Below are 57671 nucleotides of genomic sequence, written 5' to 3' on the forward strand. Positions count from 1 at the left end.
TCGCCGCCACGTCGGCCCGGATGGTGTTTGCTACGTCACCTTCGAATACGAAGCCAACCAGGGAGAATTCGCCCTCACCCTGCCCGAGGAACGGGTGTATATGCTCGATACCGACACCACCGTCGAACTGATTGCCGCGCACATGGCGGACAAGCTGAAGGTGGAGTTTCCGACCGATGCGATTCGGGTGAAGGCGTATGAGGGCGTGGGCAAAGGGGCCATTGCCGAGCGTTGAGCCGGTAACTCGGGGGCATGGCGCCAAGACGGGGTCAGAAGAAAGCGTTCTTCAGACCCCCATGGGCCACACCAGAGCTGGAGACAGACTCAGGGGTCAGATGAAAAAAAGAGGGCCGGCGAATTCGCCGGCCCTCTTTTTTTCATCTGACCCCATTTTCACAGGCACAAAAAAACCGCCCGAAGGCGGTTTCTCTGCTGGCTTCCCGGTGGACTAAACCGTCAAGCCAAATTGGCGTCCCCTAGGGGGTTCGAACCCCTGTTGCCGCCGTGAAAGGGCGGAGTCCTAGGCCACTAGACGAAGGGGACTAGAAATTGGTGGAGCCAGGCGGGATCGAACCGCCGACCTCAACACTGCCAGTGTTGCGCTCTCCCAGCTGAGCTATGGCCCCTCAACGGCTGCGTATATTAAGGATCCACCCGGGGGGCGTCAACACTTAAAAACACTTTTTTTTCAGTTTTCTGAACGTCCCTGTCCAGATCGATTACTTCTTCACCAAACCGGTTATTACGCACCCAGCGCGGCGTATTCCTTCTCCACTTTCTTGGTTTCTTTCTTGGAGAAACCACCCAGAACCTCCAAGGCGTGACGCAACCGCGAACGGGTCATGTCAGGTCCCAGCAGGGCCATGGAATCCATCACCGACCAGGAATTCGGCGTGCCGGCAATCGCCACGAACACCGGGAACATGAAATCTCCCATCTTCAGCTCCATGGCCTTGGCCAGCCCCTTGATGTCGGCGAAGATGTTTTCCTTGCTCCAGTGCCGCTCGGCTTCCAGCTTCCAGAGAGTGAACTGCAGAACCCGCTTGATCTGGGCCTCGTCCAGCTTGTTATGGGCAAAGTCTTCCGGGGTCAGGTTCAGCATGCCGGAGAACATGAACTGGGCCATGGGCACCGCGTCAGAGAACACCTCGGCCCTGCCCTTCACGTGCGGCACCAGGGCCTTCAGGGCGTCCTCGTTGAACCACCACTGGCGCATGCGCTCCATGAACTGCTCATCGTCGAGCTCCTCGCGCAGCCACTGGCCGTTCAGCCAGCGCAGCTTCTCCACATCAAATACCGGACCACCGAGGGAAACCCGCTGGATGTCGAAGTTCTCGATCATTTCATCGAGGGTAAACTTTTCCCGCTCATCAGGCATGGACCAGCCCATACGGCCCAGGTAGTTGGTCACCGCTTCCGGCAAAAAGCCCATGCGCTCGTAGAAATTGATGCTGGTGGGATTCTTGCGCTTTGACAGCTTGCTCTTGTCCGGGTTGCGCAGCAGCGGCAGGTGGCACAGTACCGGCATGTCCCAGCCGAAATACTGATACAGCAGCTTGTGCTTGGGCGCGGAGTTGATCCATTCCTCGCCGCGGAGAACATGGGTGATCCCCATCAGATAGTCATCCACCACATTCGCCAGGTGGTAGGTCGGCATGCCATCGGACTTGAGCAGGATCTGGCAATCCACCTGGCTCCAGTCGATCTCGATGGTGCCGCGCAGCATGTCGTCGATTTCACAGATCCCCTCATCCGGCACTTTCATGCGAATGACGTACTTCTCCCCGGCATCGAGGCGGCGTTTCACCTCCTCTTGCGGCAGCTCCAGGTCGCCCTTGATGCCCGGATTCATACCCTTGGCCTTGCGCTCCTCCCGGATCGCTTCCAGCTCTTCCGGAGTACGGAAACAATAGAAGGCGTGACCGGCCGTTACCAGGTCCTCGGCATACTGGGCATACATGTGCTTGCGCTCGGACTGGCGGTAGGGGCCGTGGGGGCCACCCACATCGGGGCCTTCGTCCCAGTTCAGCCCCAGCCAGCGAAGCGCCTGCAGGATATCGCGCTCGGATTCCGCCGTGCTGCGCGCCTGGTCGGTGTCTTCGATGCGCAGGATGAACTGCCCGCCATGCTGCCGGGCGAGACACAGATTGAACAGGGCCACGTAGGCGGTACCAACGTGAGGATCTCCGGTAGGGGATGGAGCAATTCGGGTACGTACAGTCATAAACCTTCCTGAAATGTCGGTGGCCATTTGATAAAGCCGGCATTATACCGGCCCGCCACCGATTTCGCATGACCATCCCACTTGGCGATTCCGACAAATTTGTTATATTATAACGTTTCATTCAACGCAGCTTCAGGAATCCCGAAACATGTCGATCTTGTCCCGTGTGGGTCGATCCCTTGCGCCTGTACTCTTTGGCGCCACCGTATTCACAGCCGCGCCCGCAAACGCCGAAGTAAACGTGGTCACCTCGATCAAGCCGCTGGAACTGCTGGTGCGGTCTATTGCAACCGAGGATGTCCAGGTCACAACCCTCGTACCGCCGGGATCAAGCCCCCACAACTACACCATTCGCCCGTCGCAGCGACGCGCCCTGGAGAATGCGGATCTGGTGTTCTGGGTCGGTCCGGACATGGAATCCTTCCTGATCCGACTGCTGTCCGCGGACGAGTTCCGGGAGCGCACCATCGCACTCTCAGGAGAAGAAGTTGACGGGGATGAACATGAAGAAGAACAGGGTCAAGATCACGGCCATGAGCACGACCATGGCGAGGGCGAGGACCCGCACCTGTGGGTAGATCCGGCACTGGCTCTCGACATGACCCGGGATATCGCAAAAGCACTCGTCGCCCATGAAGACGCCGATCAGGCGGCAATCAACCGGAACCTCGCCCGGTTTGAGGCGGCACTGACCGATCGCGAAGCCTCGATTCGCGAGCAGCTGGCACCGGCTCGGGAAATCGACATTTTTGCCTATCATAATGCCCTCACCCGGTTCGCGGAGCATTATGAACTGGAACTGGCGGGCGTGCTTACACTCAATCCCGAGCTCTCCCCCGGGGCGCGGCACGTCGCCGAGGTACAGAACAAACTGCGTGAAGCGACACATCCATGCCTTCTGACTGAACCGCAGTTCAACCGTCAATGGTGGCGCTCCATCACCGAAGGCCTGGATGTGACGTTCAGCACCTGGGATCCGCTGGCCATGGACATCGACGCCACCGAAACCGGCTACCTCGACTTTCAACAATCCATCGCCGATGCCATCCTCCAGTGCCTACCAGAGGATGCTCAGCATTAACGGAATGGAGGCCATGGCCAGTAGGGTCTGGCCACTGATGATGCCCGCCATCAGGGGGGCATCCCCACCCAGCTGTCGGGCCAGGATGTAAGCGGAGGTGGCGGTGGGTAACGTTGCCAGCAACACCGCCACCTGCACCATCAGACCGTCCATACCCAGCATCCAGGCCAGGCCCGCTGCCATTAGCGGAAAGGCCAGCAGCTTCAGCACCGATGACACCAGGAACGGCATTGACGCCCCACGCAAGGCGGTCAGCTGCAGCCCGGCCCCCACGGTCATCAGCCCCATGGGCAAGGCCAGGTTACTCAGAGGCTGAAGAATTCCTGCCAGCAGCGGATGAAAACCGATCTGGAAATAGCTCCACACCACCCCGATCACCGAGCCGACAATCAGCGGGTTGGTAACGATTGCCTTCAGCACCTGACCGAACCGCACCTTGTCCTGATCCGCCACCAGGGTAAACATCAGAATACACAGCAGGTTCAGCGACGGCACCATGACCGCCACGGCGATCGCCGTCAGGGACAGCCCGTCATCGCCCAGCAACATGCCGCCTGCTGCAAGGCCCACGTAGGAGTTGAACCGGATCGCGCCCTGATACACGGACGAAAACACCGGCCCACTCCAGCGCCAGATCAGTTGCACCAAGACCAGTACCAGCGTCATGACCAGCAGCATGGAGCAAATCAGCAGGGCGATGTCGCCATAGGCCGATGGAGGCAATCGCGCCTGGCCGAGCTTGAACACCAGCATCGCCGGGAACAGCACGTAATAGGTGAAACGCTCCGCCTGGGGCCAGAAGTCGCCACCGGGAAAGTCCCAACGCCGGAACAGGTGCCCGAGCATGATCAGCACGAACACCGGCACCAGGGCCTGCACCATCACTGGCATATCAACAACTCCAATCCGTGTATTCGGTCATCAGTCCTCGATCACCACGAAGCTCTCTTCGGAGCTGGCCGTTCCCAGCCGCCCCAGCGGTGACAGCTCCAGACCCTGCTCCCGGGCCACGGCTTCGAACGCCGCACGGCTCTCCTCGGCCACGCAGACCATCAGGCCGCCGCTGGTCTGGGGATCACAGAACAGCAGTTTGTCGGCTTCTGTCATGCCGGCGATGGCTTTGCCAAAAGCGGCTGCGTTGCGGTGAGTACCACCGGGAATACAGTCTGCGTCAATATAGGGCTGGAGGTTAGGCAACACCGGAATGGCACCGCGGTTCACGGTTGCCCGCAGCCCGCTGCCCCGACAGATCTCCAGCAGATGCCCGGCCAGGCCGAAGCCGGTCACATCGGTCATGGCATGGACTCCGTCCACTTCTGCAAAGGCCTCACCGACTTTATTCAACGTCGCCATGTTCTTCACCGCAACCGCAAGATCCTCCGCACTGACCTTGCCCTTCTTGGAAGCGCTGGTGAGAATCCCCACCCCCAGTGGCTTGGTCAGATACAGCAAGTCCCCGGCTTTGGCGGTGTCATTGCGGACGATACGGTCTACGGCCACCTGTCCCGTCACCGCCAGACCAAAGATCGGCTCGGGAGAATCGATGCTGTGGCCACCGGCCAGGGCAATCCCCGCCTCGGCACACACCGCCCGGCCGCCATCAATCACCTGGGCGGCAATCTCCGGGACCAGCTCATTCACCGGCCAGCCCAGAATGGCAATGGCCATGACCGGTTTGCCGCCCATGGCATAGACATCGCTGATAGCATTGGCGGCAGCAATCCGCCCGAAATCGAACGGATCATCCACCACCGGCATGAAGAAATCGGTGGTACTGATCACCCCGAGACCATTGCCCACGTCCGCCACGGCGGCATCATCACGGCTGCTGTTACCTACCAGCAGGCGCGGGTCCCTGAACTCGGGCGCGTCGGTATGAAGGATGCGATCCAGTACATCGGGAGCAATCTTGCAGCCACAGCCCGCGCCGTGGCTGAATTCGGTCAGTCGGATAGCCAAAGTACGTTTCCTATTTTTTTGCATGTAAATGAACGGCTTCAGGAAATACGCGCAAGTCTACCCGTCGGCCCGGTTTGCATCCATATCTCCACCATCCAGATCAATCCCATACCTTTCAGCGGACGCATCCCCGTGCAAGAATTCTCGTTCAAGCCCAACCAGCAGGAACTGCAATGAGCCAGGACAACTCCCACGGCCCCGCCACAGGCATCATTCACAACCGCCATCACCGGGACCGCTTCGGCAGCCCCTACTCGCCGGTCTACAACACCACCACCTACCAGTTCGAGAACACAGACGCGCTACTGGACGTGATCGAGCGCCGCGCGCCAGGCCATCTGTATACCCGCTGGGGCACGAACCCGAGTATCGAGGAGCTGGAACAGGGGCTGGCCCGGCTTGAGAACGCAGAGGCCGCGCTGGCGTTTGCCTCGGGCATGGCCGCCATTTCAGCGACACTGCTGGCCCATGGTCGCAAGGGCATTGTGTGCGTGGGTGATCTTTACGGAGGCACCCAGGAGCTGCTGGTCAATCACTGCCAGGCACTGGGCATTCCGGTGCATTTCCTGTTCAAGGAGGAGGTGGGCCAACTGGCAAACGCCCTGGATGAACCGGGCAAGCTGGTCTATTTCGAGACACCCGCCAACCCCAACCTGGCCATTCTGGACATTGCCGCCATCGCCAGGATCGCCCATCAGCGTGGCGCACTGGTGGCGGTGGACAACACCTTTGCCAGTCCCATCAACCAGCAACCACTGGAACTGGGCGCCGACCTGGTGTTGCACAGCGCCACCAAGTACCTGGGCGGCCACAGCGACCTGACCGCAGGCGCACTCATGACTACCGCGGAACTGGCGGCAGCGGTTGTGCCCTGGCGAAAGAACCTGGGGCAACTGCTTGCCCCGGAAACCGCCGCCCTGCTCTCCCGGAGCCTGCGCACCCTGCCGGTGCGTATCCGCCAGCATAACGAGAACGCCATGGTGGTGGCACAGGCCATGGCACAACATCCGAAGGTGCGCCGTGTGCTCTACCCCGGCTTGCCCGAATTTGCCGATCACGAACTGGCCGCCAGTCAGATGAAAGGATTTGGCGGCATGGTCACGATCGAGGTGGACGGTGACCGGGCGACATCCACCGCGGTGGCAGACAACCTGCGCCTCTTTTTGCTGGCCACCAGCCTCGGCGGCGTGGAGAGCCTCGTCAGCCAACCCTGCGCCACCAGCCACCACGGACTCAGCCAGGAGGAACGGCTCAAGCGGGGCGTTACCGACGGCATGCTGCGGCTGTCCATCGGACTGGAAGACAGCGAGGACCTGATCGCGGATCTCAACCAGGCCCTCGACAAAGCCTTCGGCTAAAACCTCAGCGACTGACCAGAAAATCCGCCAGCCGGCGGGTCAGGAATCCGGGCAGCAGCTTGTTGGTGAACCACAGGCTGCGCGCCCGCTTGCCGGGAATGATCAGGAACCGGCGCTGATCGATACCCCGTCGAATCTGCTCAACGGCAAATTCCACCGGCAAAGTGCCGGCCATCAGCTTCAGCGACTCGGTCTGTTTGGGCCGGCTCTTGCGCTCCTCCACCACCAGCGGCGTCTCCACCTCTGGCGGACAGACCACAGACACATCAATGCCCCTGGGCGCCAACTCGATACGCAACACCTCCGCCAGGCCAACCACACCGTATTTGGAGGCACAGTAGGCCGAATACCCGTAACACCCGACCAGCCCGGCCATGGAAGCCACAAACACCAGTTGGGAGCCCGCCTTCAGATGCGGCAGCACACCCGCCGCCACATGGCGGGAGCCAAGCAGGTTGATGTTGATCAGCCGGGTGTAGGCACCATCGTCGATCTCGTCAAAAGGCGCTGCGATGCAGATGCCGGCACAGTGGATAACCACATCCGGCTCCTGCTCTGCCGCAGCCTCGGCGAACACTTCCCGGACCGTGGCGGCATCACTGACGTCCAAGACAAAGGCGCGTACCGGGCCTCCGCCGGGGATGGCCGAAAGCTCGGCAACCGCATTTTCCGTGGACTGGATATCAAACAGGGTGATCGCGCAGCCAGAGCGCACATACTCCCGTGCAAGCTGGAGGCCGATGCCGCTGGCGCCGCCGGTGATGTAGATCTGTCTGGGAGAGTGGGATGACTCGGCTTTGCGGGAGTGGCTCATGCAGGGAACGATCTCCGTTCTGGTTATTGTTCCCTTTAGCTTAACCAGCCATCCCTCAAGAACCTATGCCTTCATTGACGGAACGTGAAGTGGCCGAACAGCCAATCAGCATTCAAAGACCGAGCCACTCGGCCAGCTGAAGGTTGGTTTTCAACCGCAAACGCTGCTGCAGCATGCCCTCAAATACGCCGTCCAAGGTACGACTTTCACCCAGTAACGGCAGCGCCGCTTCCGCCTCCGAGTAAAACTGCCGCTCGCGTTCCGATCCGACAATGGCATGCTCCCACCACTCGATCACCCGCGGCCGGGCCTGTTTCAGCAGCGAATCTGCCGGAAGCCTTTCGGACTTCGCAGCATTGGCGCTGTGGGAAGCAGGCAACAGATTCCACAGATCGTTATTGTTCCAGCGGGACCAGGGAAAGCAGTGGTCAATATCATAGCGACTCCGGGAAAGGTCTCTGGCAGTCCACACACACTCCACTGAACCGTTAGACAACTGCTGTTCCACCAGCTTGCGCACCACCGAGGTATCACGCCGCCCTTCTACCCACTGCAGCGCCTTGTGGTAAGTCTCCGACGAGTAGCGAGCCTCCCAGCTGCCCATCAGGTTGATCCACTCATTCACAATGGCCGGCTCTACCCAGCAGGCATAACGGCTGAAGGTATCCCAGAGCATGGCCGGTACACGGAAGCGTCCGAACCGGGCCAGGGTTTCCTTATCCAGCCGAACCGGCTCATTGCGAATGGTCAGTCGGCTTGCGCCACCCTCGAAAATCTGGCGATTGGTTCCCGGCCAGGTGGTGAAATGCGCCGGATTCTTGAGAATGTTTGAAGCCGCGAGCCTGATAGCCCGCATAACCACCGGAGCAACCTCCGCCGACAGCGACAATCCCACACGAAAATCCAGAGGCGACAGCTTGCCGAGTTCGTAGAAGTCATCCCCCGCAAAGCCAAGCCCACGGGAACCGGGAGACTGCCGTAGATGGTGTTTCAGCACCAACGGGTGATACAGCATGATCCAGAACAGACCCACTGCCCCCAGCGGCAGTTCCACCCAGTCATCCGACCGGTTCAGCACCAGCCCCGGCGCACTGTCTGCCATACGCACCAACGTTCGCAGCAACCCGAGCTTGTAGGTGGAGAATTTGTTGTCATTGATAATGATATGCCGCAACGTGGGCAGCGCCCCGGTGCCATCATCCGGCAAGCGGTACACGGCGGTTTCCCACCAGACATCTGCGCGCTTGAGTTGATCGGCACGGGCTGTATCGGGCAAAGGCACCGGCATAACCGCACGCTGGCGGGCGAAGCTGTCCAGCTCCGCCTTGCTGACTTCATAAAACTGCCGCTCACCATCCCCCTGCCCGTGGCGCAAGGTGATCACCAACATGCCGGAGGGAGCCAACAGCTCCGTCAGAATGCGGAACGCGCGCTCCCGGGAGCCGGGCGGAAGGTGCATCCAGACGGCAGACACCAGCACCAGATCAAACCGGTAACTGAGTTTGCGGATTTCACTCAGGTCCGGCAGGGAATCATCCACCCACTGGATACTGCGGTGGGCCGTTGCTGCTTCGCCCAGGCGGCGCAGTTCAGCCGCCGGCTCCACTGCTACAACATCCCAGCCACGCTCCGCCAGTGCCAGAGCATCTCGGCCACTGCCCGCGCCCACATCCAGAGCCAGACCGCTTTTCTTGTCCAAGTAGGGAAGCCAGTCGCTGTGGACCTGTTCGAAGGTCAGGGACTGGTATTGGGTGAAGAATTCCTGGGCGTTTTTGTTGTAGGGGGCGTACGTCATGCTACTGCCAACTTTGCAGCCTGTTGCCACATAAAGTTTGGCATAGGCGTACGGAGTTTCCATGTAATGCTCATTGGCCGAGAACCAGTATGAGACACGTAGTCGACCTCGCCGTAGTTAACATATCCCGCGGTCCGACCATACTGATCTTTTACTTGCTCCCTCACAAATAAGAAGATCCGCTTCTTCAAGACACCATGATAGATGTAATCCTTGCCTCGTCCACTCTCAGGATGAGAAGGATTCTGCGATTGCCAATGAAATAGCTCTTCATTGATTGCGTAATCGTGGTACATCGTTGTTGGTGAAAACTGCTTTTCATTTTTATCTAAAGTAACGAATAGCAGTATGTAGTTCCGATCCGGAATTACAAACACCCCCTCCTGGGATGCGGACTGGGCACTAAAAGTGGCCGCGCCAAAGCCTACCAGGATCTGCTCTCTGGAATAACGCGCATGAAGACGCAAAGGCACTTGCTGCAAATCCGGCATGACTGGTTGCTCATGCTTGGTTTGCGCCAATTTCCAATCGAGCACATCAGACAGCTCTTGCTTTAGCCCCAGATTGTTGACTTCGGCCAAGCTTTGGGAAAGTGACTCAAACCCCAACGCAGGTCCAGCTTTTTGCCATAAATCGTAATGACACATCAGTGCCCAACGACTTTCTGCCTGGTCCCAAACAAAGCCCACATGGCACAACTTTTTAAGGAAAAGCAGGTATTGATGATCGTCACAAATCAAAATCCGATTGAAGATCGCCTTTTTCGCCAGTTTGAACGGCGACTCATCAACAATGTCCTCATCCTTGGCTTTACTGACCAGCTCTGACCAACTGCCCCGCTTATACAACTCATTGAGATCAATGTGTGGATGCTGAATTAAAAAGTTCTTCAGTGTCAGCGGCTGCGTTGAATGCTGAGGAAACTGGCGAACCAGTGACACCAGACGCTTCATCGTCAAAGTGGCCTGTCGAATGTTACTGAGCACCATCTCCTGGGTTTTCTTGGTCAGCTCAATCCGACAACCCAACGGCGCATGAGGGAAGCCTTGTTTCAGTTCGTCGGTGATCGAACGTTCAGATTTACCCACCAATGCCCTGAATTTATTCGCAAAATCATACTCGGGCCTCGAGTTACCAACAAAATCCAGGACTGTGCAGCAGTCTTTACTATCTGCCAAACGCAGACCGCGGCCAAGTTGCTGCAAGAAAATGGTCAAACTCTCCGTTGGGCGCAGAAACAGCAAGGTGTCAACTTCCGGAATGTCGATGCCTTCGTTGAAGATATCGACGACACACAACACGTTGATCTGCCCTGAACGAATGGCTTGTTGTTTTTGCTGTCGTTCATGGCTGTTGTCACTGGTTAGCACATCAGCCCTGATGCCCTGAAATAGTAGCTGCTGGACCATAAAGTTCGCGTGATCGCGGCTTACACAGAATGCCAACGCCTTCATGGCTTCTATATCGGTGACGATTTCCTGCAGACTGCGCAGAATTTTCCTCACACGGTCATGATTGTGCGTGTAAAGGTTTGTCAGCTGAACGGGATCGTAACGACCACGATTCCAGGGAATGGTGCGAAGGTCGGTGTCATCATCAATCCCGAAGTATTGGAATGGGCAAAGGTGGCGACGGTTGATTGCTTCTGGCAAGCTAAGCTCTGCCGCAATTACGCCGCCAAAGTCACTCAAAATATCGCCACCATCATGCCGCTCTGGCGTGGCCGTTAGCCCCAATAGAATTAAAGGCGAGAAGTGCTCAAGTACCGCTCGGTAACTTGATGCGGCGATGTGGTGCACCTCGTCGATAACGATGTAGTCGTAGTAGTCCGGTGTCAGTTTCAGCTGATCCAGCTGGTTGTTTAATGTCTGGATGGATACAAATAATTGGCGGAAATGATCAGGGAGCTCCCCTCCTACCCATAGCTCACCAAAAGCGCCATTTCTCAATACTCCACGGTAAGCTTCGCGAGCCTGTCGCAAGATTTCTTCCCGGTGGGCAACAAATAAAAAATTTGCGTCAGGCTTTGCCTTCAAGAATCGGTGGAAGTCAAAGGCAGAGATTAATGTCTTACCGGTACCTGTGGCAGCCACCACAAGGTTTCGATAACGCTGGTGTACGTCCCGCTCCACAGAAAGCTGTTCCAGAATGTCCTTCTGGTGGGGAAACGGCGTAATATCAAAAAAATGCAATGCACCAGCATCGTCCTGTCCTCTTTGCTGCTTCAGCGCACGCTTGAGTTTTTCAGCACTTTCAGCCTGACCGTCAAACCGCTCAAATTCGTCTGATGCCCAATAGGTTTCAAAGGTACTGAGGGACTTATTGATAATATGCGGAATTTCCTGAGACGTAATCTTCAGGTTCCATTCAAGCCCGTTGGTCAAAGCCGAGCGGGAGAGGTTTGATGATCCGATGTAGCCGGTGTGATAACCCGAATTTCTGAGGAACAGATAGCTTTTGGCGTGCAGCCTCTCGCGCTCAGTGTTGTAACTCAGCCTCACTTCGGTATTCGGCAAGCTGGCCAAATACTCAACTGCCCTCGCATCTGTTGCGCCCATGTAGGATGTGGTGATGATTTTCAGCTCGCGACCACTGGCGGTAAAGGCTTCCAGTTCCTTCCTGAAAATACGAATCCCGGCCCATTTGATAAATGAAACCAGCCAGTAAATCTTGTCCGCTGACAGAATCTCGCGTTTCAATTCGGACTCGAGTGACAGGCCCGCATTACTTCCCGAGAACAGCTCACTCTGGGTGAGCCCCGTGAGAGGGAAAATGTCTTCTACATATCGTTTTAGGTCAGCTGCAACAGGGTTCTCCAGCTCGTACAGAGCGGTCAGAATTTTTCCCTGGCTATCAAGAAGGTTCTCTTCCAGAAACCCGTCGTCCTGAATCTGACCCTTGAGCCACATCAGCAGTTGATTTGAAAGCTCAATTTGCTCTTGCAGTCGGTTTTCGCCCGTGGGAACTGACTCAATAGCAAACTCAAGAATATTAGACAGGAATCGAGACAACCACACCGACGCTTCCGCGCTGCTGAGCTGACGCTCGCCAACGTAGAACTTTTCCCGATCAAGGCGGCTCTCGATCAGCTTCGTAATTAGCTGCTCGTAAATGCCGGTTTGCTGCATCACATAGGTCCTTTTTGATGCAACTCACCACAGACCTCATCCATGGCAACCTCAAAGGTGGACTCCACAAACGCTTCGGCGTTGTTGTCGTAATAGCCTAGCGTATCGGGCATGGGACAGTTTCCTTACTACTAATTCGTGCCGCATTGTTGTAAGCCAGGTTACCAGCAGGTCCTGAGATGGCCAAGTTGCATGATCTCGGGAATCGGTTAGCCTTGAAATCTCATTCAACCGCATTAGTGAACCATGACCGAAAACAACAACTCCCCCTTCAAATTCCGCTTCCGAGTCCGCTACGGCGAGTGCGACGCCCAGGGCGTCGTCTTCAACGCCCGCTACGCCGACTTCGTGGACATTTCCGTTAACGAATACATCCGGGCCGTGTTCGGTGATTACCAGCGCCTGCTGGATCAGGATCTTGACGTCCAGGTGGTGAGTCTCACGGTGAACTGGAAAGCGCCTGCGCGGTTTGATGATGTGCTGGAAGCGAGGATTCATACCGGGCGGATCGGCAACACATCGTTCACCCTGCACCTGGAGTTCTATCGCTACGGGGATGGCCAGTTCATCGCCGATGCGGACATCACCGATGTGATGATCCGGTCATCCAGCATGTCCAAGGTGGTTATTCCGGATCATATCCGGGCGCAGCTTGAGGAAGGAGCTCCGGGAGTGCTGATCAGCCATGCCGGAGAGCAAGAGCCCGAATTAACCAGACGGGACACTGACAAGGATCGAACATGAAAGACTTTCTCGGCATACAGCTTCCCATCATCCAGGCGCCCATGGCCGGCGTTCAGGATCACAGACTGGCTGCCGCCGTCTCGAATGCCGGAGGCCTGGGCTCCCTGCCCTGCGCCATGCTTAGCCCGGAGGCGCTTCGAACCGAGCTTCAGGCTCTCAAAGCGGCCACCGAAAAGCCCTTCAACCTGAACTTCTTCGCCCACACGCCGCCAACACCGGATGCGGACAGCGAGCGGAGGTGGCGTCAGGCGCTGGCGCCCTATTATCGGGAATTCGGCATTGATCCTGATCCCATACCTTCAGGGCCGGGCCGGATGCCATTCAATGAAGACGCTGCCGCTCTGGTGGAGGAATTCCACCCGGCGGTGGTGAGTTTCCATTTCGGACTGCCGGAGCCTGCCCTGGTTGAACGGGTGCGGAAGGCTGGCGCCAGGATCCTGTCGACCGCGACCACGGTGGAGGAGGCCCTCTGGCTGGAGCAGCACGGTGCCGACGCCATCATCGCCCAGGGTCTTGAGGCCGGTGGCCACCGCGGAATTTTCCTGACCAGGGACATGACCACGCAGATGGGCACCTTTGCCCTGCTGCCGCAGATCGTCACCGCGGTGAAGGTACCGGTGATTGCTGCCGGCGGCATTGCCGATGCCCATGGTGTGAAAGCCGCGCTGGATCTTGGCGCAATCGCGGCCCAGGTGGGAACCGCGTTTTTGCTCTGCCCGGAGGCGACCACCAAACCGGTCCACCGGGAAGCACTGAAAAGCCCCCAGGCCCGGCATACCGCCATCACCAACCTGTTCTCCGGCGGCCCTGCCCGGGGCATTGTGAACCGTGTGATGCAGGAGCTGGGCCCGGTATCCCCTGAGGCACCGGAGTTCCCCCTCGCCACCGGCGCCATTGCGCCACTTCGGGCTGCGGCTGAGGCGACCGGTTCCGGTGACTTTTCACCCTTGTGGTGTGGGCAGAACGCCTCAGGCTGCCGGGAAGCATCGGCGGCCGAGATTCTGGAACGGCTGGTTCCCTGAACATTTGCAAACAACAATATCCAGGGTTGGCCAACTGGCAATGAGACTTCGCCAAAGCCTTACGGCAATCACCCTGCCAACCCTGTTAAACTACGGCGCTCAGATTTTCGTACTGACAACTGTTTTTCCGTAGATAGGTTACTGCAATGTCCGCAAACTCCACATTGGATGCCGCTCGCCACAACTCCGGCCCGTCCCGCCGCTTCTGCGTGGCCCCAATGATGGACTGGACCACGCCGCATTTCCGCTACCTTGCCAGGATCCTGAGCCGGCGTGCCCTGCTGTATACAGAGATGGTGACCACCGGTGCCCTGATCCACGGCGACACCGAGCGATTCCTGCGCCATGATCCCTCCGAATATCCCCTGGCCCTGCAGCTTGGCGGCAGTGATCCGGGCGAGCTGGCTCACTGTGCGAAGCTGGCTGAGCAGTTCGGTTTCGACGAGGTGAACCTGAATGTTGGCTGCCCGAGTGACCGGGTCCAGAACAACATGATCGGTGCCTGCCTGATGGGCCATCCGGACAAGGTGGCCGAGGCGGTGGCGGCGATGATCGCCGCAACGAATTTGCCGGTGACGGTCAAGCACCGGATCGGCATCAATGGTCGGGAGTCCTGGGACGCGTTGTGCGAGTTCGTCGACAAGGTGGCCGCTGCCGGTTGCCGCACTTTCATCGTGCATGCCCGCATTGCGATTCTCGAAGGCCTCAGCCCCAAGGAGAACCGCGACATCCCGCCGCTGAAGTACGACTGGGTCTACCAGCTGAAGGAGCGGTACCCGCATCTGGAGATCATCATCAACGGCGGTATCAAGACCTTCGAGGAATGCCACGAGCATCTGCGCCACACCGATGGCGTGATGCTGGGCCGCGAGGCCTACCACAACCCGTGGTTACTGGCCGCTGTGGACACGGAGTTCTTTGGTGAGCCGGCACCGGTGGCAAATCGCCATGAAGCTCTGCGGGCCATGTTCCCGTTCATCCAGCAGGAACTGGACCGGGGCGTGTATCTCACCCACATTTCCCGGCACATCATGGGCCTGTTCCATGGCATGCCCGGCGGCCGCCAGTTCCGGCGCCATATCAGCGAGAATGCCCACAAGCCCGGCAGCGGTCTGGAAGTCATCCGGGCGGCCCTGGCCAAGGTCCGGGTGCCTGAGCCGGTGACTGTTGCCGAAAGCTAACCTTTTGTTGTCTTGTTCCTGTCAGAACAGCCCGTTATTGTAGGGAAAACACCGGCATCCCGGAGATGGATGCCTGAAACAACGTACAACCGGGACGACAGGACGAATGACCAGCAAGCTTGACCAACTGAAAACCATGACCACCGTGGTAGCCGACACGGGCGATATCGAAGCCATCGCCAAGTGGCGCCCGGAAGATGCCACCACCAACCCGTCGCTGCTGCTGAAGGCAGCCGCCTCCGAGGCCTATCGTCCGATGCTGGACAAGGCCGTGGCGGAAGCCCGGCGCCACGGTGGTTCCGATGCGGAACAGCTTACCGTAGCCACCGACATGCTGGCGGTACTGGCCGGCCGGGAAATCCTGAACCTGATCCCGGGTCTGGTATCCACCGAAGTGGACGCTCGCTTGTCCTTCGATACCGCCGGCACCCTGGAGCGGGCTCGCCGCCTGGTGGAGTTCTATGACCGCCAGGGCGTGGATACCAGCCGGGTGCTGATCAAGATTGCCTCCACCTGGGAAGGCATCCGCGCCGCCGAGCAGCTGGAGAAGGAAGGCATCCGCTGCAACCTGACTCTGCTGTTCTCTTTCATCCAGGCCGCGGCCTGTGCCCAGGCGGGCGCACACCTGGTTTCACCGTTCGTCGGTCGTATCCTGGACTGGCACCTGGCCAACAGCGGGCGGGACAGCTACCCGGCCCGCGAAGATCCGGGCGTACTCTCCGTCAGCAGGATCTACAATTACTACAAGGCCAACGGCTTCGACACCGTGGTGATGGGCGCCAGCTTCCGCAACACCGGCGAGATCGAGATGCTGGCCGGTTGCGACAAGCTGACCATCAGCCCTGCCCTGCTGCAGGAACTGCAGGACGATGCCGGCGCCCTCGACCGGCAGCTGCGCCCGGACAACGCCAACACCAGCGACCGGTTCGGTTCCATTGATGAAAAACTGTTCCGCTGGGAGTCCAACGAGGATGCCATGGCCACCGAGAAGCTGGCTGATGGCATCCGCCGGTTCACCGCCGATCAGATTGAGCTGGAGAACCGGGTGCGCCAACTGGCCCGTGCGGCCTGAGTGATTCAACAACCGAAGTAACCGATCATGATTGAGCGCCTGAAGAAACTGTTTGCCGTTCCCGAATCCGAGCCGGTCAAACCGGACGCCCATCAGCTCGCGGTCGCCGCCACGGCCCTGATGGTGCAACTGTCCCGGGTGGACAACGACGAGGACGAGCGGGAACTGAAAACCATCGTGGACTGTGCCGTGAAGGCCCACCAGGTGACCCGTGAGGAAGCCGAAGAGATCCTGCAGGATGCCCTCGCCCACGCCGAAGATGCCACGTCACTGTACGAGTTTACCGGCCAGATCAACGATCATCTGGACCAGGACCAGAAACAGACCCTGCTGGAGAGCATCTGGCACGTGGCCCTGGCCGACGGGCGCATCGACAAATATGAAGAACACCTTATTCGCCGCATGGCAGACCTGCTGCATCTTAACCACAGGGAATACATGCAGGCGCGGCACCGGGCCGAGGGGACCGGTTAATACAAGGAGATACCATGCTAGCCATTCTTCATCCCAATACCACGCTGGACAGTGACGCCTACCGGCAGACCATGCACTACCTGGAAAACCTGCCCAACGTGTCCCTGCGTGTGCACGAGGTGCAGGGTGCCAGCCAGCGGTTGACCGAGATCTACCTGCTGGGGGATACCAAGTCCCTGGACAAGGAAGAAATCGAAGCCTTGCCGGCTGTGGAGCGAGCCATCCGCATTTCCGAGGACTACCGGATTCTGGGCCGGCATCGGGATGACCAGCGTCAGAGCGGCTTCACCTACAACGGTGTGGAGTTCAACCAGCAGAACCTGAACATATTTGCGGGCCTGTGTGCCGTGGATGTGCCAGAGCACGTCGAAATGATGATGCAGGCACTGGAGGAGCATGGCGAAGTCTGTACCCGCATGGGTGCCTACAAGCCGCGAACCAACCCCTACTCGTTCCAGGGCCACGGCAAGGGCTGTCTGCCATGGGTGTTCGAGAAGGCCGGCAAGCACGGCATCAAGGTGATCGCCATGGAGATCACCCACGAGAGCCACATCGAGGAAATCGACACCTGCCTGGAGAAGCTGGGGCGCCCGACCGGCGTCATGCTGCAGGTGGGCACCCGGAACACCCAGAACTTCGAGCTGCTGAAGGCCATCGGTCGTCAGAGTACCTACCCCGTGCTACTCAAGCGTGGTTTCGGCATTACCCTGAACGAGTCCCTGAACGCCGCGGAATACCTGGCCAGTGAAGGCAACTCCAATGTCATTTTCTGCCTGCGCGGCATGAAAACGGAAGCCGGCAACCCGCACCGCAACATGGTGGATTTTGCCCATGTGCCTGCGGTCAAGCGTCTGACCCGGATGCCGGTGTGCGTGGATCCTTCCCATTCGGTGGGCAGTCGGGACGCCTCACCGGACGGTATTCTCGACCTGGAACATGCCACCGCCCAGGGCGTGATCGCCGGCGCCAACATGGTACTGGTGGACTTCCACCCGAAGCCGGAAAAAGCCCTGGTGGATGGCCCCCAAGCCTTGCTCATGCACGAACTGCCGGCCTATCTTGAAGATATCCGCCTGTGCCATGAAACCTGGAAAAAGCGCCAGGCCATTTACCAACGAATGAAGGATTCAGCAGCAGAATGATCGTCTACGGGCACCGGGGCGCCAAGGGAGAGGCTCCGGAGAACACCCTCCCCGGATTCATTCACGCCTATCGCCACGGCATACGGCATTTTGAGCTGGATGTTGTTCTGTCCAGGGACGGCATCCCGGTGCTCGTCCATGACCTGACCGTGGACCGTACCACCGGCGCCAAGGGCGGTGTGTGCAATTATACGGCTGCCGAACTGGCGAATATGGATGCACGCCGGAATACCACTTCCTGGCCCAGGAAGGTGGGCATTCCAAGCCTGGAGCAGCTGCTGGACCAGTTTGATGATCTGGAGCACCTCCAGCTTGAGGTCAAAAAGGACGCCCGCCAGCGCCTGAACATCCTGTGCAACCGGCTGACCGAAATCATCCAGCACCGGGATCTTTACCAGCGCGCTGCCGTGACCTCCAGCGATCCGTGGTTCCTGCGGGAAATCCGGCGCCGCGACAAGAACATCCGCACCGGACTGGTGGCGGAGCGGAAATTCCCCCGGCCACTCAATATCGCCACCCGGCTGGGCTGCGAGTATTTCTGTGCCAACTGGAAAATCCTGAGCAAGGACATGGTCGATCTGGCCCATCGCCGGGGCATGCACGTGTCAACCTGGACCGTGAACCGCATCCACGACATGCTGCAGCTTGAGGATTTGGGAGTGGACAGCATCATTACCGACTACCCGACCAGTACCCGGATGTTTTTTGATAATCGGGCCCGGGCATTGTTGCAGTTGCCGACGCGGGAAGCTGTGCAGGGGGATTCAGAGATGAAAATGGGGTCAGATGAAGGCTTTCATCTGACCCCGGGGGAAGGCCCGGCCTGAGGGTAAGCACAGGGGTCTGATGAACTTGTTCATCTGACCCCAACTTAGACCGCTGCAAAGGGGTCTGATGAAAACCTTCATCTGACCCCAAGTTGGCGCCTAACTCCGAGATTGAAAAAGGGGTCAGAAGAAGGCTTTCTTCTGACCCCGACTTCATCAGAAAATCCGGTTCAACCCATTCAACGCTGCCACCCGGTAGGCCTCGGCCATGGTCGGGTAGTTGAAGGTGGTGTTGATGAAGTAGTTCAGGGAGTTGGCCTCCCCTTCCTGGTTCATGATGGCCTGGCCGATGTGGACGATCTCGGCGGCCTGGTCACCGAAGCAGTGGATGCCCAGGATTTGCCGGGTTTCCCGGTGGAACAGGATCTTCAGCATGCCCACTGCCTCGCCGGTGATCTGGGCACGGGCGAGGTCCTTGAAGAAGGCCTGGCCCACTTCGTAGGGCACCTTGGCTTCGGTCAGTTCCCGCTCGGTCTTACCCACGGAACTGATCTCCGGAATGGTGTAGATGCCGGTCGGCACATCCGACACGAACCGGAAGTATTCATCCTTGACGATGTCCGAGGACGCCGAGCGACCCTGGTCGTAGGCGGCACTGGCCAGGCTGGGCCAGCCGATCACGTCACCCACCGCGTAGATGTTTTCCACTTCGGTCCGGTAATGCTCGTCGACCGCGAGCTGGCCGCGGCCGTTGGGTACCAGATCGATGTTCTCGAGGCTCAGGCTGTCGGTGTTGCCGGTACGGCCGTTACACCACAGGAAGGCATCCGCCCGGATCTTCTTGCCGGACTGCAGCGACAGCACTACGCCGTGGTCATCCCCCACCACAGACTCGTATTGCTCGTTGTGACGCACCAGCACGCCGTTGTTACGCAGGTGGTAGCTCAGGGCGTCGGAGATCTCGTCATCCAGGAACGACAGCAGACGGCTGCCCGGGTTGATCAGGTCCACCTTGACGCCCAGGCCAGCGAAAATCGAGGCATACTCGGAGCCAATGACACCCGCGCCATAGATGATCAGTGTCCTCGGGGTATGGGACAGATTCAGGATGGTATCGGAGTTGTAGATCCGGTGGTGGCGGAAATTCACGTCGGGTGGCAGGTACGGTCGGGAGCCGGTAGCAACGATGGCCTGCTTGAAATGCAGGGTTTCGACCGACTTGTTACCTCGAACCTCGAGCCGGTTCCGGTCCAGGAACGATGCGCGGCCATTGATCAGGTCCACCCGGTTGCGGGAATAGAACTGGGTGCGCAGCTTGACCTGCTTGCCAATCACTTTCTGCGCGTTCTGCAGAACTCTTGGAAAGGAGAACCAGCGCGGCTCGCCGATATCACGGAACATCTGGTTGGTGTTGAACGTGATGATCTGCTTGACCGAGTGACGCAGCGCCTTGGACGGGATGGTGCCCCAGTGGGTGCAGTTACCACCAACCGTCGGCTTGTCTTCGATGATCGCGACACGCTTGCCGTGTTTGGTCGCATTCATCGCCGCGCCTTCGCCGGACGGACCAGCGCCGATAACGACGACGTCGTAATGATGTTCTGCCATGCGCGCAGTGACTCCTTATCTACGTCGTGAGAATTTGATTCTGATTATTGATTTTGTATGCGGATCGACGGCGTTTCGATCAGTGACGATCAGCGCTGGTGGCATCGTAGGCCAGGTCGTCAGCACCCTTCGCTTCGCTCTCCAGCCGCTCGTTCTCTTCCTTGCACTTCTGGGTATTGCCGCCGCAAATATCGCAGGAGGAGCTGATACCCAGAGCACCAATACCGCCGCAGGTTCCACTGATCGGTTTGCGCCCGAACATGACGCCGATGGACATTGCCGCCACCAGCACAATCACGATGAACAAAACAAGAAGAAAGGTACCCATGTTGCCCTCCCTTTACTGGATCACGTAGGAGGAAAAGGCCGGCGTCTGATGCGTTTCAAAGCCGTTTTCCGTCCTGATAATAAAATAGGCGGGGATATTCTCCCGCGTTGCCAGCGCCTGAGCGCGCTCAAACCCCATCACGTTAAAGCCGGTGGCCAATGCATCCGCCGTCATACAGTCTTCAGCGAGAACCGTCACGGAGGCCAGATTGTGGGTGATCGGTTTTCCGGTCTCAGGGTCAATTGTATGGGAATAACGCCGCCCTTCCGATTCGTAATAGTTACGATAATCTCCAGACGTCGCCATCGCTTCGGTTTCCAGCGCGACCACCCGGTTGACCTCCCGGCCTTCCGATATGGGCTGTTCAATGGCCAGACGCCAGGCGTCGCCGCCCGGTTTACGGCCCTGGACACGGACTTCACCGCCGATCTCTACAAGGTAAGCGCTCACACCTTCACTGTCGAGGTAACGGGCCACCGCATCCACACCGTAGCCTTTCGCAATCGCTGAAAGATCAATGTATTGCGGCTTGTCTGCCCGCACGGCCGGCGGCTCATCCCGAAGCGCAAGCTGCTCATAGCCGGTGGCCGATAACACACGGGCCAGCTCCTGCTCGGTCGGAACCTGCTCGGGCCGGGCCTCGGGACCGAACCCCCAGAGGTTCACCACCGGCCCTATGGTCACATCAAAGGCGCCATCTGTAAGCTTGGAGACCTCCACGGCCTTGGCAAGGACCTCATGAAGCGGCTCGGAGATCTCGACCCATTCACTCTGGTCCGGCATCCGGTTCAGTCGCGACAGCTCGGAGTCTTCCCGCCAGGTCGACATGGCGGCATCCACCTTTTCCAGTTCTGTTTCAATGCCTTTGGCCAGATTCTCCAGACGTTGCTGGTCATCCGTCAATACGACATTGATGTGGTAGGTGGTACCGAACACGCCACCGGAGATTTCCCAGACTTTTTCCTCGGGCTCAAACGAACAACCCGCCAGAGCGGCCAGGGCCAGCGCCACAAAGGCGCTGACCACGGCCACCCTGACGGGTCGTAACATGCAGGATGTCATCTGAGTAGATTAACCCCCGAAGTCATCCAGCATGATGTTTTCATCCTCAACACCAAGATCCTTGAGCATCTTGATGACCGAGGCATTCATGATGGGGGGCCCACACATGTAGTACTCACAGTCCTCGGGTGCCGGGTGGTCCTTCAGATAGTTTTCGTACAACACGTTATGGATAAAGCCGGTGGGGCCTTCCCAGTTGTCTTCCGGAAGCGCATCGGACAGCGCCACATGCCACTCGAAGTTCTCGTTTTCTTCCTGCAGCATGTCGAAGTCTTCCACGTAGAACATCTCGCGGACACTCCGGGCACCGTACCAGAAGCTGATCTTGCGCTTGGAATTCAGGCGCTTGAGCTGGTCGAAGATGTGCGAACGCATCGGGGCCATACCGGCACCACCGCCGATGAACACCATTTCGGCGTCGGTCTTCTTGGCGAAGAACTCACCGAACGGCCCCATAACGGTGACCTTGTCACCCGGCTTCAGGTTGAACACATAGCTCGACATGATGCCTGGCGGGTGATCGGTACCCGGAGGCGGAGTGGCGATCCGGATGTTGAACTTCAGAACACCCTTCTCTTCCGGATAGTTCGCCATGGAGTAGGCGCGGATGGTTTCTTCCTTGTTGATCGCCTTGTAGCGCCAGATATCGTGCTTGTCCCAGTCTTCGTGGAACTCTTCCTCGATATCGAAATCCTTGAAGTCAATCTCGTACGGAGGACATTCGAGCTGCACGTAACCACCAGCGCGGAAGTCCACTTCCTCGCCTTCCGGCAGCTTCAGAACCAGTTCCTTGATGAACGTCGCGACGTTGTGGTTGGAGATAACCTCGCACTCCCACTTCTTCACGCCGAAGAACTCTTCCGGAACCTCGATTTTCATGTCCTGCTTGACCGGAACCTGGCAGGACAGGCGCCAGCCTTCCTTCTCTTCCCGGTTGGTGAAGTGGGTCTTTTCCGTGGGCAGCATGGCGCCGCCACCGTCCAGAACCTTGCACTTGCACTGGGCGCAGGTACCACCGCCACCACAGGCGGAAGACAGGTAGATGCCGCTGTTGGCCAGGGTGCCGAGCAGCTTGCCGCCGGCGCTGGTCTTGAGCGTATGCTCAGGATCGTCGTTGATCTCAATGGTCACGTCACCGGTGCTTACCAGCTTGGAGCGGGCCGCGAGGATAATCGCGACCAGCGCCAGAACGATAACGGTGAACATGACCACGCCGAGAATAATTTCTGTATTCATGGTCTCGCCTTTTCGTTAAACCGAATCACCGGGTGAATTACAGGGAGATACCGGAGAAGGACATGAAGCCCAGGGACATCAGACCAACGGTAATGAAGGTGATGCCCAGGCCACGCAGGCCTTCCGGAACGTCGCTGTACTTGAGTTTCTCACGGATACCTGCCAGTGCGATGATGGCCAGCGCCCAGCCGAGGCCGGCACCAAAGCCATACACCAGACTCTCGCCAAAGGTGTAGTCACGCTCAACCATGAACAGTGACGCACCCAGGATGGCGCAGTTAACCGTGATCAACGGCAGGAACACACCCAGTGCGGCGTAAAGAGCCGGGATGTACTTGTCCAGTACCATCTCCATGATCTGTACGATCGCCGCGATAACACCGATGTATGTCAGCAGGCCCAGGAAGCTCAGGTCTACGTTGGGCAGACCGGCCCAGTCCAGGGCACCTTCACGCAGAATGGTGTTATAGAGCAGGTTGTTAACCGGCACGGTGACGGTCAGTACCACAACAACGGCGATACCCAGACCGGTGGCTGCCTCGATCTTCTTGGAGATCGCGAGGAATGTACACATCCCCAGGAAGAAGGCCAGCGCCATGTTCTCAACGAAAATGGCCTTAACCAGAAGACTGATATAGTGTTCCATCAGAAGGCCTCCTTGGCTTTGTGACGAGACATCTTGTAGTCAGGCTCTTCAACCTGCTCCGGCTTCCAGGCCCGCAGGCCCCAGATCGCCAGACCGATGATGAAGAACGCGCTCGGCGGCAGCAGCAGAAGGCCGTTCGGCACGTACCAGCCACCTTCGTTCACGACCGGCAGCAGGCCAACACCGAACAGCGAACCGGCGCCCAGCAGTTCCCGGAAGAAAGCCACGAACAGGAGCATCACCGAGTAACCCAGGCCATTACCGATACCGTCCAGGAAGCTCAGCAGGGGCGGGTTGTTCATGGCAAAGCCTTCCGCGCGGCCCATAACGATACAGTTGGTGATGATCAGACCAACGAATACCGACAGCTGCTTGGAAATCTCGTAGGCGTAGGCCTTGAGGATCTGGTCCACCACGATTACCAGGGAGGCAATGATGGTCATCTGTACGATGATCCGGATGCTGCCGGGAATCTGGGTACGGACCAGGGAAACCGCCAGGTTGGAGAAAGCGGTAACCGCGATAACCGCCAGACACATGACGATGGTCACGCTCATGCTGGTGGTTACCGCCAGCGCCGAACAGATACCGAGGATCTGCAGGGCGATGGGGTTATTACTGAAGATCGGTTCGAAGAGAACCTGTTTGGCAGATGAACCGGCCATGATCAGACCTCCCCTTCACGAAGTTTTTTCAGGAACGGAGCGAACCCGCGCTCACCCATCCAGTAGTTGACCAGCTGCTGAACACCCCGACTGGTGAGCGTTGCGCCCGACAGAGCGTCAACCTTATGCTCCTTGTCACGGGCATCAGCATTCACACCACCCTTGACCAGCTGGATCTGGGGCTCGCTGGGGCTGTCGGCATACACTTCCTTGCCGACCCACTGCTGTTTCCAGCGCGGATTGTCCACTTCACCACCCAGACCCGGTGTCTCCGCGTGGGAGTAAAAGCCGAGACCTTCGATGGTGTTCAGGTCTCCCTCCAGGGAGATGAAACCATAAAGGGTGGACCACAGGCCATAGCCATGAATCGGTAGCACCACACGAACCAGCTCACCGTTCTCGCTCAGGGTATAAACCTTGGCGACGTTCGGACGGCGCTTGATGCCGGCCTTGTCTTCGGAGGAGGGAATGTTGGTGGACATCTGGGGATCAGAGGCCGCCTTGTACATGTCGTACTTCATGGGGTCCTGCACGCCAACGGCGGAAGGCTCCACGAATTCGCCGCTATCCAGGTCCACCAGGCGCACGTCGAAACGCTCGAACGCTTCTTCGATCTCCTGGGCGCTGGTGCCGGGCTCAAGCATGCCGGCAGCGGACAGGATGTTGGTCTTGATATCCAGGTTCTGATTCTGGATCTGCGCCGGCCGGAGCATGACGGCTGCGGTCGAAACCACAACCGAGAACGCAATACTCAGCACCAGTGCAACCATCAGGGTTCTGGAGACAGTATCTTTAGCTTTAGCCACGAGCAAGCCTCCGTTTGATGTTGGCCTGAACCACGTAGTGGTCCATCAGCGGTGCGAACAGGTTGGCGAACAGGATCGCCAGCATGATGCCTTCCGGGAATGCCGGGTTGACCACACGGATCAGCACGGTCATCACGCCCACCAGGATACCGAAGCACCAGCGGCCGGTGTTGGTCATGGCGGCAGAGACCGGGTCGGTAGCCATGAACATCATACCGAAGGCAAAACCACCCATGACCAGGTGCCAGTGTGCCGGCACGCCGAACATCGGGTTGGTGTCGGAACCGACCAGATTCAGCAACAGGGACATACCGATCATGCCGATCAGCACACCACCCACGATGCGGTAGGAAGCGATCTTCATCACTAGCAGAATGAGACCGCCGATCAGGATGGCCAGGGTCGACGTCTCACCCATGGAGCCCTGAATGGTGCCCATGAATGCGCTCATCCAGCCGATCTGCTCCTGCAGTGCTTCCAGACCACCGGAGGCCGCCCAGCTCAGGGCAGTGGCGCCACTGAAGCCGTCAACCGCGGTCCAGACAGTGTCACCGGAGATCTGCGCCGGATAGGCGAAGTACAGGAACGCACGACCCGTCAGGGCCGGGTTCAGGAAGTTCTTGCCGGTACCGCCGAATACTTCCTTGCCGATCACCACACCGAAGGTGATACCCAGGGCCACCTGCCACAGCGGGATGGTGGGCGGGCAGATCAGGGCGAAGAGCACGGAGGTCACGAAGAATCCTTCGTTCACTTCGTGGCGACGCACGGTGGCGAACAGCACTTCCCAGAAACCACCCACCACGAAGGTGACGAAGTAGATGGGCACGAAGTACGCCAGACCGTAAACGAAGTTATCCCACATGCCGGCACCGGCGCCGGTTACCGCCAGGGCCTGGATGAAGGCAGTCCGCAGGCCGCCGTCACCCACCATGGCATCCGGGTTGGACGCCAGGAAGCTGTTGGCCTGGTAGCCGATGTTCCACATACCGAAGAACATGGCCGGGAAGGTACACAACCACACCGTGATCATGATGCGCTTGAGGTCAACGCCGTCACGCACATGGGAGGTGGTGGAGGTTACGCTCGAAGGCGAGTAGAAAATGGTATCGACGGCTTCATACAGCGCATACCACCGCTCGTACTTGCCGCCCTTCTCAAAGTGATGCTCGATTCCATCGAGAAACTGTCGGATTGCCATCGTATTAGCCCTCGATCTCGATTCGGGTCAGGTTCTCACGGAGAATCGGACCGTATTCATATTTGCCGGGGCACACGAAGGTGCACAGCGCCAGATCTTCTTCGTCCAGCTCCAGGGCACCCAGTTTCTGTGCCATTTCGGTATCACCGACAATCAGCGAACGCAGCAGCTGGGTCGGCAGGATATCCAGGGGCATGATCTGCTCATACGCACCGACCGGTACCATGGCCCGCTCACTGCCGTTGGTGGTGGTGGTGAAATTGAACAATTTGCCCGGGTTGAGCTTGGACAGATAGATGTTCAGCACGGAGAACTTGTTCGGGCCCGGAGACAACCAGCCCATGAACTCGCGCTTGGTCTGTTCTTCCAGCACGGAAATCTGGTTGGCAAAGCGCCCCAGGTATGCACAGGGACCGTCGCCACGACGACCACCGAACACCGAACCCGAGATGGCACGGACTTCACAGTCTGTGGCAACTTCACCGTCCAGAAGTTCCTGCAGGCTGGCACCCAGGCGGGTACGGACCAGGCGCGGTTTCAGGGCCTTGGGGCCTCCGATAGCAACGATACGCTCGACCGGAACTTCACCAGTCTCGAAAAGCTTGGCGATATCGATCACGTCCTGGTAATTGATCGACCAGACCGTTTTGCTGCCGGAAACGGGATCCAGGTAATGGATGTGGGTGCCCACATTGCCAGCCGGATGCACACCGTCAAATTGCTGGATTTCAATGTTGTCCGCTTTCGGCACGGCCACATCGGAACCGGGCTTACCGGTGACGAAAACCTTGCCACTGGTCAGCTTGGAGATAATGCTCAGCCCCTTCTCGAAGGCCTTGGCATTCTCGCCGATGATAACCGTCGGATCAGCCGCCAGCGGGTTGGTGTCCATCACGGAAACAAAAATGGAGTGGGGAGCGGAATCGATTTCCGGCACCTTGCTATAGGGACGCGTCTTGAACGCTGTCCAAAGGCCGGACTCAACCAGGTTATCGACAACCTGCTGACGCTCCAGCCCACCAAGGTCGGAATCGTTGTAGCGAGCAAAGGTCTCAGCCTCTTCGCCATCGATCTCGATAACGATTGACTGGAACACACGACGCTCACCGCGGTTGATTTCTTTCACCACGCCGGCAGCGGGTGAGGTATAACGAACGCCTTCGGTCTTCTTGTCCGTGAACAGCAGCGACCCGCGCTTGACACGGTCTCCTTCTTTCACAGCCATCGTCGGCTTCATGCCGTTGTAGTCGAAACCGATCAATGCCACGTGGCGAATCGGCTTGCCGTCTGTAATGGTCTGTTCGGGAGCGCCGCTGATGGGAAGATCCAGGCCTTTTTTGATCTTGATCATTAGCCTCGTCCAATCATCAGAAACTATCTAAGGATTTCCAACGCCCGGCCCCTGCGGCCCAGATTTCCTGGCGGATTGCGCCAGAAGGCTGCACCAGTTGACTCAAACGCCACAGCAATTGCTGCTGCCAGGCATTTGACGCAGGAAAAGATGAGAAACGGGGTGCCAGACATACCCAAAATCGCGCCAATTATAGAGATTAAGGAAACCTATTTCCACCAGAAACCGGAATGGTTTTTCTACCCCGAAAGCAGTAAAAAACCCCGGCAGCCAAGGCCACCGGGGTTCTTCAGAGCACATCGCGCCTGACCGGCGCTACGACCTTAGTCGCGTGCGCGCTTCGGAAAGATCGGGTAAGTCACACCCGCCATCTGGTTCACACAACGAACCACCTGGGCGCTGTAGCCGAACTCGTTGTCGTACCAAACGTACAGGATGAGGCGCTTGCCACCGGCAATGGTCGCTTGGGCATCAACGATGCCGGCGTGGCGGGAGCCGACAAAGTCGGTGGAAACCACTTCCGGAGAGTTCACGAAGTCGATCTGCTTCTGCAGCTCGGAGTGCAGCGCCATGTCACGCAGGTACTCGTTCACGCCTTCCACGGTGACATCCTTATCCAGGTTCAGGTTCAGGATGGCCATGGAAACGTTCGGGGTCGGTACCCGGATGGCGTTACCGCTCAGCTTGCCTTTCAGCTCAGGCAGCGCCTTGGCGACGGCCTTGGCAGCGCCAGTCTCGGTGATAACCATGTTCAGCGGAGCGCTGCGGCCACGACGGCTACCCTTGTGGTAGTTGTCGATCAGGTTCTGGTCATTGGTATAGGAGTGCACTGTCTCCACGTGACCGTCCTGAATGCCGTACTCGTCATGAATGGCTTTGAGCACCGGCGTGATGGCGTTGGTGGTACAGGACGCCGCAGACAGGATCTTGTCCTCGTCGGTGATCCAGTCGTTGTTGATACCATAGACGATGTTCTTGATGTCGCCCTTGCCCGGCGCGGTCAGGATAACCCGGCTTACGCCCTTGGACTTCAGGTGCAGGCCCAGGCCTTCCTCGTCACGCCACTTACCGGTATTGTCGATAACGATGGCGTTGTGGATGTCGTACTGGGTGTAATCCACCTTGTCCGGACCGTCGGAGTAGATCACCTTGATGTAGTTGCCGTTGGCGATCAGGGCAGATTCTTGCTCATCCACGGTAATGGTGCCGTCGAACGGGCCGTGGACAGAATCACGACGCAGCAGGCTGGCACGCTTCTCGAGGTCGTTCTCGGCGCCGCCCTGACGAACCACGATGGCACGCAGGCGCAGGTTGTTACCGCCGCCGGCCTTCTCGATAAGGATCCGGGCCAGCAGCCGACCGATACGGCCGAAACCGTAGAGCACAACGTCCTTGGTGTCGTTGTGGGCATCTTCCTCGGACTGAGCCTGGTACTGGCCAACCACCGGGCCAATTTCGCGCTTGAGGAATTCCGTCAGATCGCCACCTTCGGACTTGAACTTCACAGCCAGCTTGCCGATATCGACGTGGGCACGACCCAGGTCCAGCTTGTCCATCGCCTCGAGGATCGGCAGAGTGTCGTGAACGGACAGCTCGCTGTCTTCCACCTGACGCACAAACCGGTGAGCGCGAATAATATCAATCACCGACTGGTTGATAATGGCGCGGCCATAAACGGACGTAACCACGTTGTTCTTGCGGTAGAGACGGCCGATCAGCGGAATCATGGCTTCCGCGGTGGATTCTCTCTCCGTCCAGTTAGACAGGTGCTGGTTGATCTGTTCGTGACTCACGGTTGGGACCTCTGTTAGCACTGGGAATAATTTCAGGGGCGCACATTATCCAACTTAAGCGGCCTGACGGCAAATACGATCGGCTTATCCATTCGTAAGGTTCCGTTCATACTCACGTGCACTGCTCACCCTGCCATGACAGTGTCATTCCCGGACGGTAGAATACGCCGCTCGCCATCTCCCCGATACAGGACTGCAGGAGCAACCACCCGACCATGAGCCAAGGCCCCTCCAGATCAGATAACCGGCTGATTGCACCGGAGTTCCCCACTCGCCCGGCGGACCACCGAACCTGGGGGGAGCTGCACGGCAGCAGTAACGCCCTGGCCATCTGCGAGAGTGCCCGCAACCATCCGGGACTGACGCTGGTTATCACCCGTAGTACCAGCGAGGCCATCGAGCTGGAGCAGGCCATGCGGTTCTTCCTGGGGCTTCCCGGTGACGAGGATCAACCGGCGATCACCGCGGACGGCATGGAACTGCTATCCCTGCCGGACTGGGAAACCCTGCCCTACGACCTGTTCTCGCCGCACCAGGACATCACCTCCCGCCGGATCCGGACCCTGCATCGCCTGCCCTCGACCCGTCACGGGCTACTGGTGGTTCCGGCCCGCACCCTGATGCACCGGTTGCCACCGGTCAGTTACCTGCAGGGCAACACCCTGATCCTGGAGGTTGGCCAGTCCCTGGACATCGACAAATGGCGCCTGCAGCTGGAAGCCGCCGGTTACCGTTACTCGGAGAATGTCTACGAACACGGGGAATATGCGGTCCGTGGCGCAATCCTCGACATTTTCCCCATGGGTGCCAGCCAGCCTTACCGGATCGACCTGTTCGATGACGAAATCGAGACCCTGCGCACCTTCAATCCCGAGACCCAACGCTCGGTTGACCGGATTGACCGCATCGAACTGCTGCCGGCCTATGAATTCCCCTGGCACAAGGAAGCCCGCTCCGGGTTCCGCAACCGCTGGTTCGAACAGTTCCCGAATGCCGACCGGGATGCCCCCATCTACCAGGACGTGAGCCACGGCATCACGCCGCCCGGTATCGAGTACTACCTGCCACTGTTCTTTGACGAAACGGCCACCCTGTTTGATTACCTGCCCGGCGAAACCCTGGTGTTTACTGCCCAGGGTCTGAATGAGGCGGTCAGCCAGTTTGACGCGGAAACCCGCAACCGCTACGAGGATCGCCGTCATGACCGCCTGCGGCCGATCATGCCGCCAACCACCCTGTTCTTGCAGCAGGGTGAGCTTTTTGGCCACCTGAAGACCTTCCCGCGGGTCACCACCACCCCGGACACCGTCGAAGGCAGCGGCGCCGTCAACTGCCCCAGCAGATCCCTGCCCGATGTGGCAATGGACGGCCGGGCGGCGGATCCGGCAGCCCGGCTCAAGCGCTTTATCGAGGAATTCGGTGGCCGCCTCCTTATCGGTGCGGAATCCTCCGGCCGGCGTGAGGCACTGATCGAGAACCTCTCCAGCCACGATCTGAAACCCCGGAATCTGGATGACTGGCAGTCGTTCATCTCGGAGGATGAGTGCCCGCTGGCTATTACCATTGCCCCCATGGAGCAAGGGCTGGTGCTGCCCGAGCAACATCTGGCCCTGGTGACCGAGACTGCCCTGTTCGGGGAACGGGTGCTGCAACGCCGGCGCCGGGAAAAACCGACCGAACTGGACGATGGCGGCTACCGCGACCTGTCAGAGTTGCGGATCGGGGCCCCGGTAGTCCATATCGACCACGGTGTCGGTCGCTACCTCGGACTGGAGACGATTACCGTCGGCGACGAGTCCAACGAGTTCCTGATGCTCGAATATGCCGGCGGCTCGAAGCTGTATGTGCCGGTTTCCAGCCTGCACCTGATTTCCCGATACGCCGGCACCGATGTCGAGCACGCACCGCTGCACAAGCTCGGCACCGAGCGCTGGAGCCAGGCCAAGCAGAAAGCACTGGAGAAAATCCGGGATACCGCGGCCGAGCTGCTGGATGTCTATGCCCGTCGGGAGGCCCGCAAGGGCTTCCAGTTCGAGGATCCGAAGGAGGCGTATCGCGCCTTTGCAGCCGACTTCCCTTTCGAGGAGACCCCGGATCAGGAAGTCGCCATCCAGGCCGTTTTCGAGGACATGACCGGAGAGCGACCCATGGACCGCCTGGTCTGTGGTGACGTCGGCTTTGGCAAGACCGAAGTGGCCATGCGCGCCGCCTTCCTGGCAACCTGGTCCGGCAAACAGGTGGCGGTGTTGGTGCCCACCACCCTGCTGGCGCAACAGCATTACGAATCCTTCCGGGACCGGTTCTCGGGCACCCCGGTACAGGTTGAGCTCCTGAGCCGGTTCCGCAGTGGCAGCCAGACGACCAAGGCGCTGGAAGCCATCGAGAACGGCAAGGCCGATATTGTTATCGGTACCCACAAGTTGCTGCAGGGAGACATCCGGTTCAAGAATCTGGGCCTGGTCATTATTGATGAGGAACACCGCTTCGGGGTCCAGCAAAAGGAAAAGCTCAAGGCTCTGCGGGCAGAAGTGGACATGCTGACACTGACCGCCACCCCCATTCCGCGAACCTTGAACATGGCCATGGGCCACTTGCGGGACCTGTCCATCATTGCTACCCCGCCGGCCCGGCGCCTGTCCGTAAAAACCTTTGTCCGGCAACGGGATGACGCCATGGCAAAAGAGGCGATCCTGCGGGAGATCCTGCGGGGCGGTCAGGTGTACTACCTGCACAACGACGTGGCCACCATCGAGAAGACCGCCGAAGACCTGCGCCGGATGATTCCCGAGGCGCGGGTGGGCGTGGCCCATGGCCAGATGCGCGAGCGGGAGCTCGAACAGATCATGTCCGACTTCTACCACAAGCGCTTCAACGTGCTGGTGTGCACCACCATTATTGAAACCGGCATCGACATTCCGAGCGCCAACACCATCATTATCGAGCGCGCGGACAAGTTCGGCCTGGCCCAGCTCCACCAGCTCCGGGGCCGCGTCGGCCGTTCCCACCACCAGGCCTACGCCTACCTGCTGACGCCGCCGCCAAGGGCCATGACCGCGGATGCCAAAAAGCGCCTGGATGCCATCTCCGAGTCCCAGGACCTGGGTGCAGGCTTCATGCTGGCCACCCACGACCTGGAAATCCGGGGCGCCGGCGAATTGCTCGGAGAGGAACAGAGCGGGCAGATCGAGTCCATCGGTTTCACCCTGTACATGCAACTGCTGGACGAGGCTGTCAAGGCCATCAAGGAAGGCCGCACTCCGAACGCGGACCTGCCGCTGAGCCACGGCACCGAGATGAACCTGCGAATTCCAGCGCTGATTCCCGAGGATTACCTGCCCGATGTCCATAACCGGTTGATGCTGTACAAGCGCATCGCGAGCGTGGACAACACGGAGGCATTAAAAGAACTTCAGGTTGAGATGATCGATCGGTTCGGATTGTTACCGGAACCGACGAAGAACCTGATTCGTCAGACTGAATTGAGGCTCAAGGCTGAGGCTCTGGGCATCGTGAAGATCGATGCCGGGAAGGAATGGACCCGTCTGGAGTTTGGCGGCTCGACACCAGTGGACCCGCTGGTTCTGGTTAAAAAAGTGCAATCCGCTCCGGACCAATACCGGCTTGAGGGGGCCAACAGCTTCCGTTTCAGGCTGAAGGACACCTCCACCGGTGGTAAACTCGATGGCATTTCGCAAATGCTGGATGAGCTGGCACCGGCTGACAGCAAATCCAGGCACTGACGCTCGCATGATTCGGGGAGAGAATCCTTTGCAACCGACCGCCCTTTTCAGCAGTACCAAGGCAGCCCGCCTCCTGGCCACGTTCACGCTGGCAATGCTGGCCCTGACCGCTCAGGCCCAGGATTCGGGCAACATTCCGGACGACTACTACCGTGCCGAATTCGTCATTCTTGAGCGCATTGTCGACCCTTCTGCCGTTGAAGAACGCATGGGAGACCGGGAGGTGGAGCCACCGGTTGAGACTGACGAAGCACTCTGGGTGGTGGATCAAAGCGGCAATGCCCAGACCTCCCTGAACCTGGCACCCCGCGCGGACCTGTACCTCAACTCGGCGGCCCAGCGGCTGGAAAACAGTGGCAATTACCGGGTACTGATGAGCGCAGGCTGGTACGAGGCGTTCCCGCCCGACTATGAGGGCGCCCCCCTCAGAATTGAGCTGGGCGACTGGATCGATAGCGCTGGGCAACGGGAAATCGAGGGGCATATCACCATTGACCGCCAACGCTATCTGCACGTGGACGTCCACCTCAATCACTGGCAGCAGGGCACCAGTTCGTTCACCGGGCAGTCCGCCCCGGCTCCCACTGACGGCGAGGAGCAGCAGGAAGAAACCAAGGGCGACGGTTTCGTATCCCTCCAGCCACAAATGGCTCAGCCAGCTTCAAAGCCATTGGAACTGGTGACCTGGATCCGTGAAACCCGCAGGATGCGCAGCCAGGAAGTCCACTTCCTGGACTCCCCCACCATCGGCGTTCTGGTGTTCTTCAGGAAGGTCGAGGCATCGGACTGAGTTGCCCGAGCTGGGCCATCGAGCTGGCGAGAATGGTCTTCACACCGGACATGCCCTGCTCGATGGCCTCTTCAATCTCTTCCATGGTAATGATGTGCTCGGATTTACCCGCGGCCCAGTTCACCACCAGCCCCAGGCACACATAACGCATCCCCAGCTCCGCCGCCAGCGCCGCCTCCGGCATGCCGGTCATGCCCACCAGATCGCAGCCATCCCGCTCCATACGCCGGATCTCAGCGGCGGTTTCCAGCCTCGGCCCCTGCGTTGCGCCGTATACCCCGAAATCCGAGAACGGCACCGACTCCCGCTGTGCGGCATCAATCAGCGCCTGCCGGGCGTCAGCATCGTAGGGAAAGGTGAAATCGATGTGGGTGACTGACTCCAGATCGCCTTCGAAGAAGGTACTGCCCCGCCCCCAGGTGTAATCAATGATCTGATCCGGAACGACGACGTGGGCCGGCCCCATGTCCCGATGGATCCCACCAACGGCATTCACACCGACCACCGTTCGCACACCCGCCTCATACAGCGCGATGATATTGGCACGGTAGTTGACCTGATGGGGCGGAATCCGGTGCGGATTGCCATGTCGGGACAGGAACATCACAGACTGCTCACCCAGCCTCCCCTCCACGAGGGGGGCCGAGGGCTCCCCCCACGACGTGGAAACACGGGACTCGCCGGAAATGGTCAGGCCAGAGAGGGTGGTCAGGCCGGTACCACCAATGATACCGACCGGCGAGGTGCTTGAAGCTGCGGTCATTCTGATTTTCCTTCGGGTGATCCTTTGCCGTTATCGGAGGCGGACCGTTCCCCTTCTCGCGCACCACTCTCGCGTTCGCCATTGTCCTGGCCGGAGAGACGTACACCATCGGGAAGGTGCAGGGTACGGGTCGGGAACGCCACCTCGGCACCATAGCCTTCTATAATATCGCTGATCCGGAGCAGCACATCCTGCTTGATCTCATGGAACCGAACCCACTGGGTGGTCTTGGTGAAGGTGTACACCATGATGTCGAGGGATGAGCTGTTGAACGCCACGAAATTGACGATCAGGGTCCGCTGGGTCTCGATCTCTTCGTGATTCTCCAGCATGGAACGGATATCTGAGACGATGTCGGCCATCTGGCTGACATCCGCGTAGCGGATCCCGATGGTTTCGTAGATCCGGCGGTTGTACATGCGCGACGGGTTTTCCACCGCAATGGTGGTAAACGCCGCGTTGGGCACGTACAACGGGCGCTGGTCGAAGGTGCGAATCGTCGTCACCCGCCAGCCGATATGCTCAACCGTGCCCTCGATGTTTCTGTCCGGTGAACGGACCCAGTCGCCAACCTTGAAGGGTCGGTCCAGATGCACAATCATGCCCCCGAAAAAGTTGGCCAGCAGGTCCTTGGCGGCAAAACCCACCGCAATACCACCCACACCACCGAAGGCCAGCACCCCGGAAATACTGTAGCCGAGAGTCTGCATCACAATCAGCACGGCGGTAATGATGACCACAGCCCTGGACAGTTTGCTCACCGCGTTCACGGTGGTGTAGTCCATGGGTTTTTTCATCTTCATCGGGGAAACAAGGATCTGCTCGGCCTGCTTGATCATTCCCAGCAATGACCAGACCACAATCCAGATAAAGCCCAGTTCCAGCAGTTTCTGATTGGCCTTGAAGATCTCGGCTTCCGAGTAGTGGTGGGCGACTTCCGCGGCCCAGTACACGCCCTGGAGCCAGACAAAGGCAACAAGCGGCCGCCGGGCTGCGTGCAACAGGGCATCATCCCAGATATTCCGGGTATTGCTGAATTTACGCTCGAGCACTCGCACCACGTGGCTCGCCAAGTACGCGACTATGGCGGTACCAAAGACCAGCGCAAAAACGATAATGCCGGTTCGCCAGCCCTGGGAGAGCAGCCCGAAACCCTTGATCCACTCGTTGATTGTTGCCAGCAGCTCTCCGATCATCGATTCCCTCGGATGAAAAATGGTTAGAGGATTACAACCCGAAGCCCGGCCTGTACCCGGTCAAACAGCTCGATCACATCCGGATTGCGCATCCGGATGCAGCCATGGGATCTGGGAACCCCCATGGGCTCGGTAGCCGGTGTGCCGTGAATGTATATGAAGCGACGGAAAGTATCGACCCCGGGACCGCGGTTTTTGCCCGGCTCCAGGCCGCACAACCAGATGATGCGACTGAGGATCCAGTCCCGGTCGGGATGCGCCAGTGCCAGTTCAGGACAGTAGATTTCACCGGTGGGACGACGGGCCCGGAATACCGTATTTTCTGGCAGCCCCTGGCCCACCATCGCGCGGATGTAGTGTTCGCCCCGCGGGGTGCAGCCACTGCCGTCCTGCTCCCCTGCCCCGTTCAGGGCCGTGGATACCGGATAGCGGGCAATGATATGGCCCTGGTTACTCACCAGGGACAGGGTCTGGGCAGCGATGGATACTGCCAGGTGATCAATGTGCTTCGGTGATTGGCTCAAAACCGGTCGGGCTCCGTATCCGGACTATTCCAGACCGGAAGCCTAACCGAGGGAGCTGAACTCAGGCAACCGAGACCTTACTGCTTTTGGGCGGAACCAGCATGGTGTCTTCGGCCTGCATGCCGGCAGCCAGGAAAGGTACGAGGCGCATGGCGATCTCCTGGACCGAGGTTTCGACACCGGTCTTGTTCTGCAGGATGTCACGCAGGGCATCGGAGCTGGACATGGTGAAGGCGGTCGCTCCGAGCATGAACTGGATGCGCCAGTAGCGGTCTACGGCCGAAAGCTGAGGGGTCGCAGCCTTGAGCAGACGCATGAACCGGCTGAACGGATCGCCGTACTCCTGCTCGAGGAACTTCCGCAGATGGCCCTGGGACTGGGTGTAGGCAAGACCGAGCAGGCGCATGAAGATGGAGATACCCTTCTCATTCCGCTGGGGCATCCGGACAGCACTTTCGGTCAGAGCCCAGAGAGTCTGATTCAGGGTCGGCGGCTGATCGCCGCAGCTTTCCTCAAGCTCGTCAAAGGCTTTTTCCAGGGTGGCGGAAAACGGCGTGAGGAATCGGGCAAAGACCGCGTGGATCAGCGCGTTCTTCGAACCAAAGTGGTAATTGACAGCGGCGAGGTTTACTTTAGCCTTACTGGTAATCATCCGGAGGGAAGTTTCGGAAAACCCGCGCTCGGCGAACAGTTCCTCGGCTGCGTCAAGAATCCGGTCTACGGTATCAGATTGCGCCATCTTGTTATCGGTGCCTCTAGCGTACATCTGTTTTAAACATACGTTTGAAGCCAATTTATGTCAAGTTTGTTATCCTTCTGCTTCCCGCCACAGCGCACAGGCCCCAAAGCCAAGAGGTAATCTATGTTCACAGGAATTGTCCAGGGAATCGCCACCATTGACGAGGTCACCGCCCGGCCGGGACTGAGCACGCTGGCGGTGCGACTCCCTGAAGACAAGGTCGAGGGCGTGAGTATCGGCGCCTCCGTGGCCATCAATGGCACCTGCCTGACCGTAACCCGCCAGGACGGCGCAACGCTGTACTTTGATGCCATGCAGGAGACCCTGCGACTGACCACACTCGGCGAACTCAAGGCAGGCGACGCGGTAAACTTCGAGCGGGCAGCACGCATTGGTGACGAGATCGGCGGGCACCTGCTGTCAGGGCATGTGCATACCACGGCCAGGATCGTGGAAATCGAGCGCCCGGAGAATAACGTCACGATCTGGTTTGAAGTGCCCGAAGAGTGGACCCGTTACATCTTTCCCAAAGGCTACATTGCCATCAATGGCGCCAGCCTGACCATTGGCGAGGTCCAGGATAACCGGTTCAACGTGCACCTGATTCCGGAAACCCTGAGAGCCACCACCTTCGGCAAGGCGGAGACCGGGGACCGGGTCAACATCGAGATCGACAGCCAGACCCAGACCATTGTCGACACTCTGGCACGCCTGGGTTACGACCGCCCGGCCTGAAACACCACAAACTTCGGGTCCGCATCCAGCTGACGCAGCGTCGGAAAATCACGCCTGAGGGTTCGGTGGTACCCCAGGTGGCGGTTGCCCACCATAAGCAAATGGCCGCCTGCCGCAAGATGCCGGGCAGCCTGCCGGAACAGTCGCAGGGCGATATGGTCCCCCACCACACCCCCTTCGTGGAATGGCGGGTTGAGCAGGATCAGGTCAAACGCGCCGGCCTCTTCCGGAATGCCATCGGCATGACAAAAGGATGCACGGGCGCCCGGAAAAGCCCGACTGACATTGTGCCCGGCGCTCAGCACCGCGTGGCTGGAGACATCGGTGAAGGTGACCGCCAGCTCCGGTCGAGCCGACAGGGCCTGAAGCCCGAGCACACCGTTCCCGCAGGCGAGATCCAGCACTCGGGCATCGGCACCGAGCGCCGCCACGGCTTCGGTGACATGTGGCAACAGCAGCCGTGTGCCGATGTCCAGCTTCTCCCGGGCGAACACTGCCGGCAGGGCCTCCACCCGAACACCGTTATCCAGGGCATAGCCCTTCCATAATCCCGGCCACTCGTTCAGGCTCGCCTGCCCCCTGCTACACACAACAACTCTCGCCTTCTTGCGCGCGGGTAACACCTGCTCGGTCACCACCGCCCCGGCAAAGACATCGACGCTCCGATCCGGCAGGTGCTTGATCATGCCCCCGGCCAGGACCCTGCCCTGTTCCGACAGCACTCCGTTGAGCCAACGCAACAGCCAGGCCAGATAGTCCGCCTGGCGGGGAATCCGCAACACGACGAGATCAAAAGGGCCCGCAGGCGGATCCTGCCAGCAGGTGGCAAGAGGCGCGTTGGTTACCGACGGATTGGCCCTGGCGTTCACTACCAGAGCCTCGGCCAGTCCGGCGTTGTCCGCCACCAGTTCCGGGGCAAAACGGGCAAGGCCCAGAGACAGTGCGCCGAACTGGTCATCCACAATGAGGACGCTGGCGTGTGGCCGGTCCTGAAGGAACGTTGTCGCCGTTTCCAGCAACAGCTCGTCGGCCGCATCCCAGGCCCTGAGCGACTTGTCACCGCCGCCGGGGCGGGCCAATGAAAGTGGACCATCAGGAGTCTGGAGCTTTGCGCTTGTCATTTCGGGCTTTCCGGAGAGGCAATTCATGAGGGCGCCTATTCTAGGCTGTTTATTCTAGAAATTAACCCTACAGTCGACGGTGTTCATGCAATTCACCTTTGCCCCTCACCCCAGGGGCTTTTTTTATTCCTTCAGCGGCGAAAAGCGCGATAGACGGTGAACCGGCGGGTTTGCTCCAGTCGTTCCACTGTGCCGACATGGCGCCGGATCTGGTCTTCATAAGGCAGGAAACTGTTCGCCACCAGCCGCAACTCTCCTCCGGATTCGAGATGGGAAGCGACCTCCCGGAGGAAACGCTCGGTCATGGACGTATCGGTCCGGACGCCGGTATGAAACGGCGGATTGGTGACAATGGCGGGCCATTTACCCTCGACACCCGAGAGGCCGTCCGAGGCACGGATATCCCCCACACTCCCATTGCGTTCATAGGTTGCCCGGGCACAGATCACCGCCTGCGACTGGACATCGAGACCATCGACCCGGGCAGCGGCCTGATCCGACTGTTGCTGCCAACGCTGTAGCCAGCTGCCGATTACCCCGGCACCACAGGCAAAATCCAGTAGTCGGCCGGCGCTGACAGGTTCACTGGCGAGGCTATCCAGCAACAGGGCCGTCCCCTCATCCAGTTCACCAAGGCTGAAGACGCCCGGCATACCGGCTACATCGATGTTGACACCGGCATGCTCTATAGGTGTCCAGGTGATCCAGTCCGCCAACGTGAACTCCCGGGACGGCTCCGCAACCTCTGCGCTCCACACCTGGCAATGGCGGGCACTGTCCACCTTGCCGGCATCGGGCAACCAGGCCTTGAGCTGCTTGACCGCGCCAGCGATACCTTCTTTTTTCTCGCCCACCAGGATCAACCGGGCACCGACCCTGGCCAGCCATAACGCCAGAGCCAGTCGCAGGTCGAGTTCGGCCCTGGCCTTGGGCAGGAAAACCACGACGGTGTCGAGAGTGGCGGTCTGGAGACCGGGATCGTCATAACCGAAACAGGCCTGCCAGCCGGGGACCTGGCTCAGCGCGCTGTAAACGCCGGCATGCTCACTCATGACAAGACCACTATCTCCTACCAGGGGCAGGATGGCCGGGTCTGTCACGCCTAGCAGGCCGACGGTGCCACCCAGCAGGTCACTGTTACGCAGCAATGCCTCGTGGGAATTGGGAAGAGAGGACATGAAGCGATCAGGCCAGTTTCTGGCGACCAGCACGGACCGGACGCTGAACCAGCTCTTCGACCGCATTCTGCCGGACCCGCTCCCGCTCTTCCTCGTTGGAGATGGACAGCCCCATGTCCCGGAGCAGGCCATCGGCTACGTCATAGACAAAACCATGAACAGTCAGTGGCTGCCCGCGACGCCAGGCTTCCTGGACGATGTTGTTCTGGCACACGTGGCCCACCTGTTCCACCACATTGAGCTCGCACAGGCGATCGACCCGATCCTGCTCGCTCGGGATCGCGTCCAGCGTCGCCTCATGGCGATCGCGCACGTCCTGGACATGGCGCAGCCAGTTGCTGATCAGACCAAAACCTTCGTTCAGCAGGGCCGCGCGTACACCGCCACAGCCGTAATGCCCCACCACCAGAATGTGCTTCACCTTGAGCACTTCGATGGCAAACTGCAGGACCGACAGGCAATTGAAGTCGGTGTGCACCACCACGTTGGCCACGTTGCGGTGAACAAAAAGCTCGCCAGGCAGCAGATCCACGATCTGGTTTGCCGGGACCCGGCTATCGGCACATCCGATCCACAGGTATTCCGGCGCCTGTTGATTGGACAGACGATCGAAGAACTTGGGATCGACAGCCTTGATGCCGTTGGCCCAGGCGCGGTTCTTATCCAGCAGATGATCTAGCTGCCCCATGCAAACAACTCCCGATTTTCATAAAAGTGCCGGAATTGAAAGCGAATCATTGTGAAAACGCAATACTCAGTTGGTCTCAAGTCCGACTTCACCCTGGGGCTGATGGATCGTGCTCTGGGCCAGATCCAGCAATTCCCGCAATGCAACCGAGAACATGGCGTACTCGGGCTCCCGGGCGCTCTTGAGTTCCGCCAGCATGGATTTCCAGCGATCAATCAATTGTTCATGCTGCTGCATCCAGCTTTCCACGCAGGCGGGCACATCCGATGGTTTTTCTGCCAGTTTCAAGACCCCGGTGGTCAGAGCCCGTTGCTGCCAGTCCAGGTCTTCCCGGAAGCTCTCCCGGGCCAGTGCCTCCCAGTGGGACACCGGCTGCAGATCGGCAATGGCCGTGGCAAACCAGGTCAGGTCGAGCCGGTCACCCAGTTCGAAATAGAGATTGGCCACCGTCTTCAGGGGCATACCGGTAGCCTCCTTGGCCTCAATGATGCCCAGGGAGGAATACAGATAACCGGTCCCGGAAACCACCGATGCAAGTTCCTTGGGCAAACCCGCCTCGACGAGATTTGTGTGGCGTTTCTCCCAGGACTGGCGTGCCTGCTCGCCGAGATAGTCCGGCAGGCCGGCGGTAATGGCCCAGACACTGTCGGCGAACCGTTCCATGTGGCTCTGGATGCTGAGCTCGGCCCGGCGGTTACGCAGCAACCAACGCACGGACCGGCGCATCAGGCGCATCAGGTCCTGCATCAGCTCCATCTGGAGCCTGGCCGGAATGTGGAAATCCAGTGACTCGATCCTGTCCCACCAGTTATCAATGCGGAACACATCCCGCGCGATAATCCATGCCAGGGCGATGGAAGCAGCGTCGGCACCGGTGGACTGATTCAGGCGCTCCACAAAGGTAATGCCCATGTGGTTGACCATGTCATTGGCAATCTGCGTGGCGATGATTTCGCGCCGCAGCTGGTGCTCACCCAGTTCCGAACTGAACTGCTGGGTCAGGGCTCGGGGGAAGACCTTGTACATTTCTCCCGCCAGCAGAGGCTCATCCGGCAGGGTGCTGTCGATCAGCGTCTGCTTGAGATCGCCTTTGACATAGGAGATCAGCACTGACAACTCCGGCCGGGTCAGCCCCTTCTTGTCGAGCTTGCGCTCGGACAGGGTTTCATCGTCCGGCAGGAACTCCAGGGCCCGGTTGAGTTTGCCCTCGCTCTCGAAGGTGTTCATCAGCCGGCGGTATTCCTCCAGACGCGTGGCCGCATCCTCGCTGGCGATACTGATGGCCTGGGTCTGACGGTAGTTGTTCTTCAGAACCAGAGACGCGACATCGTCGGTCATCTCCTCCAGCATCACGTTCCGCTGCTTCTCGGTGAGATCGCCCACGGCCACGGCCCGGTTGAGCAGGATCTTCATGTTGACCTCATGGTCCGAGCAATCCACACCACCGGAGTTGTCGATGAAGTCGGTATTCAGACGGCCACCCTTGAGGGCGTATTCGATCCGGCCCAGCTGGGTCAGCCCCAGGTTGCCGCCCTCACCCACTACCTTGCAGCGCAGCTCTGAGCCGTTGATCCGGAGGCCATCGTTGGCCTTGTCGCCCACATCGGTATTGGATTCGGAGCTGGCCTTGACGTAGGTGCCGATACCACCCACCCAGAGCAGGTCCACCTGGGACTTCAGAATATGGGAGATCAGCATGTTGGGCGGCACTCGATCGGCCTTGATCCCCAGCAGCTTCTTCATCTCGGGGCTGACCGGGATCGATTTGGCGTTGCGGCTGAACACCCCACCGCCCTTGGAGATCAGTTTGGTGTCGTAGTCCGTCCAGGCGGACCGGGGCATTTCGAACAGGCGCTTGCGCTCACGGTAGCTGGCTTCGGCATCCGGATCCGGATCGACGAAAATGTGAATGTGGTTGAACGCCGCCACCAGCCGGGTCTTCTCCGAGCACAGCATGCCATTTCCGAATACATCCCCGCCCATATCGCCGATGCCGATGGCGGTGAATTCGTCCAATCCCGGGTTGATGCCCATCTCGCGGAAGTGCCGCTCCACAGAGACCCAGGCACCCCGGGCGGTAATGCCCATCTTCTTGTGGTCATACCCGTTACTGCCTCCGGAGGCGAACGCGTCGCCCATCCAGAACCCGTATTCCGCGGCCAGGCCATTGGCAATATCGGAGAAGGTCGCGGTGCCCTTGTCGGCAGCCACAACGAGATAGTGATCGTCATCGTCATGCCGGATAACCCGCTCCGGCGGCTCTATCCCGGCATCCACCAGATTATCGGTAATATCCAGCAGGCCGCGGATAAAGGTCTTGTAGGCCTCGATACCTTCGGCCTGAAACGCTTCCCGATCCGAGGGATCCGGCAGTCGTTTGGCCACGAAACCACCCTTGGCACCGACCGGCACAATGACCGCGTTCTTCACCTGCTGCGCCTTGACCAGACCAAGGATCTCGGTGCGGTAATCCTCGAAACGGTCGGACCAGCGCAGTCCGCCACGGGCGACCTTGCCGCCACGGAGGTGCACCCCCTCGACCCTCGGCGAGTATACGAAGATCTCGAACATTGGCAGTGGCAGCGGCATGTCCGGAATGCGGGAAGGATCAAATTTCGCACTGATGTAGGACTTCGGCTTGCCGTCCGCATCGAACTGGAAGTAATTGGTTCGCAGGGTGGCCTGCATCAACTCCATGTAAAGACGCAGAACCCGGTCTTCGCTGAGATTTTCGACCTCGTCCAGGCCGGCGTTGAATTCGATCTCCAGTTTTTGCTGCGCAGCCTCGCTCTTGCCCTTGCTCTGCTGGCGCTCGGGATTGAAGCGGATATCGAACAGATCCAGCAAGGTTCTGGTCAGCTGGACATGGTTGACCAGGGTATTGGAGATGAATGTCTGACTGTTGGAGAACCGGATCTGACGCATGTAGCGGGCATAGGTCCGCAGCAGGGCAATCTCGCGCCAGCTCATGTAAGAGGACAACAACAAACGGTTGAAGGCGTCGTTCTCCGCCTCGCCGTGCCAGACCCGGCGGAACAGCTCCTCGAAAATCGGCCGTATGCGGTGGATGTCCACCACTTCGCCGGTGTGGGCCTGCAGGGTAAAATCGTGGATCCAGACCGATTTGCCGTGGCGGTCGAGGACCTCGAACGGGTGCTCACCGATCACCCGGAACCCGAGGTTATCGAAAATCGGCATCACGTCCGACAGCGGCAGGGGCTCATCCGGGTAGAACAGCTTGAAATGGAGGGTGCTCTCATCCTCCTCCAACGCCCGGTAAAAACTCATGGCCAGATCGTCTCTGGCCGCCGAAGCAGCGATGTGATCGAGGTCAATGGCAGCCCGGCGTGGCGAGAACATATCGGTGTAACTGGGCGGAAATCCTCCGGCCCAGAGCCGGTAGAATTCGTTGCCGCGCTCCTCGCCGTAGGCTTCGCTGAGCGCCTCGTAGAGACCGTCGCGCCAGGACTGGGCCAGGTCGATCACCTTTTCCCGGATCTCGGCGATCGGCAAGTGGCGATTCTCCACCTGCGGCACCCGGATGGTGAACTGCACCCGGGCCAGAACCGACTCGGAGAAGTGGGTGACAAACTCGATGTCCTCCGCTTCCAGGGTCTCGAACAGCACCTGCTCCACTTTCAGGCGCAGCTCGGTGTTGTAGATGTCCCGCGGGAAGAAGGCCAGGCAGGTGACAAACTGGCCATAGACATCCTCGCGCATGAACAGCTCGATGCGGCGGCGCTCCTGGATGTAGAGAATATTCTTGGCCACCCGGAGCAGCTCATCGGTCTCTATCTGGAACAGCTCATCCCGAGGGTAGAGCGTGAGGATCTGTTCCAGTTCCTTGCCGGCGTAGTCGTCCCGGAGAAAGCCGGAACGCTTCATCACACTCTGGAACTTCCGGCGTAACAGTGGAATCTCGTCGGGCCGCTCGTTATAGACCCGTGCGGTATACAGACCCAGGAACCGACGCTCACCGACCACGTCGCCCTTGTCGTCGAACTTCTTGACCGCGATGTAGTCCGGGTACGCCGGGCGATGCACCCGCGAGCGCTGGGCGGATTTGGCGAAGATAAAAATGTCGTCGGTGCGGGTCATTTCGTGTCGGGTGCGCTGGGGCAGCTCGTTCAGGCGGACCCGGTCCGGCCGTTCGTTGTTGACCCGCAAAATACCCAGTTCCGAGTTCTCGACCCGGCTCACAACCACACCGCTCTTGTCCTTCACATAGTCGTATTCGTCGTAACCCAGGAAGGTAAAGTGGTCCTGAACCAGCCAGTTGAGGAACGCCCTGGCCTCCTCCTTCTCCTCGTCACTGATGCCGGCGGTGGTATCGTCCAGTTCGCCGATAATCCGGTTGACCTTGTCAGTCACCACATTGAAGTCCGAGACTGCGATCCGCACTTCGTGCAGTACCGTCTGCAGCGCCTCCTCCAGATCTTTCAGATCCGACGGATTGCTGTGGCGGTCGATCTCGAGAACGATAAAGGCTTCGTACTCCGTTCCCGAGCCGCTCTTCTTGGTGGAGTGCAGCTTCTTGAGCTTGCCGTCCTTGTCACGGTCGACCTGCAGGATCGAGTGCTGGATGGAATGGGTGCCGATTTCCCGCTGATTGATGGCGATCCGCAGGGAATCGATCAGGAACGGAATATTCGGATGCAGAATGAAAATGACAGTGTGGGTGGACTGCCAGCCGTCACTTTCCAGATCCGGATTGAATACCGAGACCGGGGTTTCCTCGGCGCTGCGCTTCTGCAGGAATTGCCAGGCGGCGAGAATGGCGCCGTAGGTATCGGAGAATCGTCGACTCACCAACTCTTCAAGAGGGATATGCGCGTAATGCTGCTTTGCAAATTCACTGATTTTTTTCGCCTCTGTCTTCGCGATCTTCTGGGAAAACGCATCAGCGAGTTGCTCAAAAAACTGTTCCTTGCTGGCCACAGTCAGCGCGTTCATGATCTACCTCTGGTCAGTGTGAAATAAACGTAATCGACGTCCTGCCACATAAGCATAGTCAAACCCTTGATTTTTGCCGTCCAGATGCGAAAACTGCGGCAACTACTTACGAACAATACGGTTCCTTGACGGGACATGGATAGGGGAGCAGTTAGATCCAATGTCACTACAGCATACGTTCGGGGAGTTAAGGTCACAGTTAGCCAAAAGGATCATTGGTCAGGAGAAACTGGTAGACCGGCTGCTCATTGCCCTGTTGGCAGATGGCCACCTACTGGTGGAAGGAGCACCCGGGCTGGCAAAGACCACCGCCATCAAGGCCCTGGCAGATCACCTCGACGGGGACTTCCACCGTATCCAGTTCACTCCGGACCTGCTGCCGTCGGATGTCACCGGCAGCGAGATCTACCGGGCCGAGACCGGGCAATTCGAATTCCAGAAAGGCCCCATCTTCCACAACCTCGTGCTTGCTGACGAAATCAACCGTGCGCCCGCGAAGGTGCAGTCCGCCCTGCTGGAAGCCATGGGCGAACGGCAGGTCAGCGTTGGTCTCAAGACCTTTCCCCTGGACAAACTGTTCCTGGTGATGGCGACCCAGAACCCGATCGAGCAGGAAGGGACCTACCCGCTGCCCGAAGCCCAGCTGGACCGCTTCCTGATGCATGTGGTGATTGACTATCCTTCGGCCGAGGCCGAAAAGGCCATCCTGCACCTGGCGAGGAACGATTACCGTCAGGGGCTGCCCAAGGCGGAAACGCGGATCAGTGCGGAACAGGTCTTTGCTGCGAGAGCCGAGGCGGCGGACATCTACATGGCCGAACCGGTTGAGCAATATCTGCTGGCCCTGGTACTGGCAACCCGGGATGCAGCCAGCCTGGATCCCGAACTGGCCCGCTGGACGGCGTTCGGCGCCAGCCCACGGGGTACCATTGCCCTGGACCGCTGTGCCCGCGCCAGTGCCTGGCTCGACGGCCGGGACTACGTCACCCCCGATGACGTCCGGGCCATGGCCTTCGATGTGCTCCGGCACCGGATTCTGCTGACCTTCGAGGCCGAAGCCGAGGGCATGACGCCGGACGCGGTTATCGCGCGCCTGATTGACCGGGTTCCGGTCGCCGCCTGAGGCCCCACATTCCTGTGCAAGACCCGACACCATGGTAAGCAGCCAAGCCACCACACACATCAGCCTGCCCGACCTGATCCGGTTGCAGGCCGATGCCCGGGCCCTGAAGCTGCCCTCGGCGCGACCGGTCCGGTCCCGGCAGGCGGGCCTGCAGCGCTCGCCCCAACGGGGGCGTGGCATGGCCTTTGCCGAGGTGCGCCAATATCAGCCGGGCGATGACATCCGCAGCATCGACTGGCGGGTTACCGCCCGGCGCCAGTCACCCCACACCAAACTGTATGAGGAAGAACGGGAGCGACCCGTGCTGTTGCTCTGTGACCTGGGGCCGAGCCTGTTCTTCGCCAGCACCGGTGCCTACAAGCAGGTCCGTTGCGCGCAGGTGGCGGCGATCCTGTCCTGGCTGGCCCTGTGGGCCGGAGACCAGGTTGGCGGGATCGTCTTCAACGGTGAAAAGCTTGAAGTACTTCGTCCGGCCCGGCGCAAAAAATCGGTGTTGCGCTTGCTGGATTCCCTTGCGGAACAGCAACACCAACCCGACCGGAACGGGGGGCTGCCCACTACCGGCATGGACAACGGCCCCTGGCTCGATCAGGCCCTGGCCGAAGCACGGCGCGTTGCCCATACCGGCAGCCGTATTTTCGTACTGAGCGATTTCCTGCAGCTCTCGGACGAGACGGCCTCCCTGCTGGGCGCCCTGGCACGCCACAATGTCGTCAACGCCATCCGGATTGTGGATCCGCTGGAGCAGCAGCTGCCCGACAGCGGCCGGTTCGCGGTTGCCGGTCCGGACGGCCCGATCTGGTTCGACGCCGGCAACCCCCGTTTCCAGAAAGCCTGGCGGGAGCGCATTACTGCCCACGAAACGCAGCTGGCTTCCTGTTTCCGCACCGCCGGCGTGATGTCCGCGACGGTTTCAACCGGCGAGGATCCGGCCTCCGTACTGAAATCCCTGCTTGGGCCGAGGGGGCGGATAGGATGAATCCACAGGATCCCCTCAGCCAGTTGCGCGACATCCATCTACCCGCCACAGGTGGATTCTGGCCACCGGCACCGGGCTGGTGGATACTCGCTGTGCTGATTCTGGGTGCCCTGGCGCTGGTGGTGGTAGTCCTGCTTCGCCACAGGCGTCGCAATCGCTGGCGCAGGCAGGCAATCCTCGCCCTGACCGAGCTGGAGCAAAAGGCGGAACCGACACCGTCCTGGTTCGCCCGCCTCAACACCCTGCTCAAGCAGGCGGCCAGGGAGTGCCACCCGGAAAGCCAGCCCCAGGCCCTCAGCGGCAACGCCTGGGTGGAATTCCTGATCGCGACAACCCCGGCGGGACAAACGGCTCCCCGACAGGCGCTGGAGGCGATGGTCCGGGCCGCCTGGCAACCGTCGGTACAGGCCGATCCCGACGAAGCCATCCGGTTTGCCCGCCACTGGCTGGGAGGGCAGAAATGCTGAGCCTGGCTTATCCCTGGGTGCTTGTCATTGCCCTGCTCCCGCTGCTGATTCAGTGGCGCCGACCGGCCCGCCGGCAGGTGGATGCCCCGGTCCTGCCCACCGGACACTGGTTATCCGGTCTGCCGGGCGTCAGTCGCCAGGGCAGCGCCACTCCGTGGTGGCGCAAGCTTCTGCTCAGCCTGCTATGGCTACTCCTGGTCCTGGCGCTGGCGCGGCCCCAGTATGTGGGTGAGCAGGTCCAGTTACCCGTGACCGGTCGCGACCTCATGCTGGTGGTGGATATTTCTCCTTCCATGGACGAGCGGGATATGGTGATCCAGGGCCGCAGCATCAATCGTCTGCAGGCGGTCAAGCACGTGTTGAATGATTTCATCTCGCGGCGCAAGGGCGACCGGCTCGGCCTGATCCTGTTTGGCACCGAGCCCTACGTCCAGGCACCGCTGACGTTTGACCTGGAAACCGTGCGCACCCTGATGCAGGAATCCGGGCTGGGCATGGCAGGACGCGCCACGGCAATCGGGGATGCTATCGGGCTGGCGGTCAAACGCTTGCGGGACCGCCCCCAGGAACAACGAGTCGCCGTGCTGCTCACCGACGGCGCCAATACCGCAGGGGAGATCAGTCCGGACAAGGCCACCGAAATTGCCGCGGCAGCCGGCGTCAGGCTGTATACCATCGGCATCGGCGCCGACACCATGGTGCAACGGGGCCTGCTCGGCTCCCGACGGGTCAATCCCTCCCGGGACCTGGACGAGGGCCTGCTTACCCGCATGGCGCAAGCCACCGGTGGCCAGTATTTCCGGGCCCGCAGCCTGCCCGAGCTGGAAATGATCTATGAGAGCATCAACCAGCTCGAAGCCATCGAACTGGAGGGCAAGTTCTACCGCCCGGTGACCGAGCTGTTCGTCTGGCCCGCCGGCTTTGCGACCGGCCTGTGGCTGATGCTCGCCCTGGCAAGCCTCGCGGCCCGACGCCGCCAGTCCCGCGCAGAACCAGCAGAAGGAGCGGCGCATGGCTGACTTCCATTTCCTTCGCCCGCTCTGGTTGCTGCTCCTTCTTGCGGTGCCATTGCTCCTGGTCATACTCCGCAACGCAGGCCACGGCGACAGCGGCTGGTCACGACTGATTCCCGCGCCCCTGCTTTCGCCTCTGATCCGGTCCGGGGGGCAGCAGAATGGCAGAGGTGGTTCTCCGCTTGTTCCGGTCTCCCTGGCGCTGGTGATACTGGCTGTTGCTCTGGCCGGCCCGGCCTGGCGAGAGGCACCCACGCCCCTGAAACAGCCGGGGGACAGTCTGGTCATGGTGCTGGACCTGTCGCTGTCCATGCTCGCCACCGATGTGGAACCCGATCGCCTGACCCGAGCCAAACGCAAGATCCGGGATATCCTCAAGACCCGGGAGGGCAGCCTCAATGGTCTGGTGGTCTACGCTGCCGATGCTCACGTGGTCACGCCCCTGACCGATGATGCCCGCACCATCGAAGCCATGCTCAACGTGCTGGACCCGACGATTATGCCGGCCCAGGGCAATCGCGCCGATCTGGCGGTCACCCGGGCAACGGAACTGCTCGAACAGGGCGCCCCGGGCAAAGGCAAGATCCTGCTGATCACCGATGATGTCCGGGAGGGATACCTGCCCGGCATCACCCACGCCCTGGCAGGCACGCCTTACTCTCTGAGCACCCTGATGGTCGGCACCGAGGGCGGCGGCCCCATACCTCTGGCCAAGCGGGGCTTCATGCGCGAAAACGGGGAAATCGTGATTACCCGTGCCAACCCCGGTGCGCTTTCCCGGGTGGCCGTGGAAACCGGCGGATCATTTCACGCCCTGACCCTCGACGACACCGATATCGAGGCCCTGAAACTGGCGCCCTCGGACAGCGATGACTGGCAATCCGCCGACGCAGACCGGACCGTGAACCGATGGCAGGATGACGGCTACTGGCTGCTCTGGCTCGCGCTCCCGCTTCTCCTGCTGGGCTGGCGCCGGGGCGGGTTCGCGGTGCTTGCCCTGCTGATTCTGCCCCTGATGCCCGAACCGGCACAGGCCGCCAGCTGGGACAGCCTCTGGCAGCGCGAGGACCAGCGCGCGCCGGAATTGATCCGGGAGGCTCCCGAACAGGCCGCCCGTGAACTCGAAAGCCCTTCCTGGCGGGCCCCTGCACTCTATCGTTCCGGTGAGTATGAAGAGGCCGCCAAACTGTATGGATCACTGGACGGTCCGGAGGCAGATTACAACCGGGGCAATGCCCTGGCCCGGGCCGGCAAGCTCGAACCGGCACTGGAAGCCTACGACAATGCCCTGGCGCAGGCACCGGAGATGGAAGATGCCCGCCACAACCGGGATCTGGTGGAGCAGCTGCTGGAACAGCAACAACAGCAACAGAACCAGCAGGGCCAGGGTGACAGCCAGCAACAACAGAACCAGAATTCCGGGGACGGCCGCCAGGACAATCCGTCGCAGCAGGGCGATGATCAACAGGCCGGACAGCAGCCTTCCCCCTCCGGCGAGGATCCATCCGGCCAATCGGACAGCCGTCAGGAGAACGGACAGGGCGAGCCGGAATCGGACCCCGCGCAATCGCAGCAGGATTCGGATACGGGCCAACAGGGAGAGTCCCGGGAACAACAGGACGGGCAACAGGCTCAAGCCCCGGCCGCGATCTCGGAAACACCCCTGACCCAGGGGCAGGAACAATGGCTCAGACGCATTCCCGACAATCCCGGCGGCCTGTTGCGCCGGAAATTCCTGCAGCAGTACCAGGAACGTCAGACACCACCCGCTGAGGGCGATACACCATGGTAAAACGGATAGTGGCAAAAATGACCGGGTTGTGGCTGCTCATGGCGCTGGCCTTCCCGGCCTGCGCCGGTGAGCTGTCCGTGGAGCCGGACCGCAAGCAGCTTTATGAAGGCGAGGTGCTGACCGTCACGGTCAAGGGCACCATGGAACTGGACATCAACCTGAGCAATCTGTTCGAGTTCGATCTGTCCCAGCTGCCCGCGCCGGACATCGAAAAGGTCGAACCGGATTTCGAGATCCTCGCGCGCAACCAGCAATACAGCATCCGCACCGTCAACAGCCAGATGATCGGGGAGATCACCTGGACCTACCAGCTGGCCCCCACCCGCACCGGCGAACTGACCATTCCAGCACTTACCTTCCGGGATGCCACCTCGGAGCCTGTGACCGTTGAGGTGGTCTCGGGCTCCGGGCCGGACCAGGGCCCCGAAGTCCGGGACAGCTTTGTCGAGCTGTCCGCGGACAAGGCCGAGGTCTATGTGCAGGAACAACTGACCCTGACGGTTCGCCTGTTCTTTACCGGCAATCTCATCCGGGGCGAACTGTCCGAGCCGGAACACCCCCATGCCATCATCGAGAGTCTGGGAAAACAGCAGGAATATACCCGGTACCGGGACGGCGTCCGCTACCGGGTTGTTGAGCGGCGTTATGCGGTGTTTCCACAGAAGACGGGAGAGCTGAACCTGCCCCCCATCCAGTTCGAGGGCCAGGCCCGGACCCAGGAAGGCAAGCTTCGGTTCCTGAGGGACAGCGAGGAGTTCTTTACCGTTCCGGTAAAACCGGTACCGGCCGAATTTACCGGTGATACCTGGCTGCCTGCCAGCGACCTGTCCCTGGAAGAAAGCGGCCTGCCACCGACCCTGGAAGTGGACATGGGCGAGAACCTGACCCGCCGGCTCACCCTGAAAACCACTGATCTGCCCTCGGAGGCTTTGCCACCACTGCCCGAGGGCACGCCACCGGGTATCCGCGCCTATCCCGACCAGCCGCAGAGAAGCACCCAGGTGACGTCCGAGGGCTTGGTCTCAACCCTGGAACAGACCATCGCGCTGGTCCCCGTGCAAGCCGGTGAGATGACCTTGCCGGAAGTCCGGCTTGCCTGGTGGGACACCGACACTGACAGCCAGCAGGTGGCGGTGATTCCTGCCCGGACCCTGTCAGTAACCGATACCGGCGGCGCCGCCGTGCCACCTTCCCCGGAACCGCCTGCCGACGGTTCCACAACAACCGGCACGGCCAGCGAGCCGGAGACTGGTCGTTCACCGGAAGCAACTGGCTCGGTCTGGCCCTGGGTCAGTCTGGCCCTGGCTGTCGCCTGGGCTGCCACTGTCGCTGGCTGGTGGTGGTCCGGAAGGAATGGCCGTGGACCGCGTAAACAGCCCGCAACCCATGGGGGCGACGGCAATGAGCGGGCCCTGTTTGACCAACTCATCATCGCCGCCAGGAAGGGATCTGCGGAAACACCCCATTTCCTGATCCGGTGGATGCAGCATCGGCATCCGGATCAGCTCTTCCACACCGCCGGGGATGTTGTGAAGTTTCTGGAAGATGAAGCCCTGGCCACTGAACTGGATCGCCTGCAGGCGGATCTGTTTGCCGGGAAAGGAAGTCCGGAATCGGGAGTGGCGGACCGGCAGGCTCTGGTCAGAGCTCTGGAACAGGTTCGGCGCCGGAAAGCCCGGACGACCCGGGAGGATGGCCTGCGCCCCCTCTACCCGGATAATCTGTCGGCCTGACCGGCGCCGCCGGCCCGAATCAGTTGGTCAGTTGCTGGTCGATGACCAGCCGGACCGGATCAGCATCCTCGCCGGATACGACAACAGGCTCATCGACACTGCCCTGCCAATCACCGGCTTGGGCGGAAACACTGCCCGAGCGGCTCAGGCGGGCCGTGACCAGTACCTCATCAGCACTGGAGATTTTCGCCTGGGGTGACATGGAATTGCCATCATCCAGCCGCAGGGTGATCGGAAGGTTGCCGGCGGTCAGGCGCGCGACGGCCAGCGGCGGTCCACTCGAGTTACCGGCTTCGCGGGCAAACACGAACAAGGTCGTGTCCGCCGGCACCTGGCCCCGGAAAGCATCCGCCAGGGACACCTCGACGGTCACACCGGGACCACCCGCATCGGCGGGGGCCTGCACCTCAGGCGGTGTTTCGCCCAGACGGTTATAGGCTTCGTTGATGCCGCCCCGGATCGAGGCGATCTGGGGGTGGTCCGGCGCCACGGTCACGATCCGCTCCCAGTATTCAATGGCCTCGCGGTAATTCTGCTGACTGAAGGCATTGATCCCGAGCAGCCCCAGGGCGTTGACTTCGTCTGGATTCAGGGCACGGGCCTTGCGGATCGCCTCGGTGACGGCTTCCGTCATCGCGCCCTGACTGTCGAAGAACAGCGCCTGCGCCGACAGCCCCAGAGCGACCGCCTCTGCCTGATCGTTATCCTGCACCACCCTGGCGAGCTGACGGAATGCCCAGGCGGCCTCCTGGTACTGTTCCAGACGCATGTAACTCTGTCCCAGCATGGCCCAGCCATCGGGGTTGTCGGGGGCGGCCTCGAGCCTGTCCCGTAACTGCGCCACCAGATCTGTCATCTGTGCCTGACGGCCGGCATCGGTCTCTTGCATCTGTTGCATGGCAACATACTGTTCAACCCGATCCATGGCGCCCCATTCCTGGTAAAGGTAGTAGGCCGCACCGGGCAAAACCAGGACCGAGACAAGAGCCACCGCAATGGCACTCTTGCGGCCGGGCACTGCCAGACGGGGCTGCTCTGATTCAGGAACGTCATCGAGCATGGCACCTGCCAGTTCCTCTTTCAGCTGCCGGTAGTTGTCCTCATCCAGAATCCCGGCCTCGAACTCGTCATCGAGCTCTTTCATCCGGGTCCGGTAGGCCATCAGGTTCTGGTTACGGATATCCGCCCGGGCACGGGCGTCGGCGCGCTGGAACAGCACCGGGAAAAGCACAAAAGCCAGCGCGATAATGATCAGTACCGTCGCGGCAATCCAGAAAGTATCGGTCATGGAGATGTCGTCACTGCATTGGAAATGGATTCGATCGGTTCAGGCGAGCGCTCAGCGGTCGCGGGTCTCGTCCTGGCCTGCCAGGATCTGCTCGGCGCGGGCGCGCTCTTCCGCGCTCAGGCCGGTTGCCTGCCGTTCACTGCGCCGGGCACGGATAACCACGCCAGCGACAACAAGCAGGCCACAAAAGACAGCAATGGCCGGCGTCGCCCACAACAGGAAGGTGCGACTGTCCAGTTCCGGCTTGTACCGGACAAATTCGCCAAACCGTGCAACCAGCGCATCGACAATCTCCTCGTTGCTGGCACCGGCCTGCATCATCCGGTACACCTCGTTACGCATATCCTGGGAGATGGGTGCGTTGGAATCGGCGATATTCTGGTTCTGGCATTTCGGGCACCGAAGCTCGGCAATCAGGTTCTGATAACGCACTTCCTGTTCGCGGGTATCGAAATCATAGACAGCGGCGACTTCCGCCTGTGCCAGGCCTGCAGTCAGCACGAACAGGGTTGCGAGTACGAATCGCATCATCAGCTGTTACCCCGTGCTTCTTCGATCACCGGCAGCAACGTTTCTTCCCACACTTTCGGATTGACCACACCGACATGGCGGTAGCGGACCACGCCATCGGCATCAATCACGAAGGTCTCCGGAGCCCCGTAAACGCCCAGGTCGAAACCCAGGGTACCCTTGGGGTCATAGATGGTTGTTCGGTAGGGATCACCCAGGCGATCGAGCCAGACCAGGGCATCCTCGCGCTTGTCCTTGTAGTTCAGGCCGATAATGTTGATACCTTTCTCATTCGCCAGCCACATCAGGTCATCGTGCTCATCGCGACAGGACGGACACCAGGTCCCCCAGACATTGAGCAGGGAAACCTCGCCGCGGAACAGGCTGCGGTCCAGCGTCGCCTCCGGGTTCTGGAGATCCGCCAGGGAAAACTCGGGCACCGGCTTGCCAATCAGGGCGGACTCGAGTTTGGTCGGGTCCTTGCCGATGCCGGAAAACAGAACCACACCCAGTACCAGGGCCACCAGCAATGGCAGGAACAGCAGGAAGCGCTTCATGACAAGGCCTCCGCTTCACCTTTAACCCCACCAGCAGGCCGGGCGTTCTGCGGAACCCGCTCATCGGCGCGATCCCGGATACGGTAGCGCTTGTCGGATATGGCGAGGAAGCCACCGATCGCCATCACCAGGGCGCCGAGCCAGAGCCAGCGGACCAGGGGCTTGTATTGCAGGCGGATGGCCCAGGCTTCATCGGTGAGACGTTCACCGATTGCCACGAAGATATCCCGGAACAGGCCGGCGTCAATATCCGCCTCGGTCATGACGCTCATGCCCACACTGTACTGACGCTTTTCAGGATGCAATTCGGCAACCTTCTCGCCATCGAGCATCACATCGAAGCCACCATACTGGGCGGTAAAGTTCTGGCCACGACGCTCACCGATGTCAGTGAATACGAACTGGTAGTCGCCCACGGTGGCGACGTCGCCCGGGGTCATCCGGACATCCCGTTCAATGCCATAGTTTGAAACCACCGTGGCACCGGCCATCACCATGGCAAGCCCCAGATGCCCCAGCACCATCCCCCAGTAACTCCGGGATTGACGCGTCAAGCCGTGGAACCGGCCCTTGCGGGAAGATGACTTGTCCCAAAGGTCCCAGAAGGTGGCTACCGTGACCCACATGGCAGTAAAGACGCCGGCAAATGCCCATGGCTTGAATCCGCCATAACCGATGATCACCGCGGTGCTGGCCACAAGACTGATTGCAAGAGGCCAGAGCAGCTTACGGCCAAGCCAGCCGCCGTCGGTTTTCTTCCAGCGGGAAAAGATACCGGCACCCAGAAGCAGGCCGGCCGCCACCGCCAGCGGGCTGAAGGTGAGGTTGAAGAACGGCTCACCGATGGACAACTTGCCCAGTTCCAGGTAGTCCAGAACCAGCGGATACAGAGTCCCGATCGCCACCAGCAAGGTCGCTGACACCAGCAACACATTATTCAACAGGAGGAAGATTTCCCGGGACAGCGAACCATACCGGGCGCGCACGTGTACCACAGGGGCCCGGAAAGCATACAGCGCCAGACTGCCAATCATGGTTACCGCGAGCAACATGAGCAGGAACTTGCCGCGCTCCGGATCGGAAGCAAAGGCATGGACGGAGGTCAGCACGCCGGAACGCACCAGGAAAGTACCCAACAGGCTCAACGCAAACGTGACAATCGCCAGCAGCACGGTCCAGCTCTTGAACACGCCGCGTTTTTCAGTGACCGCCAGCGAATGCATCAACGCGGTACCGGACAGCCAGGGCAGCAGTGAAGCATTTTCCACCGGATCCCAGAACCACCAGCCGCCCCAGCCGAGTTCGTAGTAGGCCCACCAGCTGCCGAGCGCGATGCCAATAGACAGAAACGCCCAGGCCACGGTTGTCCAGGGCCGGGACCAGCGCGCCCAGGCGGCGTCCAACCGACCGTTGATCAGTGCCGCGATGGCAAAGGCAAACGCAACGGAGAAGCCGACATAGCCCATATACAGCATCGGCGGGTGCATGATCAGGCCGATGTCCTGGAGCAGCGGGTTGAGGTCAGCACCATCGGCCGGCACATTCGGGAGCAGTCGGTCGAAGGGGTTGGAAGTGACGATGATGAACAACAGGAAGCCGACAGCAACCATGCCCAGCACCGACAGCACCTGGGAAATCATCACCGTTGGCAGTCGGCGGCTGAAAATCGCCACTGCCATCGTCCAGCCTGACAGCATCAGGATCCACAGCAGCAGCGAGCCTTCGTGGCCACCCCAGACCGCACTGAACTTGTAGTACCAGGGCAGCATGCTGTTGCTGTTGTTGGCCACGTACGCGACCGAGAAATCGTCGGTCAGGAAAGCGTGGGTCAGCAGGCCGAATGCCAGGGCAATAAACACAAACATGCCCGACGACAATGGTCGGGCGAATGCCTGGAGGTTGTCCCGGCCGGTCACCGAACCGACCAGGGGCACGACGGAGAGGAGCACTGCCAGCAACAGCGCGAGAATCAGTGCAATCTGTCCGAGTTCCGGAAACATCAGAATCCCCTATTCAGGCTGGTAGGTTTGGATCAATACGACTGTGACTGGGCAGTCTCACCCGCCTTGTGTTGCCCCTTGGAGGCTTTCTCCAGGGCGTCGGCCACTTCCGGTGGCATGTAATTCTCATCATGCTTGGCCAGCACCTGATCCGCAACGAACCTGCCCTGCCCATCAAGTTTGCCCATAGCGACCACACCCTGACCTTCGGCGAACAGATCCGGGAGGATGCCGTTGTATTCTACCGGCACCGAGGAATTGAAATCAGTGACACGGAATTCCACCTTCAGGCTAGCCGGGTCACGGATCACCGAGCCCTCCTCAA

48 protein-coding genes and 2 tRNA genes (2 of these 50 running past the window's edge) are annotated in these 57671 nt (G+C 59.9%); 19 read left to right on the forward strand and 31 right to left on the reverse strand.

What is annotated here, in order from left to right; translation table 11 throughout:
* Positions 1 to 235: the 3' portion of a 6-pyruvoyl trahydropterin synthase family protein gene (locus ACQUTG_RS09285; protein WP_428919117.1), read on the forward strand. 617 nt of this gene lie to the left of the window's left edge; only the last 235 of its 852 coding nucleotides appear in the window; its start codon lies off the left edge, out of view; the stop codon is at positions 233 to 235.
* A gap of 232 nt (positions 236 to 467) precedes the next feature.
* Here the strand turns inward: ACQUTG_RS09285 and ACQUTG_RS09290 are convergent.
* The 3 genes from ACQUTG_RS09290 to gltX all read right to left on the reverse strand — a co-directional run bounded on the left by ACQUTG_RS09290 (position 468) and on the right by gltX (position 2224).
* Positions 468 to 543: transfer RNA gene (locus ACQUTG_RS09290), tRNA-Glu, on the reverse strand.
* A gap of 7 nt (positions 544 to 550) precedes the next feature.
* A tRNA-Ala gene (locus tag ACQUTG_RS09295) sits at positions 551 to 626 on the reverse strand.
* 116 nt (positions 627 to 742) lie between these two features.
* Positions 743 to 2224, reverse strand: coding sequence for a glutamate--tRNA ligase (gltX, locus tag ACQUTG_RS09300; protein ID WP_428919118.1), 1482 nt, complete (start codon positions 2222 to 2224; stop codon positions 743 to 745).
* A gap of 148 nt (positions 2225 to 2372) precedes the next feature.
* Here gltX and ACQUTG_RS09305 point away from each other — a divergent pair, with 148 nt between their 5' ends.
* The gene (locus ACQUTG_RS09305; RefSeq protein ID WP_428919119.1) at positions 2373 to 3305 is read left to right on the forward strand and encodes a zinc ABC transporter substrate-binding protein; all 933 of its coding nucleotides are present in this window, start codon (positions 2373 to 2375) and stop codon (positions 3303 to 3305) included.
* On the opposite strand, the gene ACQUTG_RS09310 is transcribed toward ACQUTG_RS09305, so the two are convergent.
* Complete coding sequence (locus ACQUTG_RS09310) at positions 3282 to 4196, reverse strand: AEC family transporter (RefSeq protein ID WP_428919120.1); 915 nt, start codon at positions 4194 to 4196, stop codon at positions 3282 to 3284. The two genes, ACQUTG_RS09305 and ACQUTG_RS09310, sit on opposite strands and share 24 nt — an antisense overlap.
* Before the next feature lie 30 nt (positions 4197 to 4226).
* A complete protein-coding gene (gene selD, locus ACQUTG_RS09315; RefSeq protein ID WP_428919121.1) occupies positions 4227 to 5264 on the reverse strand; it encodes a selenide, water dikinase SelD in 1038 nt (345 codons plus the stop codon).
* Between the two features lie 173 nt (positions 5265 to 5437).
* On the opposite strand from selD, the gene ACQUTG_RS09320 reads away from it, so the two are divergent.
* Positions 5438 to 6622, forward strand: a complete 1185-nt coding sequence (locus ACQUTG_RS09320; RefSeq protein ID WP_428919122.1) for a trans-sulfuration enzyme family protein — start codon at positions 5438 to 5440, stop codon at positions 6620 to 6622.
* A gap of 4 nt (positions 6623 to 6626) precedes the next feature.
* Here the strand turns inward: ACQUTG_RS09320 and ACQUTG_RS09325 are convergent, their stop codons facing one another.
* From ACQUTG_RS09325 to ACQUTG_RS09335, 3 genes are all read right to left on the reverse strand, one after another.
* Complete coding sequence (locus ACQUTG_RS09325; protein ID WP_428919123.1) at positions 6627 to 7436, reverse strand: SDR family oxidoreductase; 810 nt, start codon at positions 7434 to 7436, stop codon at positions 6627 to 6629.
* Positions 7437 to 7548: 112 nt separating this feature from the next.
* On the reverse strand, positions 7549 to 9231 hold the full coding sequence (locus ACQUTG_RS09330; protein WP_428919124.1) for a methyltransferase domain-containing protein: 1683 nt from the start codon (positions 9229 to 9231) through the stop codon (positions 7549 to 7551).
* Complete coding sequence (locus ACQUTG_RS09335) at positions 9228 to 12359, reverse strand: DUF3427 domain-containing protein (RefSeq protein ID WP_428919125.1); 3132 nt, start codon at positions 12357 to 12359, stop codon at positions 9228 to 9230. The genes ACQUTG_RS09330 and ACQUTG_RS09335 overlap by 4 nt, the downstream gene beginning before the upstream one ends.
* A gap of 246 nt (positions 12360 to 12605) precedes the next feature.
* Here ACQUTG_RS09335 and ACQUTG_RS09340 point away from each other — a divergent pair, with 246 nt between their 5' ends.
* The 7 genes from ACQUTG_RS09340 (at position 12606) to ACQUTG_RS09370 (ending at position 18821) form a co-directional block, all read left to right on the forward strand.
* Complete coding sequence (locus ACQUTG_RS09340; protein ID WP_428919126.1) at positions 12606 to 13103, forward strand: acyl-CoA thioesterase; 498 nt, start codon at positions 12606 to 12608, stop codon at positions 13101 to 13103.
* Complete coding sequence (locus ACQUTG_RS09345) at positions 13100 to 14125, forward strand: NAD(P)H-dependent flavin oxidoreductase (protein WP_428919127.1); 1026 nt, start codon at positions 13100 to 13102, stop codon at positions 14123 to 14125. Before ACQUTG_RS09340 ends, ACQUTG_RS09345 begins: the two co-directional genes overlap by 4 nt.
* A gap of 146 nt (positions 14126 to 14271) precedes the next feature.
* Positions 14272 to 15306: a tRNA dihydrouridine(20/20a) synthase DusA gene (gene dusA / locus ACQUTG_RS09350; RefSeq protein WP_428919128.1), complete on the forward strand. Its 1035-nt coding sequence runs from the start codon at positions 14272 to 14274 to the stop codon at positions 15304 to 15306.
* A gap of 106 nt (positions 15307 to 15412) precedes the next feature.
* Positions 15413 to 16378, forward strand: a complete 966-nt coding sequence (gene tal, locus ACQUTG_RS09355; protein ID WP_428919129.1) for a transaldolase — start codon at positions 15413 to 15415, stop codon at positions 16376 to 16378.
* Positions 16379 to 16405: 27 nt separating this feature from the next.
* Positions 16406 to 16852, forward strand: a complete 447-nt coding sequence (locus tag ACQUTG_RS09360) for a TerB family tellurite resistance protein (protein ID WP_428919130.1) — start codon at positions 16406 to 16408, stop codon at positions 16850 to 16852.
* 14 nt (positions 16853 to 16866) lie between these two features.
* Positions 16867 to 17994, forward strand: coding sequence for a 3-deoxy-7-phosphoheptulonate synthase (locus ACQUTG_RS09365; protein WP_428919131.1), 1128 nt, complete (start codon positions 16867 to 16869; stop codon positions 17992 to 17994).
* Positions 17991 to 18821 carry a glycerophosphodiester phosphodiesterase gene (locus tag ACQUTG_RS09370; protein WP_428919132.1) on the forward strand — a complete coding sequence of 277 codons (831 nt, stop codon included), beginning with the start codon at positions 17991 to 17993 and terminating at the stop codon, positions 18819 to 18821. The genes ACQUTG_RS09365 and ACQUTG_RS09370 overlap by 4 nt, the downstream gene beginning before the upstream one ends.
* 156 nt (positions 18822 to 18977) lie before the next feature.
* On the opposite strand, the gene sthA is transcribed toward ACQUTG_RS09370, so the two are convergent.
* The 10 genes from sthA to ACQUTG_RS09420 form a co-directional block, all read right to left on the reverse strand.
* A complete protein-coding gene (gene sthA / locus ACQUTG_RS09375; RefSeq protein WP_428919133.1) occupies positions 18978 to 20369 on the reverse strand; it encodes a Si-specific NAD(P)(+) transhydrogenase in 1392 nt (463 codons plus the stop codon).
* A gap of 79 nt (positions 20370 to 20448) precedes the next feature.
* Positions 20449 to 20697 (reverse strand): (Na+)-NQR maturation NqrM, encoded by a 249-nt coding sequence (gene nqrM / locus ACQUTG_RS09380; RefSeq protein ID WP_428919134.1) that lies wholly within the window; start codon positions 20695 to 20697, stop codon positions 20449 to 20451.
* Between the two features lie 12 nt (positions 20698 to 20709).
* Positions 20710 to 21759, reverse strand: coding sequence for an FAD:protein FMN transferase (locus ACQUTG_RS09385; protein WP_428919135.1), 1050 nt, complete (start codon positions 21757 to 21759; stop codon positions 20710 to 20712).
* Between the two features lie 9 nt (positions 21760 to 21768).
* Positions 21769 to 22995, reverse strand: coding sequence for an NADH:ubiquinone reductase (Na(+)-transporting) subunit F (gene nqrF, locus ACQUTG_RS09390; protein ID WP_428919136.1), 1227 nt, complete (start codon positions 22993 to 22995; stop codon positions 21769 to 21771).
* Between the two features lie 37 nt (positions 22996 to 23032).
* Positions 23033 to 23641, reverse strand: a complete 609-nt coding sequence (nqrE, locus tag ACQUTG_RS09395; protein ID WP_239036805.1) for an NADH:ubiquinone reductase (Na(+)-transporting) subunit E — start codon at positions 23639 to 23641, stop codon at positions 23033 to 23035.
* Positions 23641 to 24306, reverse strand: coding sequence for an NADH:ubiquinone reductase (Na(+)-transporting) subunit D (locus ACQUTG_RS09400; protein WP_239036804.1), 666 nt, complete (start codon positions 24304 to 24306; stop codon positions 23641 to 23643). The genes nqrE and ACQUTG_RS09400 overlap by 1 nt, the downstream gene beginning before the upstream one ends.
* A gap of 2 nt (positions 24307 to 24308) precedes the next feature.
* Positions 24309 to 25112, reverse strand: a complete 804-nt coding sequence (locus ACQUTG_RS09405) for a Na(+)-translocating NADH-quinone reductase subunit C (RefSeq protein WP_428919137.1) — start codon at positions 25110 to 25112, stop codon at positions 24309 to 24311.
* A complete protein-coding gene (locus tag ACQUTG_RS09410) occupies positions 25105 to 26313 on the reverse strand; it encodes an NADH:ubiquinone reductase (Na(+)-transporting) subunit B (protein WP_428919138.1) in 1209 nt (402 codons plus the stop codon). The genes ACQUTG_RS09405 and ACQUTG_RS09410 overlap by 8 nt, the downstream gene beginning before the upstream one ends.
* 4 nt (positions 26314 to 26317) lie before the next feature.
* On the reverse strand, positions 26318 to 27664 hold the full coding sequence (locus tag ACQUTG_RS09415; RefSeq protein WP_428919139.1) for a Na(+)-translocating NADH-quinone reductase subunit A: 1347 nt from the start codon (positions 27662 to 27664) through the stop codon (positions 26318 to 26320).
* 323 nt (positions 27665 to 27987) lie between these two features.
* Entirely contained in the window at positions 27988 to 29457 is a 1470-nt protein-coding gene (locus ACQUTG_RS09420) for a glyceraldehyde-3-phosphate dehydrogenase (RefSeq protein ID WP_428919140.1), read from the reverse strand.
* Positions 29458 to 29672: 215 nt separating this feature from the next.
* Here ACQUTG_RS09420 and mfd point away from each other — a divergent pair, with 215 nt between their 5' ends.
* Complete coding sequence (gene mfd, locus ACQUTG_RS09425; protein ID WP_428919141.1) at positions 29673 to 33197, forward strand: transcription-repair coupling factor; 3525 nt, start codon at positions 29673 to 29675, stop codon at positions 33195 to 33197.
* Between the two features lie 28 nt (positions 33198 to 33225).
* Positions 33226 to 33987 (forward strand): CsiV family protein, encoded by a 762-nt coding sequence (locus ACQUTG_RS09430; protein WP_428919142.1) that lies wholly within the window; start codon positions 33226 to 33228, stop codon positions 33985 to 33987.
* Here the strand turns inward: ACQUTG_RS09430 and ACQUTG_RS09435 are convergent.
* The 4 genes from ACQUTG_RS09435 to ACQUTG_RS09450 all read right to left on the reverse strand — a co-directional run bounded on the left by ACQUTG_RS09435 (position 33962) and on the right by ACQUTG_RS09450 (position 37209).
* Positions 33962 to 34750: an S-methyl-5'-thioinosine phosphorylase gene (locus ACQUTG_RS09435; RefSeq protein WP_428919143.1), complete on the reverse strand. Its 789-nt coding sequence runs from the start codon at positions 34748 to 34750 to the stop codon at positions 33962 to 33964. The two genes, ACQUTG_RS09430 and ACQUTG_RS09435, sit on opposite strands and share 26 nt — an antisense overlap.
* Positions 34747 to 35946: a mechanosensitive ion channel family protein gene (locus tag ACQUTG_RS09440; RefSeq protein WP_428919144.1), complete on the reverse strand. Its 1200-nt coding sequence runs from the start codon at positions 35944 to 35946 to the stop codon at positions 34747 to 34749. The genes ACQUTG_RS09435 and ACQUTG_RS09440 overlap by 4 nt, the downstream gene beginning before the upstream one ends.
* A gap of 23 nt (positions 35947 to 35969) precedes the next feature.
* Entirely contained in the window at positions 35970 to 36470 is a 501-nt protein-coding gene (locus ACQUTG_RS09445) for a L,D-transpeptidase family protein (RefSeq protein WP_428919145.1), read from the reverse strand.
* Positions 36471 to 36531: 61 nt separating this feature from the next.
* Positions 36532 to 37209, reverse strand: coding sequence for a TetR/AcrR family transcriptional regulator (locus ACQUTG_RS09450; RefSeq protein ID WP_410327422.1), 678 nt, complete (start codon positions 37207 to 37209; stop codon positions 36532 to 36534).
* A 123-nt stretch (positions 37210 to 37332) separates the two neighbouring features.
* On the opposite strand from ACQUTG_RS09450, the gene ACQUTG_RS09455 reads away from it, so the two are divergent.
* On the forward strand, positions 37333 to 37944 hold the full coding sequence (locus ACQUTG_RS09455; protein ID WP_428919146.1) for a riboflavin synthase subunit alpha: 612 nt from the start codon (positions 37333 to 37335) through the stop codon (positions 37942 to 37944).
* Here the strand turns inward: ACQUTG_RS09455 and ACQUTG_RS09460 are convergent.
* The 4 genes from ACQUTG_RS09460 to ACQUTG_RS09475 all read right to left on the reverse strand — a co-directional run bounded on the left by ACQUTG_RS09460 (position 37926) and on the right by ACQUTG_RS09475 (position 45884).
* Positions 37926 to 39065 (reverse strand): class I SAM-dependent methyltransferase, encoded by a 1140-nt coding sequence (locus ACQUTG_RS09460; protein WP_428919147.1) that lies wholly within the window; start codon positions 39063 to 39065, stop codon positions 37926 to 37928. The genes ACQUTG_RS09455 and ACQUTG_RS09460 overlap by 19 nt on opposite strands.
* 131 nt (positions 39066 to 39196) lie before the next feature.
* The gene (locus ACQUTG_RS09465; protein WP_428919266.1) at positions 39197 to 40243 is read right to left on the reverse strand and encodes a methyltransferase; all 1047 of its coding nucleotides are present in this window, start codon (positions 40241 to 40243) and stop codon (positions 39197 to 39199) included.
* Between the two features lie 7 nt (positions 40244 to 40250).
* Positions 40251 to 40931 (reverse strand): carbonate dehydratase, encoded by a 681-nt coding sequence (can, locus tag ACQUTG_RS09470; RefSeq protein WP_428919148.1) that lies wholly within the window; start codon positions 40929 to 40931, stop codon positions 40251 to 40253.
* A gap of 66 nt (positions 40932 to 40997) precedes the next feature.
* Positions 40998 to 45884: an NAD-glutamate dehydrogenase gene (locus tag ACQUTG_RS09475; RefSeq protein WP_428919149.1), complete on the reverse strand. Its 4887-nt coding sequence runs from the start codon at positions 45882 to 45884 to the stop codon at positions 40998 to 41000.
* Between the two features lie 160 nt (positions 45885 to 46044).
* Here ACQUTG_RS09475 and ACQUTG_RS09480 point away from each other — a divergent pair, with 160 nt between their 5' ends.
* The 6 genes from ACQUTG_RS09480 to ACQUTG_RS09505 are packed head-to-tail and all read left to right on the forward strand — an operon-like array spanning position 46045 to position 52991.
* Positions 46045 to 47007: an AAA family ATPase gene (locus tag ACQUTG_RS09480; RefSeq protein ID WP_428919150.1), complete on the forward strand. Its 963-nt coding sequence runs from the start codon at positions 46045 to 46047 to the stop codon at positions 47005 to 47007.
* A gap of 31 nt (positions 47008 to 47038) precedes the next feature.
* The gene (locus ACQUTG_RS09485; RefSeq protein ID WP_428919151.1) at positions 47039 to 47986 is read left to right on the forward strand and encodes a DUF58 domain-containing protein; all 948 of its coding nucleotides are present in this window, start codon (positions 47039 to 47041) and stop codon (positions 47984 to 47986) included.
* On the forward strand, positions 47983 to 48453 hold the full coding sequence (locus ACQUTG_RS09490) for a DUF4381 domain-containing protein (protein WP_428919152.1): 471 nt from the start codon (positions 47983 to 47985) through the stop codon (positions 48451 to 48453). Before ACQUTG_RS09485 ends, ACQUTG_RS09490 begins: the two co-directional genes overlap by 4 nt.
* Positions 48447 to 49472: a vWA domain-containing protein gene (locus tag ACQUTG_RS09495; protein ID WP_428919153.1), complete on the forward strand. Its 1026-nt coding sequence runs from the start codon at positions 48447 to 48449 to the stop codon at positions 49470 to 49472. Before ACQUTG_RS09490 ends, ACQUTG_RS09495 begins: the two co-directional genes overlap by 7 nt.
* Entirely contained in the window at positions 49465 to 51258 is a 1794-nt protein-coding gene (locus ACQUTG_RS09500) for a VWA domain-containing protein (RefSeq protein WP_428919154.1), read from the forward strand. Before ACQUTG_RS09495 ends, ACQUTG_RS09500 begins: the two co-directional genes overlap by 8 nt.
* On the forward strand, positions 51252 to 52991 hold the full coding sequence (locus tag ACQUTG_RS09505) for a BatD family protein (RefSeq protein WP_428919155.1): 1740 nt from the start codon (positions 51252 to 51254) through the stop codon (positions 52989 to 52991). Before ACQUTG_RS09500 ends, ACQUTG_RS09505 begins: the two co-directional genes overlap by 7 nt.
* A gap of 19 nt (positions 52992 to 53010) precedes the next feature.
* On the opposite strand, the gene ccmI is transcribed toward ACQUTG_RS09505, so the two are convergent.
* The 5 genes in view from ccmI to ccmE are tightly spaced (at most 51 nt apart) and all read right to left on the reverse strand, a layout consistent with a single transcriptional unit that may run on beyond the window.
* Complete coding sequence (gene ccmI, locus ACQUTG_RS09510) at positions 53011 to 54279, reverse strand: c-type cytochrome biogenesis protein CcmI (RefSeq protein WP_428919156.1); 1269 nt, start codon at positions 54277 to 54279, stop codon at positions 53011 to 53013.
* Between the two features lie 51 nt (positions 54280 to 54330).
* Positions 54331 to 54810, reverse strand: coding sequence for a cytochrome c-type biogenesis protein (locus ACQUTG_RS09515; protein ID WP_428919157.1), 480 nt, complete (start codon positions 54808 to 54810; stop codon positions 54331 to 54333).
* Complete coding sequence (locus ACQUTG_RS09520; RefSeq protein WP_428919158.1) at positions 54810 to 55346, reverse strand: DsbE family thiol:disulfide interchange protein; 537 nt, start codon at positions 55344 to 55346, stop codon at positions 54810 to 54812. Before ACQUTG_RS09520 ends, ACQUTG_RS09515 begins: the two co-directional genes overlap by 1 nt.
* A complete protein-coding gene (locus tag ACQUTG_RS09525) occupies positions 55343 to 57346 on the reverse strand; it encodes a heme lyase CcmF/NrfE family subunit (protein WP_428919159.1) in 2004 nt (667 codons plus the stop codon). The genes ACQUTG_RS09520 and ACQUTG_RS09525 overlap by 4 nt, the downstream gene beginning before the upstream one ends.
* Before the next feature lie 32 nt (positions 57347 to 57378).
* Positions 57379 to 57671 carry the 3' portion of a cytochrome c maturation protein CcmE gene (gene ccmE / locus ACQUTG_RS09530; protein ID WP_428919160.1) on the reverse strand. 178 nt of this gene lie beyond the right edge of the window, so 293 of the gene's 471 nt are visible here — the last part of the coding sequence; its start codon lies beyond the right edge, outside the window; the stop codon is at positions 57379 to 57381.

This window comes from Marinobacter sp. DUT-1, from assembly GCF_050379415.1.
Classification (GTDB): domain Bacteria; phylum Pseudomonadota; class Gammaproteobacteria; order Pseudomonadales; family Oleiphilaceae; genus Marinobacter.

Bases quoted from the DNA above. Each gene is read 5' to 3' on its own strand.
- ACQUTG_RS09475 (WP_428919149.1), bottom strand. From the start codon at position 45,884: ATGAACGCGCTGACTGTGGCCAGCAAGGAACAGTTTTTTGAGCAACTC.
- ACQUTG_RS09305 (WP_428919119.1), top strand. From the start codon at position 2,373: ATGTCGATCTTGTCCCGTGTGGGTCGATCCCTTGCGCCTGTACTCTTT.
- ACQUTG_RS09495 (WP_428919153.1), top strand. From the start codon at position 48,447: ATGCTGAGCCTGGCTTATCCCTGGGTGCTTGTCATTGCCCTGCTCCCG.
- ACQUTG_RS09335 (WP_428919125.1), bottom strand. From the start codon at position 12,359: ATGCAGCAAACCGGCATTTACGAGCAGCTAATTACGAAGCTGATCGAG.
- ACQUTG_RS09525 (WP_428919159.1), bottom strand. From the start codon at position 57,346: ATGTTTCCGGAACTCGGACAGATTGCACTGATTCTCGCGCTGTTGCTG.
- ACQUTG_RS09410 (WP_428919138.1), bottom strand. From the start codon at position 26,313: ATGGCAATCCGACAGTTTCTCGATGGAATCGAGCATCACTTTGAGAAG.
- nqrE (WP_239036805.1), bottom strand. From the start codon at position 23,641: ATGGAACACTATATCAGTCTTCTGGTTAAGGCCATTTTCGTTGAGAAC.
- gltX (WP_428919118.1), bottom strand. From the start codon at position 2,224: ATGACTGTACGTACCCGAATTGCTCCATCCCCTACCGGAGATCCTCAC.
- ACQUTG_RS09325 (WP_428919123.1), bottom strand. From the start codon at position 7,436: ATGAGCCACTCCCGCAAAGCCGAGTCATCCCACTCTCCCAGACAGATC.
- sthA (WP_428919133.1), bottom strand. From the start codon at position 20,369: ATGGCAGAACATCATTACGACGTCGTCGTTATCGGCGCTGGTCCGTCC.
- ACQUTG_RS09345 (WP_428919127.1), top strand. From the start codon at position 13,100: ATGAAAGACTTTCTCGGCATACAGCTTCCCATCATCCAGGCGCCCATG.
- ACQUTG_RS09490 (WP_428919152.1), top strand. From the start codon at position 47,983: ATGAATCCACAGGATCCCCTCAGCCAGTTGCGCGACATCCATCTACCC.
- ACQUTG_RS09440 (WP_428919144.1), bottom strand. From the start codon at position 35,946: ATGATCGGAGAGCTGCTGGCAACAATCAACGAGTGGATCAAGGGTTTC.
- ACQUTG_RS09310 (WP_428919120.1), bottom strand. From the start codon at position 4,196: ATGCCAGTGATGGTGCAGGCCCTGGTGCCGGTGTTCGTGCTGATCATG.
- ACQUTG_RS09415 (WP_428919139.1), bottom strand. From the start codon at position 27,664: ATGATCAAGATCAAAAAAGGCCTGGATCTTCCCATCAGCGGCGCTCCC.
- ACQUTG_RS09340 (WP_428919126.1), top strand. From the start codon at position 12,606: ATGACCGAAAACAACAACTCCCCCTTCAAATTCCGCTTCCGAGTCCGC.
- ACQUTG_RS09365 (WP_428919131.1), top strand. From the start codon at position 16,867: ATGCTAGCCATTCTTCATCCCAATACCACGCTGGACAGTGACGCCTAC.
- nqrM (WP_428919134.1), bottom strand. From the start codon at position 20,697: ATGGGTACCTTTCTTCTTGTTTTGTTCATCGTGATTGTGCTGGTGGCG.
- ACQUTG_RS09360 (WP_428919130.1), top strand. From the start codon at position 16,406: ATGATTGAGCGCCTGAAGAAACTGTTTGCCGTTCCCGAATCCGAGCCG.
- ACQUTG_RS09460 (WP_428919147.1), bottom strand. From the start codon at position 39,065: ATGACAAGCGCAAAGCTCCAGACTCCTGATGGTCCACTTTCATTGGCC.
- ccmI (WP_428919156.1), bottom strand. From the start codon at position 54,279: ATGACCGATACTTTCTGGATTGCCGCGACGGTACTGATCATTATCGCG.
- dusA (WP_428919128.1), top strand. From the start codon at position 14,272: ATGTCCGCAAACTCCACATTGGATGCCGCTCGCCACAACTCCGGCCCG.
- ACQUTG_RS09500 (WP_428919154.1), top strand. From the start codon at position 49,465: ATGGCTGACTTCCATTTCCTTCGCCCGCTCTGGTTGCTGCTCCTTCTT.
- ACQUTG_RS09480 (WP_428919150.1), top strand. From the start codon at position 46,045: ATGTCACTACAGCATACGTTCGGGGAGTTAAGGTCACAGTTAGCCAAA.
- ACQUTG_RS09370 (WP_428919132.1), top strand. From the start codon at position 17,991: ATGATCGTCTACGGGCACCGGGGCGCCAAGGGAGAGGCTCCGGAGAAC.
- ACQUTG_RS09450 (WP_410327422.1), bottom strand. From the start codon at position 37,209: ATGGCGCAATCTGATACCGTAGACCGGATTCTTGACGCAGCCGAGGAA.
- can (WP_428919148.1), bottom strand. From the start codon at position 40,931: ATGGGGCAGCTAGATCATCTGCTGGATAAGAACCGCGCCTGGGCCAAC.
- ACQUTG_RS09465 (WP_428919266.1), bottom strand. From the start codon at position 40,243: ATGTCCTCTCTTCCCAATTCCCACGAGGCATTGCTGCGTAACAGTGAC.
- tal (WP_428919129.1), top strand. From the start codon at position 15,413: ATGACCAGCAAGCTTGACCAACTGAAAACCATGACCACCGTGGTAGCC.
- ACQUTG_RS09330 (WP_428919124.1), bottom strand. From the start codon at position 9,231: ATGACGTACGCCCCCTACAACAAAAACGCCCAGGAATTCTTCACCCAA.
- ACQUTG_RS09520 (WP_428919158.1), bottom strand. From the start codon at position 55,346: ATGAAGCGCTTCCTGCTGTTCCTGCCATTGCTGGTGGCCCTGGTACTG.
- nqrF (WP_428919136.1), bottom strand. From the start codon at position 22,995: ATGAATACAGAAATTATTCTCGGCGTGGTCATGTTCACCGTTATCGTT.
- ACQUTG_RS09515 (WP_428919157.1), bottom strand. From the start codon at position 54,810: ATGATGCGATTCGTACTCGCAACCCTGTTCGTGCTGACTGCAGGCCTG.
- ACQUTG_RS09400 (WP_239036804.1), bottom strand. From the start codon at position 24,306: ATGGCCGGTTCATCTGCCAAACAGGTTCTCTTCGAACCGATCTTCAGT.
- ACQUTG_RS09485 (WP_428919151.1), top strand. From the start codon at position 47,039: ATGGTAAGCAGCCAAGCCACCACACACATCAGCCTGCCCGACCTGATC.
- ACQUTG_RS09505 (WP_428919155.1), top strand. From the start codon at position 51,252: ATGGTAAAACGGATAGTGGCAAAAATGACCGGGTTGTGGCTGCTCATG.
- ACQUTG_RS09385 (WP_428919135.1), bottom strand. From the start codon at position 21,759: ATGACATCCTGCATGTTACGACCCGTCAGGGTGGCCGTGGTCAGCGCC.
- ACQUTG_RS09320 (WP_428919122.1), top strand. From the start codon at position 5,438: ATGAGCCAGGACAACTCCCACGGCCCCGCCACAGGCATCATTCACAAC.
- ACQUTG_RS09455 (WP_428919146.1), top strand. From the start codon at position 37,333: ATGTTCACAGGAATTGTCCAGGGAATCGCCACCATTGACGAGGTCACC.
- mfd (WP_428919141.1), top strand. From the start codon at position 29,673: ATGAGCCAAGGCCCCTCCAGATCAGATAACCGGCTGATTGCACCGGAG.
- ACQUTG_RS09435 (WP_428919143.1), bottom strand. From the start codon at position 34,750: ATGACCGCAGCTTCAAGCACCTCGCCGGTCGGTATCATTGGTGGTACC.